General features: G+C 65.8%; 56 protein-coding genes and 1 pseudogene (2 of these 57 only partly in view). 27 read left to right on the top strand and 30 right to left on the bottom strand.

Going from position 1 to position 54353, the window contains the following annotated elements; genetic code table 11:
- The 3 genes from DCG74_RS21530 to DCG74_RS21520 all read right to left on the bottom strand — a co-directional run.
- A protein-coding gene (locus DCG74_RS21530; RefSeq protein WP_172786393.1) for an MFS transporter crosses the window boundary here: on the bottom strand, positions 1-519 show its start. 705 nt of this gene lie to the left of the window's left edge; only the first 519 of its 1224 coding nucleotides appear in the window; its start codon is at positions 517-519; its stop codon lies beyond the left edge, outside the window.
- 279 nt (positions 520-798) lie between these two features.
- The gene (locus tag DCG74_RS21525; protein ID WP_172786392.1) at positions 799-1230 is read right to left on the bottom strand and encodes a PIN domain-containing protein; all 432 of its coding nucleotides are present in this window, start codon (positions 1228-1230) and stop codon (positions 799-801) included.
- A complete protein-coding gene (locus DCG74_RS21520) occupies positions 1227-1514 on the bottom strand; it encodes a hypothetical protein (protein ID WP_172786391.1) in 288 nt (95 codons plus the stop codon). The genes DCG74_RS21525 and DCG74_RS21520 overlap by 4 nt, the downstream gene beginning before the upstream one ends.
- Before the next feature lie 85 nt (positions 1515-1599).
- On the opposite strand from DCG74_RS21520, the gene DCG74_RS21515 reads away from it, so the two are divergent.
- Positions 1600-2055 (top strand): cupin domain-containing protein, encoded by a 456-nt coding sequence (locus DCG74_RS21515; RefSeq protein WP_172786390.1) that lies wholly within the window; start codon positions 1600-1602, stop codon positions 2053-2055.
- 13 nt (positions 2056-2068) lie between these two features.
- Here DCG74_RS21515 and DCG74_RS21510 read toward each other — a convergent pair whose 3' ends face one another.
- Together DCG74_RS21510 and DCG74_RS21505 are read right to left on the bottom strand one after the other, a co-directional pair.
- Positions 2069-2644, bottom strand: a complete 576-nt coding sequence (locus DCG74_RS21510) for a DUF308 domain-containing protein (RefSeq protein WP_172786389.1) — start codon at positions 2642-2644, stop codon at positions 2069-2071.
- Positions 2645-2722: 78 nt separating this feature from the next.
- Positions 2723-3307, bottom strand: coding sequence for a TetR/AcrR family transcriptional regulator (locus DCG74_RS21505; RefSeq protein WP_172786388.1), 585 nt, complete (start codon positions 3305-3307; stop codon positions 2723-2725).
- 79 nt (positions 3308-3386) lie between these two features.
- Between DCG74_RS21505 and DCG74_RS21500 the strand changes: the two genes are divergently transcribed.
- Entirely contained in the window at positions 3387-3887 is a 501-nt protein-coding gene (locus DCG74_RS21500; RefSeq protein ID WP_172786387.1) for a peptide deformylase, read from the top strand.
- Positions 3888-4008: 121 nt separating this feature from the next.
- Here DCG74_RS21500 and DCG74_RS21495 read toward each other — a convergent pair whose 3' ends face one another.
- Together DCG74_RS21495 and DCG74_RS21490 are read right to left on the bottom strand one after the other, a co-directional pair.
- Positions 4009-4371 carry a helix-turn-helix transcriptional regulator gene (locus DCG74_RS21495; protein WP_172786386.1) on the bottom strand — a complete coding sequence of 121 codons (363 nt, stop codon included), beginning with the start codon at positions 4369-4371 and terminating at the stop codon, positions 4009-4011.
- Complete coding sequence (locus tag DCG74_RS21490; protein ID WP_172786385.1) at positions 4371-5033, bottom strand: SRPBCC family protein; 663 nt, start codon at positions 5031-5033, stop codon at positions 4371-4373. The genes DCG74_RS21495 and DCG74_RS21490 overlap by 1 nt, the downstream gene beginning before the upstream one ends.
- A gap of 186 nt (positions 5034-5219) precedes the next feature.
- Between DCG74_RS21490 and DCG74_RS21485 the strand changes: the two genes are divergently transcribed.
- The gene (locus tag DCG74_RS21485) at positions 5220-5570 is read left to right on the top strand and encodes a cupin domain-containing protein (RefSeq protein WP_172786384.1); all 351 of its coding nucleotides are present in this window, start codon (positions 5220-5222) and stop codon (positions 5568-5570) included.
- Positions 5571-5733: 163 nt separating this feature from the next.
- On the opposite strand, the pseudogene DCG74_RS21480 reads toward DCG74_RS21485, so the two are convergent.
- From DCG74_RS21480 to guaA, 4 genes and pseudogenes are all read right to left on the bottom strand, one after another.
- A pseudogene (locus DCG74_RS21480) lies at positions 5734-6051 on the bottom strand (6-aminohexanoate hydrolase); the annotation flags it as partial.
- Between the two features lie 146 nt (positions 6052-6197).
- A complete protein-coding gene (locus DCG74_RS21475) occupies positions 6198-6635 on the bottom strand; it encodes a type II toxin-antitoxin system VapC family toxin (protein ID WP_172786383.1) in 438 nt (145 codons plus the stop codon).
- Positions 6636-6638: 3 nt separating this feature from the next.
- On the bottom strand, positions 6639-6881 hold the full coding sequence (locus DCG74_RS21470; RefSeq protein ID WP_172786382.1) for a type II toxin-antitoxin system Phd/YefM family antitoxin: 243 nt from the start codon (positions 6879-6881) through the stop codon (positions 6639-6641).
- Positions 6882-7186: 305 nt separating this feature from the next.
- Positions 7187-8785, bottom strand: a complete 1599-nt coding sequence (gene guaA, locus DCG74_RS21465) for a glutamine-hydrolyzing GMP synthase (protein WP_172786381.1) — start codon at positions 8783-8785, stop codon at positions 7187-7189.
- Positions 8786-8933: 148 nt separating this feature from the next.
- Between guaA and DCG74_RS21460 the strand changes: the two genes are divergently transcribed.
- The 3 genes from DCG74_RS21460 (at position 8934) to DCG74_RS21450 (ending at position 10356) form a co-directional block, all read left to right on the top strand.
- Positions 8934-9305 (top strand): nuclear transport factor 2 family protein, encoded by a 372-nt coding sequence (locus tag DCG74_RS21460; RefSeq protein ID WP_172786380.1) that lies wholly within the window; start codon positions 8934-8936, stop codon positions 9303-9305.
- 241 nt (positions 9306-9546) lie between these two features.
- Positions 9547-9879, top strand: coding sequence for a DHCW motif cupin fold protein (locus tag DCG74_RS21455; protein ID WP_172786379.1), 333 nt, complete (start codon positions 9547-9549; stop codon positions 9877-9879).
- A gap of 267 nt (positions 9880-10146) precedes the next feature.
- Complete coding sequence (locus tag DCG74_RS21450) at positions 10147-10356, top strand: cold-shock protein (RefSeq protein WP_008141931.1); 210 nt, start codon at positions 10147-10149, stop codon at positions 10354-10356.
- Positions 10357-10565: 209 nt separating this feature from the next.
- On the opposite strand, the gene DCG74_RS21445 is transcribed toward DCG74_RS21450, so the two are convergent.
- Genes DCG74_RS21445 through DCG74_RS21435 form a run of 3 tightly spaced genes read right to left on the bottom strand, consistent with a single transcriptional unit; the run spans position 10566 to position 13040 of the window.
- Entirely contained in the window at positions 10566-11867 is a 1302-nt protein-coding gene (locus DCG74_RS21445) for an RsmB/NOP family class I SAM-dependent RNA methyltransferase (RefSeq protein ID WP_172786378.1), read from the bottom strand.
- A gap of 35 nt (positions 11868-11902) precedes the next feature.
- Positions 11903-12325 (bottom strand): MAPEG family protein, encoded by a 423-nt coding sequence (locus DCG74_RS21440; RefSeq protein WP_172786377.1) that lies wholly within the window; start codon positions 12323-12325, stop codon positions 11903-11905.
- A gap of 49 nt (positions 12326-12374) precedes the next feature.
- Complete coding sequence (locus tag DCG74_RS21435) at positions 12375-13040, bottom strand: NUDIX domain-containing protein (protein ID WP_172786376.1); 666 nt, start codon at positions 13038-13040, stop codon at positions 12375-12377.
- A gap of 130 nt (positions 13041-13170) precedes the next feature.
- Here DCG74_RS21435 and DCG74_RS21430 point away from each other — a divergent pair, with 130 nt between their 5' ends.
- The 11 genes from DCG74_RS21430 (at position 13171) to DCG74_RS21380 (ending at position 22962) form a co-directional block, all read left to right on the top strand.
- The gene (locus tag DCG74_RS21430) at positions 13171-14175 is read left to right on the top strand and encodes a radical SAM protein (RefSeq protein ID WP_172786375.1); all 1005 of its coding nucleotides are present in this window, start codon (positions 13171-13173) and stop codon (positions 14173-14175) included.
- Positions 14176-14331: 156 nt separating this feature from the next.
- Positions 14332-14946 (top strand): acriflavin resistance protein, encoded by a 615-nt coding sequence (locus DCG74_RS21425; protein WP_172786374.1) that lies wholly within the window; start codon positions 14332-14334, stop codon positions 14944-14946.
- Between the two features lie 69 nt (positions 14947-15015).
- Complete coding sequence (locus DCG74_RS21420; RefSeq protein ID WP_172786373.1) at positions 15016-15858, top strand: metallophosphoesterase; 843 nt, start codon at positions 15016-15018, stop codon at positions 15856-15858.
- Between the two features lie 144 nt (positions 15859-16002).
- The gene (locus DCG74_RS21415; RefSeq protein ID WP_172786372.1) at positions 16003-17298 is read left to right on the top strand and encodes an alanine racemase; all 1296 of its coding nucleotides are present in this window, start codon (positions 16003-16005) and stop codon (positions 17296-17298) included.
- Positions 17299-17308: 10 nt separating this feature from the next.
- Positions 17309-17968 carry an amino acid ABC transporter permease gene (locus DCG74_RS21410; protein ID WP_172786371.1) on the top strand — a complete coding sequence of 220 codons (660 nt, stop codon included), beginning with the start codon at positions 17309-17311 and terminating at the stop codon, positions 17966-17968.
- Between the two features lie 11 nt (positions 17969-17979).
- Positions 17980-18630, top strand: a complete 651-nt coding sequence (locus DCG74_RS21405) for an amino acid ABC transporter permease (protein ID WP_172786370.1) — start codon at positions 17980-17982, stop codon at positions 18628-18630.
- Complete coding sequence (locus DCG74_RS21400; RefSeq protein WP_172786369.1) at positions 18617-19345, top strand: amino acid ABC transporter ATP-binding protein; 729 nt, start codon at positions 18617-18619, stop codon at positions 19343-19345. Before DCG74_RS21405 ends, DCG74_RS21400 begins: the two co-directional genes overlap by 14 nt.
- Positions 19346-19371: 26 nt before the next feature.
- Positions 19372-20169 (top strand): transporter substrate-binding domain-containing protein, encoded by a 798-nt coding sequence (locus DCG74_RS21395; protein ID WP_172786368.1) that lies wholly within the window; start codon positions 19372-19374, stop codon positions 20167-20169.
- Positions 20170-20224: 55 nt separating this feature from the next.
- The gene (locus tag DCG74_RS21390; protein ID WP_172786367.1) at positions 20225-20569 is read left to right on the top strand and encodes a RidA family protein; all 345 of its coding nucleotides are present in this window, start codon (positions 20225-20227) and stop codon (positions 20567-20569) included.
- A 61-nt stretch (positions 20570-20630) separates the two neighbouring features.
- A complete protein-coding gene (locus DCG74_RS21385; RefSeq protein ID WP_172786366.1) occupies positions 20631-21659 on the top strand; it encodes a succinylglutamate desuccinylase/aspartoacylase family protein in 1029 nt (342 codons plus the stop codon).
- 238 nt (positions 21660-21897) lie between these two features.
- Entirely contained in the window at positions 21898-22962 is a 1065-nt protein-coding gene (locus DCG74_RS21380) for a LacI family DNA-binding transcriptional regulator (RefSeq protein WP_172786365.1), read from the top strand.
- 10 nt (positions 22963-22972) lie between these two features.
- On the opposite strand, the gene DCG74_RS21375 is transcribed toward DCG74_RS21380, so the two are convergent.
- The 3 genes from DCG74_RS21375 to guaB form a co-directional block, all read right to left on the bottom strand.
- Positions 22973-23266, bottom strand: coding sequence for a hypothetical protein (locus DCG74_RS21375; RefSeq protein ID WP_172786364.1), 294 nt, complete (start codon positions 23264-23266; stop codon positions 22973-22975).
- Positions 23267-23436: 170 nt separating this feature from the next.
- The gene (locus DCG74_RS21370; protein ID WP_172786363.1) at positions 23437-24459 is read right to left on the bottom strand and encodes an NADP-dependent oxidoreductase; all 1023 of its coding nucleotides are present in this window, start codon (positions 24457-24459) and stop codon (positions 23437-23439) included.
- A gap of 300 nt (positions 24460-24759) precedes the next feature.
- Complete coding sequence (gene guaB, locus DCG74_RS21365) at positions 24760-26253, bottom strand: IMP dehydrogenase (RefSeq protein ID WP_172786362.1); 1494 nt, start codon at positions 26251-26253, stop codon at positions 24760-24762.
- 449 nt (positions 26254-26702) lie between these two features.
- Between guaB and DCG74_RS21360 the strand changes: the two genes are divergently transcribed.
- Positions 26703-28193: an MFS transporter gene (locus DCG74_RS21360; RefSeq protein WP_172786361.1), complete on the top strand. Its 1491-nt coding sequence runs from the start codon at positions 26703-26705 to the stop codon at positions 28191-28193.
- Between the two features lie 127 nt (positions 28194-28320).
- Here the strand turns inward: DCG74_RS21360 and DCG74_RS21355 are convergent, their stop codons facing one another.
- Positions 28321-29007: an RlmE family RNA methyltransferase gene (locus tag DCG74_RS21355; protein ID WP_172786360.1), complete on the bottom strand. Its 687-nt coding sequence runs from the start codon at positions 29005-29007 to the stop codon at positions 28321-28323.
- 2 nt (positions 29008-29009) lie between these two features.
- On the bottom strand, positions 29010-30095 hold the full coding sequence (locus DCG74_RS21350) for a Ppx/GppA phosphatase family protein (protein ID WP_172786359.1): 1086 nt from the start codon (positions 30093-30095) through the stop codon (positions 29010-29012).
- Positions 30096-30305: 210 nt separating this feature from the next.
- Here DCG74_RS21350 and DCG74_RS21345 point away from each other — a divergent pair, with 210 nt between their 5' ends.
- Positions 30306-32678, top strand: a complete 2373-nt coding sequence (locus DCG74_RS21345; protein ID WP_172786358.1) for a xanthine dehydrogenase family protein molybdopterin-binding subunit — start codon at positions 30306-30308, stop codon at positions 32676-32678.
- 177 nt (positions 32679-32855) lie between these two features.
- Here the strand turns inward: DCG74_RS21345 and DCG74_RS21340 are convergent, their stop codons facing one another.
- The gene (locus DCG74_RS21340; RefSeq protein ID WP_172786357.1) at positions 32856-33656 is read right to left on the bottom strand and encodes a hypothetical protein; all 801 of its coding nucleotides are present in this window, start codon (positions 33654-33656) and stop codon (positions 32856-32858) included.
- Positions 33657-33762: 106 nt separating this feature from the next.
- Here DCG74_RS21340 and DCG74_RS21335 point away from each other — a divergent pair, with 106 nt between their 5' ends.
- Genes DCG74_RS21335 through DCG74_RS21325 form a run of 3 tightly spaced genes read left to right on the top strand, consistent with a single transcriptional unit; the run spans position 33763 to position 37154 of the window.
- Positions 33763-34254 (top strand): YaiI/YqxD family protein, encoded by a 492-nt coding sequence (locus tag DCG74_RS21335; RefSeq protein WP_172786356.1) that lies wholly within the window; start codon positions 33763-33765, stop codon positions 34252-34254.
- A 2-nt stretch (positions 34255-34256) separates the two neighbouring features.
- Positions 34257-36071 carry an ABC-F family ATP-binding cassette domain-containing protein gene (locus DCG74_RS21330; protein WP_172786355.1) on the top strand — a complete coding sequence of 605 codons (1815 nt, stop codon included), beginning with the start codon at positions 34257-34259 and terminating at the stop codon, positions 36069-36071.
- Positions 36072-36074: 3 nt separating this feature from the next.
- Positions 36075-37154 (top strand): D-TA family PLP-dependent enzyme, encoded by a 1080-nt coding sequence (locus DCG74_RS21325; RefSeq protein ID WP_172786354.1) that lies wholly within the window; start codon positions 36075-36077, stop codon positions 37152-37154.
- A gap of 112 nt (positions 37155-37266) precedes the next feature.
- Here DCG74_RS21325 and DCG74_RS21320 read toward each other — a convergent pair whose 3' ends face one another.
- The 8 genes from DCG74_RS21320 to DCG74_RS21285 form a co-directional block, all read right to left on the bottom strand.
- Positions 37267-38484: a TIGR03862 family flavoprotein gene (locus DCG74_RS21320; RefSeq protein ID WP_172786510.1), complete on the bottom strand. Its 1218-nt coding sequence runs from the start codon at positions 38482-38484 to the stop codon at positions 37267-37269.
- Complete coding sequence (locus tag DCG74_RS21315; protein ID WP_172786353.1) at positions 38481-39398, bottom strand: SDR family NAD(P)-dependent oxidoreductase; 918 nt, start codon at positions 39396-39398, stop codon at positions 38481-38483. Before DCG74_RS21315 ends, DCG74_RS21320 begins: the two co-directional genes overlap by 4 nt.
- A gap of 231 nt (positions 39399-39629) precedes the next feature.
- Positions 39630-40109, bottom strand: a complete 480-nt coding sequence (locus DCG74_RS21310) for a MaoC family dehydratase (RefSeq protein ID WP_172786352.1) — start codon at positions 40107-40109, stop codon at positions 39630-39632.
- Positions 40110-41828, bottom strand: a complete 1719-nt coding sequence (locus DCG74_RS21305) for an AMP-binding protein (RefSeq protein ID WP_172786351.1) — start codon at positions 41826-41828, stop codon at positions 40110-40112.
- On the bottom strand, positions 41828-42718 hold the full coding sequence (gene mmsB, locus DCG74_RS21300; RefSeq protein WP_172786350.1) for a 3-hydroxyisobutyrate dehydrogenase: 891 nt from the start codon (positions 42716-42718) through the stop codon (positions 41828-41830). Before mmsB ends, DCG74_RS21305 begins: the two co-directional genes overlap by 1 nt.
- Positions 42719-42743: 25 nt before the next feature.
- On the bottom strand, positions 42744-43808 hold the full coding sequence (locus DCG74_RS21295; RefSeq protein ID WP_172786349.1) for an enoyl-CoA hydratase/isomerase family protein: 1065 nt from the start codon (positions 43806-43808) through the stop codon (positions 42744-42746).
- Positions 43805-44950: an isobutyryl-CoA dehydrogenase gene (locus tag DCG74_RS21290; RefSeq protein ID WP_172786348.1), complete on the bottom strand. Its 1146-nt coding sequence runs from the start codon at positions 44948-44950 to the stop codon at positions 43805-43807. Before DCG74_RS21290 ends, DCG74_RS21295 begins: the two co-directional genes overlap by 4 nt.
- Before the next feature lie 119 nt (positions 44951-45069).
- Entirely contained in the window at positions 45070-46566 is a 1497-nt protein-coding gene (locus tag DCG74_RS21285) for a CoA-acylating methylmalonate-semialdehyde dehydrogenase (protein WP_172786347.1), read from the bottom strand.
- A gap of 102 nt (positions 46567-46668) precedes the next feature.
- Between DCG74_RS21285 and DCG74_RS21280 the strand changes: the two genes are divergently transcribed.
- Positions 46669-47577 carry a LysR family transcriptional regulator gene (locus DCG74_RS21280; protein ID WP_172786346.1) on the top strand — a complete coding sequence of 303 codons (909 nt, stop codon included), beginning with the start codon at positions 46669-46671 and terminating at the stop codon, positions 47575-47577.
- Positions 47578-47712: 135 nt separating this feature from the next.
- Here the strand turns inward: DCG74_RS21280 and DCG74_RS21275 are convergent, their stop codons facing one another.
- Both DCG74_RS21275 and DCG74_RS21270 read right to left on the bottom strand, forming a co-directional pair.
- A complete protein-coding gene (locus DCG74_RS21275; protein WP_172786345.1) occupies positions 47713-48333 on the bottom strand; it encodes a TetR/AcrR family transcriptional regulator in 621 nt (206 codons plus the stop codon).
- A gap of 64 nt (positions 48334-48397) precedes the next feature.
- Entirely contained in the window at positions 48398-48931 is a 534-nt protein-coding gene (locus tag DCG74_RS21270; RefSeq protein WP_172786344.1) for a PaaI family thioesterase, read from the bottom strand.
- A gap of 154 nt (positions 48932-49085) precedes the next feature.
- On the opposite strand from DCG74_RS21270, the gene DCG74_RS21265 reads away from it, so the two are divergent.
- The 4 genes from DCG74_RS21265 to DCG74_RS21250 all read left to right on the top strand — a co-directional run.
- Entirely contained in the window at positions 49086-49856 is a 771-nt protein-coding gene (locus DCG74_RS21265; RefSeq protein WP_172786343.1) for an enoyl-CoA hydratase, read from the top strand.
- Positions 49857-50118: 262 nt separating this feature from the next.
- Positions 50119-51315 (top strand): acetyl-CoA C-acyltransferase, encoded by a 1197-nt coding sequence (locus DCG74_RS21260; protein ID WP_172786342.1) that lies wholly within the window; start codon positions 50119-50121, stop codon positions 51313-51315.
- Between the two features lie 112 nt (positions 51316-51427).
- Entirely contained in the window at positions 51428-52717 is a 1290-nt protein-coding gene (locus DCG74_RS21255) for an MFS transporter (RefSeq protein WP_172786341.1), read from the top strand.
- 165 nt (positions 52718-52882) lie between these two features.
- Positions 52883-54353 carry the 5' portion of an FAD-binding oxidoreductase gene (locus tag DCG74_RS21250; RefSeq protein ID WP_172786340.1) on the top strand. The gene runs 5 nt beyond the window's last position, so only the first 1471 of its 1476 coding nucleotides appear in the window; the start codon lies at positions 52883-52885; its stop codon lies off the right edge, out of view.

Raw genomic sequence — 54353 nt, 5'->3', positions numbered from 1 at the left:
GACCACGAGCGCAATGATCTGCATCGAGGTGCGCCAGTCGTGGCCGGAGACGAGCCAGGCCGCCAGCGGCGACATCGTCATCGGCGCCATGCCCATGCCGGCCGAGACCAGCGACACCGCGAGGCCGCGATTGGTATCGAACCAGCCGGTGACGGTCGCCATCATCGGCGCGAAGATCGCCGCGCAGGCGGCGCCGACCAACAGGCCGAACACGATCTGGAACACGATCAGAGAGGTGGCGAGGCTCGCCGCGAACAGGCTGAGCGCCAGCACGGTCGATCCGGTCAGCACCACCGGCAGCGGCCCGAACCGGTCCGTCAGCGTGCCCCAGGCCATGCTAGTGAAGGCCATCGCCAGAAAGCCGATCGTCATCGCGCTGGAGATGCCGGTCACCGACCAGCCGGTGTCCTTGGTGATCGGCTGCAGGAACACCGGCAGCGAAAACATGCCGCCGATCGCGACGCAGCCAAGCACGCCGCCGGCGGCGACGATCACCCAGCGATAGTTGGAAGCAGTCATTTCAGTCTCCCGTCAGCTCTGTCTCGCCTGGAAGACGAATGGGAACTGCGCCGGCCGACAGGGCGACGTCGCATTTGCCGCACGCTTTCGTGACCTGCCAACAAAACTCGAAAAACAACCCCATGCACAGTAGCCGGCGCCAGCGGGATCAATGACTTACGAGGACGGCCATTTGCAAGGTCGAGGCGCGGGTTGACCCGTCGGGCAAAACACCGGCATAACGGCATCATCCCCCCATTCGAGAGCATCGCTGGGCCACCATCCTGTGCGGTTCAATGCTCAGATCTCGCCAAGACCACGCACGAGATTGGGCGTCGACCACGTTGCCACGCCGATTCCTGCGAAGTCGCGATCGGTGGTCCAAACATCGCCATCGACGCTCCACGCGAGCGCGAGCACGTGGGCATCGCGCACCGATCCATTGCGGCTCGGCACGGCATCGCGAAGGGTCTCCTCGCACCGGGCGATGATCGGCTCCAGCGACGCAACGGGAACGATCGTCAACAGCTCGGCGAGGTCATCGAGCACATCGAGCAGTTCGGGGCGCTGCATGCCGAGCGCGATGCGCCGGCGTGCCTCCTGGACGACACGGTCCGTGGTCACGAAGACCACCTTCTCCGCGGCGGCCAAAAGCGCCCCGGAACTTCGACCGCGAACAGCGGCGACCAGAATGGCCGCATCGATGACGATCGTTGCCGACGGTGGTCTCACGTCTTCCGCTTGCGCGTCAGGGCCTTCACTGCAGCAATCGACCAATCGACCGGATCGACCTCGCCGAACTCGGCCAATGCGGCATCGTCCGCGGCCGCGTCGCGCCCTTTGGCCAGCCGCTCCGCGCGCGCCAGCACGGCAGCCAAGCGCTCCGGATCGGTCGCCTTGAGCGGGATGAGCAGCCCGACCGTTCGCTCCCCCGATTTCACCGCCGTCGGGCCGGGCAATGCACCAATGGCTTCACCGGAAATCTTCTGTAGATCGCGGATGCTGATATGGGCCATGATGCTGACTTACATACGCCCTTATGTAACACATCGCAAGATGTTCGCGAATGCGCCGACCTCGGTAACCGATTGGAGTCCCCTCATGCCAAAGATCGACGTCGCCAAAGTGCCGGCCCGCAAGGGCTCCGGCTATCCGGCGCCCTTCAGCGCGCCTTGCGCCGAGCGCATTCGCAAGCGGCTCGGCGATGCCGGCGGCCTGTCGGATTTCGGCGTCAATCTGATGCGCCTGCCGCCGGGCGGCTGGTCGAGCCAGCGGCATTGGCATTCGCACGAGGACGAGTTCGTCTACATTCTCGAAGGCGAAGTGACGCTGATCGAGGATGGCGGCGAAACCGTGCTGCGCGCCGGCGATTGCGCCGCCTTCCCCAAGGCCAGCGGCAACGGCCATCACATGATCAACCGCTCGGACGCCACCGCGGTCTACCTCGAGATCGGCTCGCGCTCGCCAGGCGACCTCATCACGTGCTCCGACATCGACATGATGAGCCCGGCATCCGACGGCCGCTTTCTGCACAAGGACGGCACGCCTTATCCGTAAGTGACATCGCGGCTCACAGGGCCGCGCTGCGGCGCCAGGTGCCGACCGTGAGCCAGACCGCCGAGACCAGGAAGTAGATCGCGCCGACCGCGGCATAGCCCGCGACATTCGCAATCGACGGCACCGCGGGCATTGCGGCCTGGTAGATGAAGAAGCCGCCCGCCAGGGCCGACTGGCCGCCGCTGAGCACCATGGCCCATTGCGCGCCGAAACGCTTCCAGCGCCGCAGGGCCGTGCCGAGCTGGAGCAATCCGGACAGGATGGCCCAGGCCCCGAAGATTCCGAGCACCCAGTTCATGCTGACCTGCAAGGCCAGGATGACCGCGATGGTCGTCGCGAGGCTGACCAGCACGTTGAGGCCCTGCGTGCGGTTGCGGTTCAAGCCGCCGCTCCAGAGCGCATCGAGATAATTGGCCGCAGCGTCCCAGGTGGGATAGGCGACGAGCAACGCCGCTGCGATCGCCATCGACGACGGCGCGAGCGCGAAGGCCGCAACAACCCAGGCGGCGGAGCACGCGGCACGCATGAAATAGTACTGCTTCAGCCATTGCGCCTGATCGGCGCCCAAAGCCATCTCGCTGTTTCTCATAGCCTATTCCTTACCTACTAGTTGGTAGTTTTGATGGAAGCGGAAAGGTTCGAACCGCCCTGGCCTGTGCCGATCACGTCACTGCCTGGTGGAAAGCCGCTCCAGCAGCGGCCGGGTGATGGTCGCGAAGATTTTTGGATCGCCATAGGCCCGCGCGGACAGCATCGCGCCGTGAACGGTTGCCATGAATCCCTCCGCCTCGACCCGCGCCGTGCCGGAGAGATGGAGCCGGCTTTGCCGCTTGCCGCGCTCCATCACCGCAGCCAGCCAGGACGAGAGGGAGCGGAAATGCGCGCGGACTTCGAGCGCCACCTCCTCGGGCAGGATCGGAAGCTCGCTGGCAAGGAGCGCGCAGACGCAGAACGGAGCCGTCGCGTCCTTGATGCACGCCTCCCAATAGGCGACGTAGCTTTTGAGCTGCTCGGCGGGGTCGGCGACATTGCGTTCGAGCGCCGACAGTCCCGCCTGGGCCTCCTCGCGATAGCGCGCCACGAGGGTGCGGACCAGGTCGACCTTGCTGGCGAAATGGTGGTGGATGCTCGGCTTGCGGATGCCGACGACATCGGCGATGTCGGCGTAACTGAAGCCGTTGTAGCCGCCGGCGATGATCAGCGAGCGGGCGCAGGCAAGAATGTCGTCGGCAGTCGAGGAAACGGTGCTCATGGCGCTTAGCTACCTTCCAGTAGGTAGACAGTCAAGCGGACATGCTTCAATGATCCGTGAGCGAGTGGTAGGAGCCTGCATGACCATTCGCCCGATCGTGCGCTATCCCGACCGCCGGCTTGCGCTGCCGGCCCGCCCCGTCACTGTGTTCGACGATGCCTTGCGCGAGCTCGCGCAGGATCTGCTCGACACGATGCGCGCCGCGCCCGGCATCGGCATCACTGCGCCGCATATCGGCGTGCCCCTGCGCGTCGTGGTGCTGGAGCTCGACGCGAAGGACGGCCCGCAGACCTACGTCAATCCGGAGATCACATGGACCTCGCCGGAGATGATCATGCATCGCGAAGGCAGCGTCTCGATGCCCGGGGTCAACGACGAGGTGCAGCGCCATGCGCGGGTCCGGATCAGCTATTCTGATCTCGACGGCAACATGCACACCGAGGAATCGGATGGCTTGCGCGCCGTGTGCCACCAGCACGAGATCGACCAGCTCGACGGCCTATTCTGGATCCAGCGATTGTCGCGGCTGAAGCGGGAGCGGCTGGTGAAAAAGTACGAGAAGATGGCTCGGAATTCGTAGGGTGGATTAGCGAAGCGTAATCCACCAATCTGAACATGACGAAACGAGGGAGATGGTGGATTACGCCGCCCGCCGCGCTCTGCGCAGCGGTCTGCTAATCCACCCTACGCGTTCTCTCTCCTCACGCCCGCTTCCCGCCGCGCTTGGTGATCGGCGCGTTGCGGCGTTCGCGTTTGCCGCGCGCGATCTCGGTTGCCAGCGCGTCCAGCTTCGGCTCCCAGAAATTCCTGAACTGGCCGACCCAGGCATCGACCGCTTGCAGCCCGGCCGCGTCGACCGAATAGAGCCGCCTTTGCGCCTCGGCCCGGACGCTCGCAAAGCCGCTCTCGCGCAGCACCTTGAGGTGCTGCGAGACCGCCGCCTGGGTGATGCCGAACTCGGCCCCGATGATTTCGACGACCTCGCCGGATGCCAACTCACCGGGCGCCAGTAGCTCGAGGATGCGGCGGCGCACGGGATCGGCGAGGACTTCGAAGGCGTGCATCAGCTTCCGGTGCCGGGATGAACGATGTCGGGCGGCATCTCGCCGCGATAGAACGCGATGGTTCGGTCCGAGCGCTCCTTCGCCGTGGCTGGATCGACCCCGCTTGCGACATGCGCCGCACGCCAATGCTCGCCGCTCATCGTCATGAAGTCCTTGCCCTCGGGCGAGACCATCCAGGCCTCCGCCGTCTCATGGTCGACCGATGCCCCGGTCGCAAGATAACGCTCCAGTCCCGCAAGCGCGAGGTCCCAACCGATACCGACCGCCCCCGGGCCGAACTGATTCCAATGATCCTCGATGATCGCTGTGTGCTCAAGCGTCAGGCGCGCCTGGCTTCGCTCGGCTGTCAGGCTGACGTCGATCCAGCTCGTGGCGCCGCCGAATTCCCACGTCGCGGCGAAATGGGTCGGCGGCGTACAGGCCGTGATGGTGCCGCCCGCATTGCCCTTGACCTGGTAGCGTCCCCCGAGCCGGAGGTCGCCCTCGACCGGCGCAAACCAGCGCGGGATCCGCTCCCTGCTGGTCACGGCGTCCCAGAGATCGTCGACGCCGGTGTCGTAGAGCCGCGTGAGGGTCACGATGCTCGCCGGTTTCCCATCCTTGGCGAAATTCCTCACCGAACGTGTGACGAGCCCGAGGACCCTGGCGACGTCGAATTCCATTGGCGCCTCTCCCTGTCGCTTTCGTGTGAGGCAATGAATATCGAACACCACTAATATAAGTCAATCCTTATATTCAGTGACGCTACTGCGTCAAACCGCCTCGCGCGCCGACGCGAACCAAACACCTGTCCAGGCGTCTATCGGTGCCCTGTTCCCACCAAGCCCCGCCTAGAACGGAAGGAATTCATGAAAGTTCGCAAATTCGCCATCGCCGATGCTTCGCTCGAACGCTCGCCGGGACAGGACGGCGATATCTTCGCCGGCAATGTGATCGACCAGCGTCACGGCGGACCGATCACCATCGGCTTCGGCCGCTACGCGCCGAACCAGAGCCTGAACGAGACGCTTGCAGTCGACGACGTCATGCTCGTCCTGGAAGGAAAGCTCTCGGTCACCAGCGCCGGCAGCACCGTCACCGCCGGTCCCGGCGAGATCGTCTACATGCCGAAGGGCGAGACGGTCACGATCCGCTCGCACGAGCAAGGCGCCCTCACCGCCTATGTCACCTATCCGCATTGGCAGGAGGCGCGCGAGTGAGGCGCGAGCCTCGCGATGCACTACCCGCCCGCCATCAGCGCCTTCGCCAGCTCGTAGGGCGGATTAGCCGAAAGCGTAATCCGCCATCTGGCAACACGGCGCGGCGAGAGATGGTGGATTACGCCGGCGGACTGCGCTTCGCGCAGCCGCAGGCTAATCCACCCTACCCGCCCGCCATCAACGCCTTCGCCAGCGCCCTGTAGGCCGGCAGCGTCACGGGGTCGTTGGCGGCGTTGCCCGCCATCGGATGCGAGGCGTAGCGGGCGATCACCATCTCGGCCTTGGGATCGATGTAGATGCCCTGGCCGTGGACGCCGCGCGCCATGTAGGCGCCGTGGTCGTTGTGCGTGACCCACCATTGATTGCGATAGGACGCACCCGGCAGCGTGGTGTAGCCGGCCGGCTTGAACTTTTCGGGATCGCCGCCGCGCGCGATGTCCTCGACCACCTGCGATGGCACGATCTGGCGGCCGTTGAGCCGAGGGGCTCGGGGTCGGTGGTGGTGGCAGGCTGAGTGGCGGCGGGCGCAATCGACATCAAGCTTGGCTCCGGAAAGGTGATGCAGATGTCGTATCATGGACCACCACAGCGCACACCCGACGCAAGCGCGCATCACCTGCGCAACAATCAGGAGAGCGGCAATTTAGTGAAGGGGTCGAGTACGGGCACGCCGAGTGGCTCGAAATGCCTGACGTTGCGGGACAGGATCATCAGCGCGTGCTGGCGCGCCGTCGCAGCAATGATGATGTCCGCAAATCCAGGCGCATGCCCTAGCCCGCGAGCCCGATCCGACAGCTGCCCCGCGAGCCGCGCGGTCGGCATGTCGAACGGCAGGATACGATCGCCGTAGAGGTGCAGCACGGCGTCAAGCCATTGCGCCAAGTCCTTACTCTTGCGTGTAGCCTTTTCGCGCCGCAGCTTTGCTATTCCATCCTCGACTTCTGCAATCGTCACCACCGACAAATAGAGGATGCCGGATTGCGCATCCATCCATTCGACCAGCGCCGCAGGTACTGGCCGGTTCGGCGACACCGCAGATATAATGTTTGTGTCAACGAGGTACACGTCTCAAAAATCGGTCTTGCGCAGCTTAGATCGATTCCGGGCCGGCAAATCGCCCGCACTCGTGGGGGCCGCCATCAGGAGCCGCCCGAAGCTTGGGACCTTCGACAGCCGTTGCCACTCCTCGTAGCCCAAGACCACTGCCTGCTTCTTGCCGTGACGCGTGATCACCGCAGGCTTGCCGTCGACCGCCTCATCGACGACTGCGGACAGGTTGGCCTTCGCATCACGAAGCTGAATTTCGCGCATGGGACACCTATATGACTACAGTAGTCATATAGGTAAACTGCCCGATTTTCAAGACGGCTTGGCCGTACCCGCCTCAGAGTGCTTTCCAGCCCGGCGCCCGCTTCGTTGCCTCAGTGAACGATCCCTGACGAAGCGAAGATATTAAACAAGTAGATCGTAGGAGGGGTGGAGCGAAGCGATACCCATCAAGTTCGTTTTGCAAACGCGATGGGTTTCGCTGCGCTCTACCCATCCTACCAACTGCGCTTTAATAGAGGTCGCCCTCGACGCGCAACGCTAGTCAATGTCTCAGATAAGCGACATCCTCACTCCCACTCAATCGTCCCAGGCGGCTTGCTGGTCACGTCGTACACCACCCGGTTCACGCCCTTCACCTCGTTGATGATGCGCGTGGCGGTCTCGCCCAAGAACTTCATGTCGAATTGGTAGAAGTCCGCGGTCATGCCGTCGGTGGAGGTGACGGCGCGCAGGCCAACCACATAGTCATACGTGCGGCCGTCGCCCATGACGCCGACGGTCTTGACCGGGAGCAGCACGGCAAAAGCCTGCCAGATCTCGTCGTAGAGGCCGTGCTTGCGGATCTGGTCGATGTAGACGGCGTCGGCCTTGCGCAGGATGTCGAGCTTGTCCCTGGTGATCTCGCCGGGGCAGCGGATAGCGAGGCCGGGGCCCGGGAACGGGTGGCGGCCGACGAAGATTTCGGGAAGGCCGAGCTCGCGCCCTAACTTGCGCACCTCGTCCTTGAACAGCTCGCGCAGGGGCTCGACGAGCTTCATGTTCATGCGCTCGGGCAGGCCGCCGACATTGTGGTGCGATTTGATCGTCACCGAGGGGCCGCCGGTGAAGGAGACGCTCTCGATCACATCGGGGTAGAGCGTGCCTTGCGCCAGGAAGTCGGCGCCGCCGATCTTCTTGGCCTCTTGCTCGAACACCTCGATGAAGAGGCGGCCGATGGTCTTGCGCTTGGTTTCGGGGTCGGTGACGCCCTCTAACTCGCCGAGGAATTGCTTGGAGGCATCCACGTGCACGAGCGGGATGTTGTAGTGGTGGCGGAACAGGTCGACGACCTGCTCGGCCTCGTTGAGGCGCATCAATCCGTGATCGACGAAGACGCAGGTGAGCTGGTCGCCGATGGCTTCGTGGATCAGGACGGCCGCCACGGCCGAATCGACGCCGCCGGAAAGGCCGCAGATCACCCTGCCCTTGCCGACCTGCGCGCGGATCTTTGCGATCTCCTCCTCGCGGAAGGCGCGCATGGTCCAGTCGCCGGTGAGGCCGGCGATCTTGCGCACGAAGTTGCGGATGAGCTTTGCGCCGTCGGGCGTGTGCACCACTTCTGGGTGGAACATCAGGCCGTAATATTTGCGCTTCTCGTCCTGGATGATCGCGAACGGCGCGTTCGGCGAGGTGCCGGCGACGGAGAAGCCCGGCGGCATCTTGGTGATACGATCGCCATGGCTCATCCAGACCTGGTTCTTGGTCCCTTCCGACCAGACGTCCGCGAACAGCTGGCTGTCGGCCTTGACCTCGACATCGGCGCGGCCGAACTCGCGGTGATGGCCGCCCTCGACCTCACCGCCGAGTTGGGCCGCCATGGTCATCTGGCCGTAGCAGATGCCCATCACCGGCACGCCGGAGGCGAAGATCAGTTGGGGGGCGCGGGGCGAGCCGGCCTCATGCACCGACTCCGGCCCGCCGGAGAGGATCACCGCCTTCGGCTTCATCTCCTTGAAGGCTTCTTCGGCCTTGTTGAACGGGACGATCTCGCAATAGACGCCGTCCTCGCGCACGCGACGCGCGATCAGCTGCGTCACCTGGCTGCCGAAGTCGACGATGAGAATCTTGTCGTGCGCCGAGGCCACCGAGGGCGTCGACGCGGAGCGGTCGTTCTGTGCTGCTGTCATGGCCAGCCAATACGCTGGCCGCGCGCGGCCCGCAACCGCGGCAGCAGTGCGCCCACATGCTTCTTTGGCATGGACAAATGAATATAGGTAAGTAATATTGACCTATTATGCTCCGTCTTCAGAAAAGGGGCCGATCAGGGAGAATGCCATGTCACAGCACCATCAGCCGTCAACACTTGCCGCGCTCGGCCGGACCTGGGTCGAGGCCTGGAACGCGCGCGATCTCGAGCGCGTGCTCACGCTCTACGACGAGGCGGCGGTGATGACCTCGGACCGCATTCCCATGCTGGGGTTCGACCCCAGCGGCACCGTGCGCGGCAAGGATGCCCTTCGCGCCTATTGGGGCAAGGCGCTTCCCCTGGTGCCCAACCTGCATTTCTCGCTGATCGATCTGTTCGTCAGCCCGGACAGCCTCGTGGTGTTCTACGAGAACGAGCGGGGCAAGAAGATCTGCGAATATCTGCGGGTGAATGAGGCGGGGCTGATCGTGCAGGGCTCGGCGAACCATTTGGCGCATTGAGGCTCGCTGCGTTGGACGGTGCAGGCCACCCACCGCTGTCATTCCCCGCGAAAGCGGGGAATCCAGTACGCCGCGACTTCTCGATCGACCACGGACGTCTCGGAATACGGGATCGCCCGGTCAAGCCGGGCGATGACACCGAGCGGGAGGCGCGAGCGTGCCACCAGCGTCATTGCGACGGAGACTGCGGCACGCCTGTGCGCTAACACTGCGCCCGCCGGCTCCAAGACAGGAATCCCCGATGAAACTTCCCACCTCCCCCTTCACCGTCACCGACTGGAGCAAGGTCGAGCCGACCACGCATCCCGGCGAACGCGGAGAGGCCAAGTGGCGCACGCTCAACATCGGCGAGCTCCGGGTGCGGATGGTGGAGTACTCGCCGGGCTATCTGGCCGATCATTGGTGCGATCGCGGCCACGTGCTGTACGTGCTGCAGGGCGAGCTCGATAGCGAGCTGCGCGACGGGCGCAAATTCAAGCTCACCGCGGGGATGAGCTACCAGGTGTCGGATTTCGGCGACGCCGCGCACCGGTCCTCGACGGCCACGGGGGCGACGCTTTTCATTGTCGACTAACACGCGAGGGCGCGGTTAATTTGCACCGCAAAATAGCAAAGTCGCGTGAGGTGCCGAGCCGCGGGTGGTGCCTTGAAGTGGCCCCAAATTCTCGCTATATTGTGATCATCGATACTTGGCCGAACGACTGGGCCGCTTCGCTTCGTTGCTGACGGGCGCGCACGCTTCAGATGAATTCTCCAAACATCGACTCATCAGGGACTATGGGCGCAACGCTGCGTACCGGTCTGCGTGCGTACTCAACCTAACTAACTAAAGGAAATTCCCATGGCTATGGGCACCGTGAAGTGGTTCAACACCCAAAAGGGTTATGGTTTCATCCAGCCGGATGACGGCCAGAAGGACGTGTTCGTTCACATCAGCGCCGTCGAGCGCGCTGGCCTCTCTTCCCTCAACGAGGGTCAGAAGGTCTCGTTCGACATCGTCGCCGACCGCCGCAGCGGCAAGTCGTCGGCTGACAATCTCCGCGTCGGCTAACGCTGGCGCAGCGTTCTGACCACGGACGTACCGGCAGAACGTTAGAACGCGAAAGCCCCGCGACCGGGATCGGTCTGCGGGGCTTTTGTTTGCCCCGGTCATTCCGGGGCTCGCGAAGCGAGAGCCCGGAATCCATTGAGCCGCAGACCCTGCCGCCCGATGGATTCCGGGCTCGCCCTGCGGGCGCCCCGGAATGACGGGGAGAGAAATCAGCCCGATTTCTTCAGCACCGAAACGAAAAACCCATCCGTCCCGGTGCGCCGCGGCGTCATCAGCCAGCCCTCGGCGGACTGCAGCGCGGCCTCGCCAAAAGCGTCCGCCTGGTTCCAGAGCACGCTCGCGGTCTGCTCGGGCGGGACGACCGTGAACTCGGAATGGCGGCCGACGAAAGCCCTCACCTGATCGCCGTTCTCGTCCGCCAGCACCGAGCAGGTGATGTAGGCGATGCGGCCGCCCGGCTTGACCAGCGGAACCGCACGCTCCAGCACCTCGGCCTGGTCGCGCAGGCGGATCTCGAGCGCGCCGGGGCGCATCCGCCATTTGGCATCGGGGTTGCGGCGCCAAGTGCCAGTTCCCGTGCAGGGCGCGTCGATCACGACGAGGTCGGCGGAGCCGCGGATGTCGGCAAGCGGATCGGCCTCGCCCTTGGGCGTGCGGACATCGGCATTGTGGACGCCGGCGCGCGACAGCCGCTCATGGATCGGGGCGAGCTGGCGCTTGTCGCGGTCGGTCGCGATCAGCCGGCCCTTGCCCTGCATCAGGGCGGCGAGCGCCAGCGTCTTGCCGCCGGCGCCGGCGCAGAGATCGATCACCTGCTCGCCGGGTTTTGCCGCGGTGAGCTGGGCGGCAAGCTGCGATCCCTCATCCTGCACTTCAATGGCGCCCTTGATGAAATCCTCTTCCGCCTGGATGCCGGGGTTGCGCGCATCGGCGGAAAGCTCGATGCGCAGGCCGGTTGCGGACCAGGGCGTCGGTTTTGCATGAAGATGAGAAAGCGCCTTCAGCACCTTGTCGCGATTGGATTTTAGCGTGTTGACGCGCAAGTCCAGCGGCGCCCGGCTCGCCATCGCCGCGGCTTCCGCCGGGCGGGTCTCCCCGAACACCTTGGCAAGGTACGGGTCGAGCCATTCCGGGTAGTCGCCGGCGATCGCGGCCGGCGCGCCTTCGAGCGACCGCGAGGCGAGTGCAGCCTGCTCGGCCTCGGTCAACGGCGCCGGCGCAAAGCGGCTGCCGTCGAACAAGGCGCCCATGGTTGCCATGTCCATGTTGCGCTCGAGGCGGAGCATGCCGATCAGCCGGGCCCGCGCGGTATCGGAATCCATCAGCCAGGCGCTCGAGGCGTAGCGCCGCAGCACGTCCCAGACGAGGCCGGCGATGGCGGCGCGGTCGCCCGAGCCGGCGAAGCGGTGCGCGGTGCCCCACTCCTTCAGCGCCTTCGCCGCGGGCACGCGGTCCCTCTCGATGGTGTCGATCACTTCGATGGCTGCGGACAGCCGGGCAGCGGGGGTCATTTCAAATCTTTCAGATGGGATCCGGCGCGTCAGGCTCAGATCAGCAACAAGAGCTTCAGCGCGAAGTAGATCCACATCGCGAGCAACACCAGCACGCCGGCGAGCCAGACCGTGGAGCGGCGGCCGAGATCGTTGGAGGAGACGAACACGCCGGCATGGGCAAAGCGCGTCACCACGAACACCCAGGACATCAGCACGATGAAGAGGTCGGCCCGGCGCAAGGGCAATGCCAGCGCGATCAAGACGTAGAACAGCACCGGCAGCTCGAACTGGTTGCGGTAGCAATTGGCGATTTGTGTGGCGCCCTTCGGCCAGTTCGGCTCGCCCAGGGCAATGTCGCGGATCTTGGTCTCGCCGGCGACAAGGGCCTTGCGGCGCGCCAGGACCATGCCGATCAGTAGCGCGAAGGTGAGAGCGATCTGCACGAAGACCGGCAGCAAGACCATTTGAACGGACATCGGAACTTTCCCGAACTGAGGCGCGAACGGCGGCTCGCGCAAACAACCGCTACACGGTGCGGTCGAATTCGACAACGTTCGCTTTCGTCAGGCGGAACAATTGCGCTGGTCGCGCCGTCGCCTTGCTGAGGGACCCCGTGACCGGCTCGATCATCCTGAGCTCGTCGATTTTGCGGCGAAAGGCGCTGTCGTTGAGGGAGCGGCCGAGCGCGGCCTCATAAGCGCGCCGCAGCGCCGGCAGCGTGAATTCCGGCGGCAACAGGAAGGCCGGCAGTGACGAATAGGCCGCGCGGCGCCGGCACCGCTGCATCGCGCCGGCCACGATCGCATCGTGGTCGAACGGCAGCCCCTTCGCTTCGGCAACCGGCAGCATCCTCAGCGAGGCATCGCCCCGCGCGGCGAAATCCTGGTGCGGCAACAGCGCATAATAGGCGACCGACGCCGACCAGCCGCGCGGATCGCGGCTTCCGCCGGAAAACGTCTTCAACTGCTCGAGCACACGGATCGAAAGGCCGGCCTTGCCCCGCAGCACGCGCGCCGCAGCGGCCTGCGTGGACGGATCTTCCTCGGGGTGAACATAGCCGCCGATCAGCGCGAGCTGCCCGGCATGCGGCGCCTTTTCGCGCGCCTGGAGCACGACGTGGATGCGGTCGTCATGCAGGGTGAGAAGCACGACGTCGACAGTAAGGATCGGACGGATCAGCTCGGCGGCCATAAGCCCATGCTATCTCATACAAATAGCAAATTGCAAATAACAAGTTGCAAATAGAACCGCGGGGAGCTCAAGCTTGAACGAGGCGATGGCAATCATCGTCTGAGACAGTGAGGCAAAGAGAGAGGCCAACATGATCGTCGTCTGGCGTGTCGTGAACCGTTGCAACCTCGCCTGCGGGTTCTGCGCGTATGACAAGCGGCTCGGCTTTCCGCGCAGCCAGGCTGCGCCGGCGGACGTCCTCCGCTTCGCCGCGGTGCTGGCCGAGCATCAGGCGCAGACCGGCGACCGTGTGCTCCTGAGCTGGCTCGGCGGCGAGCCGCCGCGCTGGCAGCCGTTGCAGGCGCTGACCCACGCCGTACGCGGGCTCGGCCTCGAGGTGAGTGCGACCACCAACGGCACTACCCTCGGCAGCCCGGCCCTGCGCCAGCATCTGTGCGAGACCTACAAGGAGTTGACCATCAGCGTCGACGGCTTTGCCGCCTTCCATGATCCCTCGCGCGGCTGGGCCGGCGGCTTCGAGAAGCTGCGCCGCTGGGTCCCTCGGCTCAACACCGAGGCACGCGTACGCGGCTCGAAGCTGACGCTGCGCGCCAATGTCGTGCTGATGCACCAGAACGTCGGTCGCTTCGCCGCCCTGTGCGAAGAGCTCGCCGGTTGGGGCATCGTCGAGATCACCTACAACCAGCTCGGCGGCCGCGACCGCCCGGAATTCTACCCGCAGCACCGCCTCACCCGCGCCGACGTCGACGCGCTGGAGCAGGCGCTGCCGGCGATCCGCAAAAGCCTCGCAGCACGCGGCGTCGTGCTGGTCGGCGGGGAGCAATATCTGGCGCGGATCCGGGCGAGCACGCTGGGCGAGCGGATGCCGGTGGCCGATTGCGACCCCGGCGAGAGCTTCCTCTTCATCGACGAGAAGGGCCGGGTCTCGCCCTGCAGCTTCACGACGGAAGACTACGGCATCGATATCGGCAGCCTGCGCAACGCCGCCGATCTCGCCGCCCTGCCCGGCCGATTCCGCCTGTTGCAACAGGCCGCGCGTTCGCGGCAATGCGACGACTGCCTCAGCACGCAGGTGTGCGGCAAGTTCAACGCCGCGAGCCGCCGCCCGACCCCAGTGTTGGCTGCCGCGGAATAGCGTTTCAGATACCGCCGGCACGCAGCGGCGCCGGAATCTCGCGGGATTGCTGCCGTCGCCAGCGAGCGACTTGAACCGGCGTTCCCGCTCTTGCGACCAACCACAGATTGTTAAAGCGATTTCGGCCCCATTTCGGGCCCGAGGCGAGATACCGCCATGACGACCTTGTCCGGCCTCTTCACCGAATCCGCCGATGGCCAGCTCGGCATCCTGATGTCGGCCCTATCAGGGATCGCGGCAGCCCTAGCGGTCGCACTGGCCATGACGGTCTACTTCCGCCTGAGTTATCGGACCTGGCGCGACGTCGCCCGGCATGGGCTGGCTGCCTTGGCCGCGGTCGCCCTGTTCGCCTTCGCCGCCTACGACATGCGCCACGCTGCGCTTGCCTATCTCGGCCTCAATCCCTCCAAGCCTGCCGTCGAGTTCGAGATCCGCATGCCCCGGGAGATGCTGACGGCGGTGAGCGACAGCCAGATCGAGCTGCACACCGATCGCAATCAGACGCTGGCGCTGGTCGACGGCGTGCGCGATCTCGCGGACGGCCGGGCGGTGCTGCGCGGCGCAGTGGTGCTCAACCACCGCACGGCCGATCGCGTTCTGGTCGTGAACTTGTCCGGCAAGGGCATCTTCGAGTTCCGCCTCCGCCTGCCGGCCGAGCCGCATCGTTCCGTCGAGTTCGGCCCCTGGCACCTCGCCGACCGCATCGCCGCCCCGCTCGCCGGCGCGGTCGCCCCGCAGGACGGCTACACCATCCGCTACCGCGTGCTTTAAACTTTGTTCGGTGCGATCCATGCCCGGCCCGTCATCGTTCCGACGCGCGGCGACCGGTAGGATGATCGCATGTCCGAATTTCGTCTCACGCAGATTTCCGACACTCATCTCGGCCGGCGTTTCCCCGGCCTGATCGCCAACTTCCATCGCATCAGCGAGCACATCGACGCCGGCAGGCCGGATCTCGTCGTCAACACCGGCGACGTCTCGTTCGACGGGCCGACCAGCCGCGACGACGTCGAATTCGCCAAAGGCCTGCACGACGCGCTGCCCGTCACCTGCCGCTATCTCCCCGGCAATCACGACATCGGCGACAATCCGACCGCGATCGGGCCGGCGCCGAAGCCGCCGGTCAGCGAGACGCAGCGCCGGCAGTTCTGCGACATCATCGGCGAAGACCATTGGTCGTTCGAAGCCGCGGGCTGGCGCTTCATCGGCCTCAATTCGCTGGTGATGAATTCGGGCCTCGCCTTCGAGGCCGAGCAGTTCGACTGGCTGTCTCAGGAAATCTCGCGCACGAACGGCAGGCCGGTCGCGCTGTTCCTGCACAAGCCGCTGTTTCTCAACCTGCCCGACGATGCCGAGACGCCGGAGACGTCGATCCGCTACGTGCCGCAGCCAGCGCGGGCGCGGCTGATCGAGTTGTTCGGCAATGTCGACCTGCGTCTTGTCGCCAGCGGCCACGTGCACCAGCGCCGCGACTTCACCTTTCGCCATACACGCCACGTCTGGGCGCCTTCAGCGGGTTTCGTCATCAACGATCAGCGCCAGGACCGGATCGCGATCAAGGAAGTCGGCCTCGTCGAATACCGCTTCCAGCCCGACAGTCTGGAGGTCCGTCACGTCAGGGCCGCCGGCCAGGTCGATGTCGACATCGAGGAGCTGCTCATCCAGATGGGCGGCGAGCATTAGCCTACTCCAGGGGCAAGCGCACCTTACCTTGATACCTCATTGCATCGAATTTGGCCTCAGATTGGCTAAAATCCGCTAATGACAACGTTGTCATATGGCCGTATCGTTTCCTGGCAGCGGTCGAGGGCCGCTGAGGGAGCGATGATGCAGTTCTTGTCCCGGTGGGAGAACCAACGCCTTTCGGCGACCGTGCGGGGCATTCCCATGGTCGATGGCGTTGCCACTGCGGACATCGGCAACCAGCGCTGGTCGCCTGCACACGGCGATCTCGCCCTGCCCGTCCTCACCCTGGATGAAGCCGCCTTCGCGGCCAACCGCGATCTCTTCCTAAAATGGTGCGCGAGTTCAGGCGTTGCCGTCGCGCCCCACGCCAAGACGCCGATGTCGCCGGAGCTCGCCCGCTCGCTGCGCGCCGCCGGCGCCTGGGGCACGACGGTTGCCAACGTCCAGCAGGCCGCCGTGCTGCTCGCGAGCGGCGAGCGACGCCTGCTGCTGGCCAACGAGATCGGCGGGCTCGCCGCCGGTCGGCGGCTCGGCGCGCTGCTCGGCGCCTATCCCGACGTCGAATTTCACGCCTTCGCGGATTCACCGGCTGCGGTGGCAGCTCTCGCCGAGGCCGCGCGGATCGCGGGACGCAGTGAATTATCGGTGCTGGTCGAACTCGGCGCCGACCGCACCGGCGCGCGCGACCGCGCCGCGGTCGAGGCAACGATCGCAGCCGTGCTCGCCGCCGACCGGCTCGTGCTCGGCGGCGTCGCCACTTACGAAGGCGCCGCTGCAACGTCCGATACCGACGAGACGATGCGCGCCATCGCGGTGCTGCTGGAGCGCACCATCGAGACATTTGCGTTGGTGCGCGCGGCCGCCCCGAAGCGGCCGTTGATCCTGAGTGCCGGCGGCTCGGCCTATTTCGATATCGTCGCGCGAGCACTTGCGCCCGCGGCTCAGGCCGACGGCAACGCCAGTGTGATCCTGCGCTCGGGCGCACTGTGCTTCGCCGATCACGGCATCTATGCGCGCGCCTTCGCGGAAGTCGACCGGCGCGGCGGCCTCCTCATCGAAGGCCTGCACCACTCGGCCGTGGAGAGCTTTCGGCCCACGCTGACGCTCTGGGCCGAGGTGCTGTCGCGGCCCGAAGACGGACTTGCGATCGCCGGCTTCGGCATGCGCGATGCCTCCTTCGACCAGGGACTGCCCGTGCCGTTGCGCGTGTTCCGGGACGGAGTCGAGCAGCAAGGCCTTGCCGCGGCGCTCGCGGTGACCCGCCTCAACGACCAGCACGCGTTCCTCTCGGTCGCATCCGAAGCTGCGCTTGCGGTCGGCGACATCATCGCCTTCGGCATCTCGCATCCCTGCACCTGCCTCGACCGCTGGCGCGTGATCTTCGGCCTCGATGCCGACGGCGTCGTGGCGCGCGCCCTCCCCACCCAGTTCGGCTGAGAGCGGCGCGATGAACTTCCTGCCGCTCTGGCGCTATCAGAACCAGCTCATCGACGGCGCCATCGTCACGCTGGAGCTGACGGTGATCTCGGCGTTCGCCGGGCTCGTGATCGGCATCGCCGGCGCGGTCGCGCTGAAGGGTCGGATCACGTCGCTGCGCTGGCTGGTGCGCGGTTACATCGAGCTGTTCCGCAACACGCCCTCGCTGATCCAGATCTTCATCGTCTTCTTCGTGCTGCCGAACTTCGGCCTGAAGCTGCCCGCCTTCGAGGCCGCGGCCGTCGCGCTGTCACTCTATTTCGGCGCTTATTCCGTCGAGATCATCCGCGCCGGTCTCGATTCCATTCCGCGCAGCCAGGTCGAGGCCGGCCAGTGCTTGGGGTTGTCGGGCTGGCAGGTGTTTCGCCACATCATCCTGCCGCCGGCGCTGCGCAATGCTTATCCCGCCGTGACCAGCCAGTTCGTGCTTTTGCTGCTCGGCACCTCGCTCGCTTCGCAGGTCGCCACGGATGAGCTGTTCCACGTCGCCGGCTTCATCGAGAGCCGTACCTATCGCAGCTTCGAGGTCTATGCCGTGATCTGCACGGTCTATTTCGCGATGGCGATGTCGTTCAAGGCGCTGTTCACCGTGATCGGTCTGGCGGCCTTCCGCTGGCCGCGGCGGCGCTGAGGGACGACGCGATGCGATCCTTCTCCCTCATCGACTTCGTTTCGCTGTTCGCGGCGCTGCGCTGGACCGTCGCCCTCGTCGTGCTCGCGCTTGCCTTCGGTGCGCCACTGGCGCTCGGGCTTGCGCTCGGCCGCATCAGCCGGTTCGCGAGCCTGCGCTGGGCGATGGCGGCGTGCATCCAGGTGATCCAGAGCGTGCCGCTGCTCGGCCTGTTGTTCTTCTTCTATTTCGGCATGCCGGTTTTCCTCGGCATCCAGGTGCCGGCGCTGATCGCCGTGACGGTCGCCTACACGCTCTACACCGCCGCCTTCCTCGGCGAGATCTGGCGCGGTGGCCTGGAGGCCGTGAAGCAGGCGCAATGGGAGGCCGGCGCCTGTCTCGGCCTCTCCGCCTGGCAGCAATTCCGCCACATCATCGCGCCGCAGGCGCTGCGGCTATCGCTGCCGCCGACCGTCGGCTTCCTGGTGCAGCTGATCAAGGGCACTTCGCTCGCCTCGATTCTCGGCTTCGTCGAGCTCGCCCGCGCCGGTCAGGTGGTGAGCGCGGCGACGTTCCAGCCGCTGCTCACCTACGCCCTGGTCGCCGCGATCTATTTCGCGCTGTGCCTGCCGCTCACGCTCTGGTCCCGCTCCCTGGAGGCCCGCCTCGATGGCTCTCGTTGAAATCCGCGACGTGCGCAAGACATTCGGCAAGGTCGAGGTGCTCAAGGGCGTCTCGCTCGAGGTCGAAGAAGGCGAGATCGTCACCATCATCGGCCGCTCCGGCTCGGGCAAGTCGACGCTGCTCCGCTGCATCAACGCGCTGGAGAGCGTCGATTCCGGCGAGATCCGGGTCGAGGGCCAGAAGGTCCACGCCAAAATGCCTGAGCTAAAGAAATTCCGTCAGCGCGTCGGCATCGTGTTCCAGGCCTTCAATTTGTTTCCGCATCTGAAGGTCGAGCGCAACATCACGCTCGCTCCGCTGCTCACCGGCCGCATCGAGAAGACGAAAGCGCGGGCCTTGGCCGAGGACGTGCTGACCCGCGTCGGGCTCGCCGACAAGATCGACGCCTGGCCCGAGCAGCTCTCCGGCGGCCAGCAGCAGCGCGTCGCGATCGCCCGCTGTCTCGCCATGGTGCCTCATCTCATGCTGTTCGACGAAGTGACCTCGGCGCTCGACCCCGAGCTCGTCGGCGAAGTCCTGAAAGTGATTGAAGCGATGGCGGAACAGGGCATGACCATGATCCTGGTCACCCACGAGATGGGCTTTGCCCGCAACGTCGCCGACCGCATCGTCTTCATGCATCAGGGCCGCGTCTGGGAACAGGGCCCACCGGCAAAACTGTTCGTCAGTCCTGAGACACCCGAGCTCGCAAGCTTCATCGCATCTGCCAAGTGAAAACCGTCCCCTTCAAGGAGAGAGCCATGAGAAAATTGAAGTCCCTCTTCACCATCGCAGCCGCGGCGCTTGCCGTTCTCGCCGCGCCGAACGTCGCCAACGCCGACAAGCTCCAGGACGTGCTCGGCGCCGGCAAGATTCGCGTCGGCATTCTCACTGATGCCGCGCCGTGGGGCTTCAAGGACGACAAGGGCGAGATTGCCGGCCTCGATGCCGATCTTGCAAAACTGATCGCCGCCGACATGGGCGTGAAGCTCGAACTGGTGCCGGTGACGGGTGCCGCGCGCATCCCGAGCCTGCTCTCGGACAAGCTCGACATTTTGATCGCCGGTCTCGGCGCCACGCCCGAGCGCGCCCAGCAGGTGATGTTCTCGCAGCCCTATGCGGTAGTGAATCTCGGCGTTTATGGCGCCAAGTCGCTCCCCTCCGCCACCGGCAAGAAGCCCGACAATCTGGAGGGCCGCACGGTAGCCGTCGCCAAAGGTACGACGCTCGACGTCTGGCTCACCGACAACGCGCCGAAGGTGAAGCTGGTGCGCTTCGAGGACACTCCGGCTGCGATTGCGGCCTATCTCGCCGGACAGGCCGACACGTTCGCGGAGAACAGCGCCATTGCGCTGAAGGTGCAGGACCAGAACCCGACCAAGGAGGTCGAGCTGAAATTCCTGATCCGCCAGTCGCCGGCCCATGTCGGCGTCCGCCAGGGCGAGCAGAACCTGCTCAACTGGATCAACACCGACATCTTCTTCAACAAGCTCAACGGCAAGCTCGGCGCACTTCAGCTGAAATGGTTCAAGGAAGAGCAGTCGTTGCCGACGCTGTGAATTTTGGACGGGCTCTCGCATCATGTGAGAGCCCACCTTTACGAGGAGAATTGAGATGATCAAACGTTACGTCGTGGGATCGCGCATGAGCCAGGCCGTCGCCGCCGGCGGCATGGTGCACATCGCAGGCCAGGTCGCCGATGACCGCAAGGCCGGCATCGTGTCGCAGACGGAGCAGGTGCTCGGCAAGATCGACGCGCTGCTCAAGGAGGCCGGCTCCGACCGCTCCAAGCTGATCGCGGTCAACGTCTTCCTGCCGCATATCACCGACTTCGACACCATGAACTCGGTCTATGACGCCTGGATCGATCCGGCCAATCCGCCGGCGCGCGCCTGCGTCGAAGCCCGCCTCGCCGATCCCGATTTGCGCGTCGAGATGACCGCGGTCGCCTTGCTCTAAGCCGCCGCCTTTCTTTCAACCTTCGGCCGGCGCCGGCGACGGCGCGGCCACGAGGCCTCCCATGCATACCGGACTGTTTCACGAGATCGATTTCGAGAAGGACCAGAAATGGTCCGGCCATCTCGGCATTCCCTTCTCGATCGATCGCTCCCCCTACTATCAGCTCAAGATCCCGATCTTCCGGATCAAGAACGGCGCCGGACCGAAGCTGCTCCTGATGGCCGGCAATCACGGCGACGAATATGAGGGCGAGATCACGCTGACGCGGCTGTATCGCCGGCTCGATGCGAGCGCCATCAAGGGCGAGATCACCATCCTGCCCTTCGCCAATTGGCCCGCCGTGATGGCGGCACGGCGCCGCTCGCCGCTCGATGAAGGCAATCTCAACCGCGCCTTCCCGGGCGATGCCGCGGGCACGCCGACCTTCCGCCTGGCGCATTTCCTCGAGCACGAGCTGTTTCCGCGCCACGACGTCGTCTTCGACATCCACTCCGGCGGCACGTCGATGGCGCACGTGCCCTGCGCGTTGATCGAGCGGCAGGGACCGCCAGAAATGTTCGGCCACGCGCTGCGCCTGATGGAAGGGCTCGGGATGCCCTTCGCCTTCGTCGCCGAGAACGGCGCCACGGCGCCGACCTCGATGGCGGCGGCCGCGCGCGCCGGCGCGATCGGGCTCTCCGGTGAATTCGGCGGCGGCGGCACTGTCACGCCGCAGACCATGGCGTTCACCGCGCGCGCGGTCGATCGGCTGCTGCTCGCGCTCGGCCTCGTCCAGGCGCCCGTGCTCGGGCCGCATGCGCCGGTCGAGCGCGCGACCGAACTGCTGGCCCTGCAGAACCATGCCCAGGCCGTGTTCGCGACGCGCCGTGGCTGGTTCGAGCCCGCTGTCACCGTCGGTGCGCGCGTGAAGGCGGGCGACATCGCCGGCTGGTATCACGACTTCGAGCGCCCCGAGCTTGCCGAAGAGGTGCTGCGCTTCCCCGCCGACGGCATCGTGATCTCGCAGCGCCTGCACACCGACAGCCAGAGCGGCGACTGCCTGGTGCAGGTCGGCCGCGCCTTGAAGCGTGAGGAAGTTTTGGGACGGTGAGCTTCGGCCGCATGCTCATTGCACCTCTCCCGCTTGCGGGAGAGGTCGGATCGCGAAAGCGATCCGGGTGAGGGCTTTCTCCTCTTGGGGATTTCGTCCGTAACCTTGGACGATCCCGACGTGGAGACACCCTCTCCCCAACCCTCCCCCGCAAGCGGGGGAGGGAGCGCAGTGCCAATGCGGTTGCAGTACGATCTGATCTCATGATGCTCTAACCTGACGTCTCTTCAGGAATTCGATGACCGATCCGGCCAAGCCGAGCTATGACGACGTCGTGCGCATTCCGGCGCCGCCCGGCCGCAGCAATGCGACCGGACGGCCGCCGCGCATCGAGGAAGTCGCAGAACGCGCCGGCGTCGCGCCGATCACGGTGTCGCGGGTGCTGCGCCACCCCGAGAAGGTCAATCGCAAGACCCGCGAGCGAATCCTCGAGGTGATCGAGGCGACCGGCTATGCCTCCAACCCGCATGCCCGCGCGCTCCGCTCGGGCCGGTCCAACGTGGTCGTCGCCTTCGTCTCCAACATCCTCAGCCAGCAGTTTGGCCTTGCGGTGCGCAGCTTTGCCGCGACGCTCGAGCCGGAGGGTTTTGAGGTGCTGGTCGGCCAGACCTCCTACTCCTATGCCAAGGAGGTCGCGATGATCCAGTCGCTGCGCGGCATCCGCCCCGCGGCGGTGATGTTCACCGGCGTCATCGAGCTCGAGGAGAACCGCACGGCGCTGGCCGAGCTCGGCATTCCCGTGATCGAGACCTGGGCGTTCCCGCGCGATCCCATCGACATGCTGGTCGGCCTGCCCAATGCGGATGCCGGCGCGATGGCGGCGCGCCGGCTGGCGCAGGCGGGACATCGCCGCATCGCCTTCATCGGCCGCAGCAGCGGCCGCGGCGCACTCCGCCGCGACGGCTTTCGCGCCGCCGCCGCACAGCTCGGCCTCACGATCGTTCACGAAATCCTCGTTGGAGAGGTGACGGGGCTGGTCGACGGCCGTGCCGCCTTCACCGCCCTGCTCGAGCGCAGCGGCGACGTCGACGCCGTGTTCTGCGCCAACGACCTGCTCGCGACCGGTGCGCTGATCGAGGCTCGCGCCCGCGGCCTGTCGGTGCCGCGCGATCTGGCCGTCCTCGGCTTCGGTGACAACGACGTCGCCGATCAAATCATGCCCGGCCTTACGACCATCTCATTCGACGCGGCGGCCGTGGGACGTCTCGCGGGCGAACTGCTTTTGGCGCGGCTCTCAGGCACGCCGCGCGCCGAGCAGCGGCTCGCGGTCGATCTGTTCCTGGTCGAGCGCGGCAGCGTCTGAGCGTTGCGGCTTACGCGACGCTCTTGAGATCCTGCTGGATGGCAGCGAGCAGCGATTGCAGCGCGGCGCTGTTCACCGGCTTGGCCGCGGTGCCGACCGGCTGAACAGAGGCGGGCTGCGCAGCTTTCACCGGGCGCTTCGGGAATGGCGGTGGAGCAGGCCTTGCGGCCGGCGTGAATTCGCCCTCGTCCTCGGCGTGAACGAACTTGCCATGGATGACGTCGTCGCGACGGCCCATGATGAACATGGTCGCCCAATAGCTGGCGGCCAGGAGGATTACGCAGAAAATACCAATCTCTAACATCGCAGCACCTAAAATATGCGCGATGATTCAATGCCTTCCTCCGGCCGTCAATGAACAGGCGGTCACACCTGCGGCTTTTGCGGGCAGGTGTGACCATTTGGTGACTCTTTCTTAACTATCCCCACCCGGCGTGTGGCCGCGGGGCCACGTGAGTCCCATTCCCTGTCGCGCTAGGCCTTGTCCGGCCCGACCCGGACCAGCTGCTTGCCGAAATTGGCCCCCTTCAGCAGGCCCATGAAGGCGCCGGGCGCACTCTCCAGGCCCTCGGTGACGAACTCCTTGTACTTGACCTTGCCCTCGCGAACCCAGGCCGACATGTCGCGCAGGAAGTCGCCATGGCGGGCGGCAAAGTCCGACACGATGAAGCCGCGGAAGGTCAGCCGCTTGGTCAGCGTCGCGAACATCAGGCGGGCGGCCCATTTCGGCGGCTTGGCCTCGGTGTCGTTGTAGTGCGCGATCAGGCCGCAAACGGGCACGCGCGCAAACGGGTTGAGCAGCGGGAACACCGCCTCGAACACGGCACCGCCGACATTCTCGAAATAGACGTCGATACCCCCAGGGCAGGCGTCCTTCAACTTGGCGGCGAGATCGGGATCGCGGTGATCGATGCAGGCATCGAAGCCGAGCTCCTTCACCACGTAGTCGCACTTGTCCTTGCCGCCGGCGATGCCGACCGCGCGTGCGCCCTTGATCTTGGCGATCTGCCCCACCGCCGAGCCGACCGCGCCGGACGCACCGGCGACGACGACGGTCTCGCCCGGCTGCGGCTTGCCGATATCGAGCAGGCCCGTATAGGCGGTCATGCCGGGCATGCCGAGCACCCCGATCGACGTCGAGATCGGACCGAGCTTGGGATCCACCTTGATCAGGCCCTTGCCGTTCGAGATCGCGTGCGACTGCCAGCCGGTGCGCGCGCGGACGATGTCGCCGACCGCGAAATCGGAATTGTTGGAGGCCACGACCTCGCTGACCGCCTCGCCTTCCATCACGCCGCCGACCGGCACCGGCGCGGCATAAGACGGAGCATCGTTCATACGCCCGCGCATATAGGGATCGAGCGAAAGCCAGATCGTGCGCAGCAGGACTTCGCCCTGCCCTGGCGTCGGCACGGCGAATTCCTCCAGGCGAAAATCAGACGGCTTGGGTTCGCCGACGGGACGCGCGGCGAGAACGATGCGTTTGGCTTGGGCCATTGGCTTCCTCCACTTTTCTGTCCTTGCGAGCGAAGCGAAGCAATCCAGCCGCGTCAATACAAAAGGACTGGATTGCTTCGCGGAGCCTGTCATCGGGCCGCGCTTCGCGCGGACCCGTTGGCTCGCAATGACGAGCTTTTGGCACGCGCACGCCACACAGGCGCTGTCATGCCCCGCGAAGGCGGGGCACCCAGTACTCCGAGACAATCGTTGTTGGACCGAGAAGCCGCGGCGTACTGGATCGCCCGCCCCTGTGCGCAAGTGCGCACTAGGCGGGCGATGACGCCGAGAATGGAACGACTAACCCCCGCCCGGATAATTCGGGCTCTCGCGCGTGATCGTGACGTCGTGGACGTGGCTTTCGCGCAGGCCGGCGCCGGTAATGCGGACGAACTGGGCCTTGTCGTGCAGCTCCTTCATGTCGCGCGCGCCGACATAGCCCATCGCGGCGCGCAGGCCGCCGGCGAGCTGGTGCATGACATTGCCGACCGGGCCCTTGTAGGGCACCTGGCCCTCGATGCCTTCAGGCACGAGCTTGAGCGTATCCTTGATGTCCTGCTGGAAGTAGCGGTCGGCCGATCCCCGCGCCATCGCGCCGACCGAGCCCATGCCGCGATAGGCCTTGTAGGAGCGGCCCTGCCACAGGAACACTTCGCCGGGCGTCTCATCGGTGCCGGCCAGCAGCGAGCCGACCATGGCGATGTCGGCGCCGGCCGCGAGCGCTTTCGCAAGGTCGCCGGAATATTTGATGCCGCCGTCGGCGATGACGGGGACATCGGCCTTCTTCGCCGCGTCGACCGCATCCATGATTGCGGTGAGCTGGGGAACGCCGACGCCGGCGACGATGCGGGTGGTGCAGATCGAGCCCGGGCCGATGCCGACCTTGATGCAATCCGCGCCCGCGTCGATCAGCGCCTGCGCGCCTTCCGTGGTGGCGACGTTGCCGGCGACGACCTGCACCGAATTGGACAGGCGCTTGATGCGGTTCACCGCCTGCAGCACGTGACGGGAATGACCGTGCGCAGTGTCGACGACGACGAGGTCGACGCCGGCATCGATCAGCCGCTCGGTGCGCTCGAAGCCGGTGTCGCCGACCGTGGTGGCGGCAGCGACGCGAAGGCGGCCCTGCCCATCCTTGCAGGCGAGCGGATGGGCGACCGCCTTCTCCATGTCCTTCACCGTGATGAGACCGACGCAGCGATATTGATCGTCGACCACCAGCAGCTTCTCGATGCGGTGCTGGTGCAGCATCCGCCGCGCCTCGTCCTGGCTGACATTCTCACGGACCGTGACGAGCCCTTCATGCGTCATCAGCTCGGAGACTTTTTGCCGGCGGTCGGTGGCAAAGCGCACGTCGCGGTTGGTGAGGATACCGACCAGCTTGCCGGGCGTGTTCTTGCCGGCGCCGGTGACGACGGGAATGCCGGAGATGCCGTGATCGCTCATCAGCTTGAGCGCATCGTCGAGCGTGGCGTCGGGGCTGATGGTGAGCGGGTTCACCACCATGCCGGACTCGTAGCGCTTGACCTGCCGCACCTGGGCGGCCTGCCCTTCGGGATCGAAATTGCGGTGGATGACGCCGAGGCCGCCGGCCTGCGCCATGGCGATCGCCATGCGGGCCTCGGTGACGGTGTCCATGGCCGAGGCCATGATCGGGATGTTGAGCGGGATGGCGCGGGTGACGCGGGAGCGGATGTCGACCTCGCCCGGCATGACGTCCGACAGGCCCGGCTTCAACAGCACGTCGTCGAACGTAAAGGCTTCGCGGATGCCCTGAAGTTGCACCGTGGCCATCTGCCAACTCCTTCCTGCGGCCTTGCCGCAAATGCTAATGGATGAGCGCCGCCCTCGGCGTCCCTTGCGGCAACGCCTTGAGAATCGGAGCCCATCGGTGGGGTTGACGCGGGTCGATAGCACGGCCGCGTGACGAATCAAAGCAATTCGGGCCGCTGGCCAGCCATGCACAGGCTTTTTTGGGCCGATTCAGCGGGGTCGGCTCCGTCCGCCGTCCCCTCCGGCGTCATTCCGGGGCGCGACGAAGTCGCGAACCCGGAATCCATCGCGCAGCAACGCTGTGGCCCAATAGATTCCGGGCTCGCGCCAAGGGGCGCGCCCCGGAATGACAGAGAGGGTCACACCGTTGTTACGCGGGACTTAGGTGCTATGCGCCGATCCGCAATGGTCGGCGGCGGACGGCGGTGATAAGCCGCAACTCCGCCCCTCCTTCAGCTTTCTTTAATTTCATGGTCGACAAGCAACGCGTCATTCCGCTGATCGTGGCCACGGCTCTGTTCATGGAGAACATGGATTCGACCGTGATCGCCACCTCGCTGCCGGCGATCGCGGCCGACATCGGCACCAGCCCGCTGACGCTGAAGCTCGCGATCACATCTTACCTGCTGTCGCTCGCGGTGTTCATCCCGGCGAGCGGCTGGACCGCCGACCGGTTCGGCGCGCGGATGGTATTCGCGATCGCGGTCGGCGTGTTCATGGTCGGCTCGGTCGGCTGCGCGCTCTCGACCTCGGTCACCGATTTCGTGTTCGCGCGCATTCTGCAAGGCATGGGCGGGGCGATGATGACGCCGGTCGGACGCCTCGTGCTGCTGCGCTCGGTCGACAAGAGCGCGCTGGTCAACGCCATGGCCTGGGTGACGGTCCCTGCCCTGATCGGCCCCGTGATCGGCCCGCCGCTCGGCGGCTTCATCACCACCTATGCGTCCTGGCACTGGATCTTCCTGATCAACATCCCGATCGGCCTGCTCGGCATCTTCATGGCGCTGCGCTTCATCGATCCCATCAAGAGCGAGGCGCAGGAGCCGTTCGATCTCTACGGCATGGTGCTCGCCGGCATCGGCCTTGCCGGGATCGCCTTTGGCCTTTCAGTCGCCGGGCTCAACCTGCTGCCCTGGAGCACGGTGGCCGCGCTGATCGTGGGCGGTGCGATCTCGATGACGCTCTACGTCATCCACGCGCGGCGGACCGGATCGCCGGTGCTGGACTTCTCGCTCCTGAGGCTGCCGACGCTGCGCGCAGCCGTGTTCGGCGGCTTCCTGTTCCGGCTCGGCATCGGCGCGCTGCCGTTCCTGCTGCCGCTCCTGATGCAGATCGGCTTCGGCCTGTCGCCGTTCCATTCCGGCCTCGTCACCTTTGCTTCCTCGCTCGGGGCCATGGGCATGAAGACGCTGGCGGCGCGGATCATCCGCACCTTCGGCTTCCGCAACCTCATGACGGTGAACGCGATCGTCAGCGCGTTCTTCCTCGCCGTCTGCGCGCTGTTCACGGTGACGACGCCGCTGCTCATCATCATGGTCATCCTGGTGGTCGGCGGCTTCTTCCGCTCGCTGGAGTTCACCGCGATCAACACGGTCGCCTATGCCGACGTCGAAACCGCGCAGATGAGCCGGGCCACCACGCTCGTCAGCGTCAACCAGCAGCTCGCGGTCTCCGCCGGCGTCGCCGTCGGCGCGGCCTGCGTGGAAACGACGATGTGGTTCCACCATATCAGCGAGATCGACGCCACCGTGTTCGCGCCCGCCTTCGTCGTGGTGGCGCTGACCTCGGCGGCCTCGAGCTGGTTCTTCTGGCAGATGCCCGCGGATGCCGGCCACGAGATCTCCGGTCGCAAGGCCGTGGAGATCGCCAGCCGCAAGGGCGCGGGCAAGGGTGCGGAGAAGGCGGCGGTCAAGGCAGCGTCCGAGGATACGCAGGACGTAAGGGATCAGCGGCTTGGGTGAATATCTCCTCGGTCATTCCGGGGCGATGCGCAGCATCGAACCCGGAATCCATCGCACCGCGGAACGTGTTGAGAAATGGATTCCGGGCTCGCCTTTTCGAGGCGCCCCGGAATGACGGGGTGCGAGGCTACGCCGTTCCCCCGCCCCGAAATCCCGTCGCCAGCACGTAGCGCTCCGAGGAATCCTGCCGGCTCGCCGCGGGCTTCACATGACGCACCGTCGCGAAATCGCGCTTGAGCTGGGCGAGCAGATCGGCATCGGCGCCGCTCTGGAACGTCTTGGCCAGAAACGCGCCGCCGGGTTTGAGCACGTCGCAGGCAAACGCCGCGGCGGTCTCAACCAGGCCGACGATGCGCAGCTGGTCGGTCTTGCGGTGGCCGGTGGTGTTGGCGGCCATGTCGGACATCACAACGTCGGCCTTGCCGCCGAGCATCGCGGTGAGCTTCTCGGGCGCGTCGTTGTCCATGAAGTCGAGCTGCGCGAAATCGACGCCGGGAATCTCCGGCATCTCCAACAGATCGATGGCGACGACCTTGCCCTTGCCTTCCGTCGAGCCGACGCGCTTGGCCGCGATCTGGCTCCAGCCACCGGGTGCCGCGCCGAGATCGACCACGGCCATGCCCGGCTTCAAGAGCCGGAACTTGTCGTCCATCTCCAAGAGCTTGAACGCGGCACGCGAGCGATAGCCCGCAGCCTTGGCTTTCGCGACATAGGGATCGTTGAGCTGCCGCTCCAGCCACAGCTTCGACGACAATTTGCGCTTGCCGCCGGTCTTGACCTGGACGTGCAAGCGGCCGGTCGTGTCCTTGGCCATACTCACCAGCTCCTGAGCGCGCCGTCCTCGCGCATCATCTCGACCAGCATGCCTTCGCGTAAGCCCCGGTCGGCGACGCGCAGGCGCGGCAGCGGAAAGGCGCGGCGGATAGCATCGAGAATGGCGCAGCCGGCGAGCACGAGATCGGCACGCTCGACGCTGATGCAGCTGTTGTTCGCGCGCTCCTCGTAGCTCATGCCGAGCAGCTTGTTGATGGTCGCGGTGATGTCGGCATCGTTCATCCAGATGCTGTCGATGCGGCGTCGGTCATAGCGCGCCAGATTGAGATGGATCCCGGCCAGCGTCGTCACCGTGCCCGACGTGCCGAGCAGATGCATGTCGGCGAGATCGCGGCCGTGCTCTTCCGCAAACGGCGCGACGTGGCTTGCGACCTCCTGCTCCATCGCGGCGTAGATCTCCGGCGTGACGTCGCGTCCGCCGAACTGCTCGGCGAGCGTGACCACGCCATAGGGGATCGACATCCAGGCTTTTATGCGCGGCTCCGGGTTTTCCGGGTCGCGCTCGATCCGCACCAGCTCGGTCGAGCCGCCGCCGATGTCGAACAGGATCGCGCCGCGCCCCCTCGGGTCGACCAGCGGCGAGCAGCCGAGCACGGCGAGCGTGGCCTCGGTCTCGCGGTCGATCACCTCGAGCTCGATGCCCGTCTCGGCCGCAACGCGGCTGCGAAAACCTTCCGCGTTCGAAGCCGCGCGGCAGGCTTCGGTCGCGATCAGCCGCAGCCGCCGCGCCTTCCGTAAGTTGATCTTGTCCCGGCAGATGCTGAGCGCGGCGATGGCACGCTCGATCGCGGCGTCGCTGATGCAACCTGTCGCCGAGACGCCCTCCCCGAGCCGGATGATGCGCGAGAAGGAATCGACCACGCGAAAGCCGTCCTGGGTCGGACAGGCGATCAGCAGCCTGCAATTGTTGGTGCCGAGGTCCAGCGCCGCATAGACGCCGGTTCCCGGCGCTTGCGCGCCGACGGCCGGATCGGTGGCCAACGCCACCGCCGCCATCGACCCATTCAGCTCACCGTGCGGCCCATGTTGGCTAACATGGCCGTCGCGGAGCCGCGTGTGGTCATTCATACAAAGTGTCTTTCCGCGGCCGGTCGGGCCGGTCTGGAATTGATTATTCGCCTGAAACATTAGCAGCGCGGCAGGCCTGCGCAACAACGCATCACATGGGACCATGCCCAATCGTGCGTTGTCGTGAACGGGGGTGGTGGGTTATCTCAAGGGAGTCCGGTGCTCCGCTGCCGCGAAAATGCGCAAATGCCGGCTTTTCAGGTCAATTCCATGCAAGAACACACCAAATCGTCCACGCTCGAGAACGCTATTGCACTGCAAAAATATGGTGTCGGGCAACCGGTCCGCCGCAAGGAGGACGACACCCTGGTGCGCGGCAAGGGCCGCTACACCGACGATTTCAACCTGCCCGGCCAGGCCTATGCCGTGGTCGTCCGCTCGACCCATGCCCATGGCATCATCCGCGGCATTGGCCTCGATGCCGCCAAGGCGATGCCGGGCGTGCTCGGGGTGTGGACCGGGAAAGATCTCGATGCCGCCGGTTACGGCCCCTTCACCTGCGGCCTGCCGCTGAAGAGCCGTGACGGCTCGCCCCTGCTCCAGACCAACCGCCAGCCGCTGGCGACCGACAAGGTCCGCTTCGTCGGCGATCCCGTCGCCTTCGTGGTGGCGGAGACGCTGGCGCAGGCGCGCGACGCGGCCGAAGCGGTCGAGCTCGACATCGAGCCGCTGCCGGCGGTGACCGATCCCGAAGAAGCCGCCAAGCCCGGCGCGCCGCAGCTCTATGACCACATCCCGAACAACGTCGCGCTCGACTACCACTATGGCGACATGGACAAGGTCAACGCGGCCTTCGCCAGCGCCGCTCATGTGACCAGGCTCGACATCGAGAACACCCGCGTCGCCGTGGTCTCGATGGAGCCGCGCGTGGGGCTTGCCTCCTACGACAAGAAGACCGAGCGTTACACGCTTCAGGTGCCGACCCAGGGCGTTGCCGGCAACCGCGCCAACCTCGCCAAGAACCTGAAGGTGCCGAACGAGAAGGTGCGCATTCTCACCGCCAATGTCGGCGGCTCCTTCGGCATGAAGAACATCAACTATCCCGAATATATGTGCATCCTGTATGCGGCGAAGGCGCTGGAACGGCCGGTGAAGTGGCTGGACGAGCGCTCCACCAGCTTCCTCTCCGACAGCCATGGCCGCGCGCAGAAGATCCATGCCGAGCTCGCGCTCGATGCAGAGGGCCACTTCCTCGCGGCAAAGCTGTCCGGCTACGGCAATCTCGGCGCCTACATCACCGGCGTCGCGCCGGGCCCGCTTTCGCTCAACACCGGCAAGAACTTCTCCAGCGTCTATCGCACGCCGCTGATGGCGGTCGACATCAAGACGGTGCTCACCAACACCACGCTGATGGGCGCCTATCGCGGTGCCGGCCGGCCCGAGGCGAACTATTACATGGAGCGCCTGATCGACCGCGCCGCCGACGAGATGGGCATCAACCGGCTGACCTTGCGCAAGCGCAACTTCATCAAGCCGAACCAGATCCCGTTCGCGGCCTCCTCCGGCGTCACCTATGACAGCGGCGACTTCCAGGCCGTTTTCAACAAGGCGCTCGAAATCTCGGACCACGAGAACTTCGCCAAGCGCAAGAAGGAGAGCAAGAAGGCCGGCAAGCTCCGCGGCATCGCGGTCGGCTCCTATCTCGAGGTCACGGCGCCGCCGAGCCCCGAGCTCGGCAAGATCGTGTTCGATGCTGACGGCACCGTGCAGCTCATCACCGGCACGCTCGATTACGGCCAGGGCCATGCCACGCCGTTCGCGCAGGTGCTGTCCGAGCAGCTCGGCGTCCCCTTCGAGAGCGTGAAGCTCGTGCAGGGCGACAGCGATATCGTCCACACCGGCAACGGCACCGGCGGCTCGCGCTCGATCACTGCGACCGGCCAAGCCATCGTGGGGGCCGCAAAGCTCGTCATCGAGAAGGGCAAGCGCGCCGCCGCGCATATGCTGGAAGCGTCCGAGGCCGATATCGAGTTTGCTGACGGCAGCTTTACGATCGCCGGCACCGATCGCAGCATCGACATCATGGAGCTCGCGAAGAAGCTGCATGACGGCAAGGTGCCGGAGGGCGTGCCTGATACGCTCGACGTCGATCACACCAGCGAACCGGTCGCCTCGGCGTTCCCGAACGGCTGCCACGTCGCCGAGGTCGAGATCGACCCGGACACCGGCGTGGTGCAGATCGTGCGCTACAGCGCGGTCAACGATTTCGGCACGGTGATCAACCCGATGCTGGTCGCGGGCCAGCTCCATGGCGGCGTGGTCCAGGGCATCGGCCAGGCGCTGATGGAGCACATCCGCTACGACGAGAGCGGCCAGCCGATCACGGGCTCGCTGATGGACTACGCCCTGCCGCGTGCCGAGGACGTCCCCAACATGACGGTCGGCGATCATCCGGTGCCCGCCACCACCAATCCGCTCGGCAGCAAGGGCTGCGGCGAAGCAGGCTGCGCCGGCAGTCTCTCGACGGTGGTGAACGCGGTGCTCGATGCGCTGTCGGATTACGGCATCAAGCACATCGACATGCCGCTGACCCCGGAGCGGGTGTGGCGCGCGATCCAGGAGGCGAAGGCCAAGGCGGCGTAAGGGGCTCTATCGCAGAAGGTCATTCGCCGCGTCCACACGCACAGCTGTCATCGCCCGACTTGATCGGGCGATCCAGTACTCCGAGGCAATCGTGATTCACGGATGGGCCGCGGCGTACTGGATGCCCCGGTCAAGCCGGGGCATGACACCGCGTTTGTGGTGACAGGCTTGCCTCCGCTACGCCGCCGCCTGCTCGCGCGGCTGGTAGATTGCGGTGTGCAGGCAGTGGGCGAGCGGCATCGTGCCGTTGGCGACGACGAGCGCGTCGAGCTCGACGAAGCGGTGGCCCTTCTTCTCGTAGTTCGCGGTGACCTTGCCCCGCGCCGTGATCTCGTCACCGGCGCGCGCGGCGGACAGCAGCTGCATGCGGCTGCCGACGTGGATCCAGGGGCCCAGAATGGTGTTGTCGACGAGGACGCGGTTCATGACCCGCTGGATCAGGCCGGGATGGCCGAGGCTCTCGCGCGCGAAGATCGGATCCTTCTCCCTGACATCCGTGAGATAGTCGGCCGCGTCCTGCCCGGCCCAGCGGCGCGGCGTCGTGCCCAGCCACTTGCCCAGCTCGAACGTCGCAGGACTGACCGGCTTGCGCTCGGCGACAGCGGGGACTTCGACATAGTCGCTCAATGCTACCACTGGCGCCTCCGCCGGCAGCGACGCCGTTCCGGTCGCGCAGAGCTCGGTGCGGCTGAACACCTCGATGGTCAGCAGGCCGTTGTGCTCGGTCGCGTCGACGTCGGCAGTCTTGCCGTCATAGACCGGCTTGATGAAGCGCGCCTCGACCAGCCCACGGGAAAGGAAATCGCGGCCCCAGCGCGCGATCGGCACGTGCATCATGTAAGCGAAGACGTCGACGCCCGGGACCAGCCCGCCTTCAAAGCCGAAGCGGCGCGCGACATTGTCGTCGTGCATCTTGTTTTCGGATTGCTTGGCGGTGTTGTAGGCCTCGACGCGGTAGGTTTCGAGCCGGTTCGGCATGGCTTGGCTTTCCCATATTCTTATTGTTTCAGGAGCGATGGTAGGGCCTGAGGAACCAGGGTCAATCCCCTCGCCTTTGCGGCCCGAATGGGGTACCACGCGCGGAATGACCGACACCCCCACCCGCATCTATGTCGACGCCGACGCCTGCCCTGTGAAGGACGAGATCTACCGCGTTGCGATCCGGCACGGCGTGCCCGTCAGCGTGGTCGCGGGCAATTTCATCCGCGTGCCGCAGGATCCCCTGATCGAGCGCATTGCCGCAGGTAGCGGCATGGATGCGGCCGACGACTGGATCGCCGAGCGCGCCAGGCCTGGCGATGTGGTCGTGACCTCGGACATCCCGCTGGCGAGCCGCTGTGTGAAGGCGGGCGCCGACGTAATCGCACCGAACGGAAAGCCGTTCACCGAAGAGTCGATCGGGATGACGCTGGCGGTGCGCAATCTGATGACGGATCTGCGCTCGGCCGGCGAAGTCACCGGCGGCCCGCGCTCGTTCGCGCCGCGCGACCGCTCGGCCTTCCTGTCCGCGCTCGACCAGACGCTGCGGCGGATCGCGCGGCGTCGCACTGATGCGGCCGCAACGAGTCAGGGCTGACGATGGCGCCGCCGCTGATCCAACTCAGAGACATCCGGCTGACCTTCGGCGGCACGCCGCTGCTGTCAGGGGTCGAGCTCAATGTCGCGCCATCCGAACGGGTCTGCCTGATCGGCCGCAACGGCTCCGGCAAGTCGACGCTGCTGAAGATCGCGGCCGGCCTGGTCGAGCCCGACGCCGGCACGCGCTTCGTGCAGCCGGGCGCAACGGTGCGCTACCTGCCGCAGGAGCCTGACTTCGGCGCGCACAAGACCACGCTCGCCTATGTCGAATCCGGGCTCGCGCCCGGCGACGACCAGCACCAGGCGCGTTATCTCCTGGAGCAGCTCGGCCTCACCGGCGAGGAGAACCCGCACAATCTCTCGGGCGGCGAGGCGCGCCGCGCGGCATTGGCCTTTGTGCTGGCGCCCTCGCCCGACATTCTGCTGCTGGACGAGCCGACCAACCATCTCGATCTCGCCACCATCGAATGGCTGGAACAGGAGCTCGACAACCGCCGCAGTGCGCTCGTCATCATCAGCCATGACCGCCGCTTCCTCACCAATCTGTCGCGCTCCACCGCCTGGCTCGACCGCGGCAGGATCAAGCAGATCGACCGCGGCTTTGCCTCGTTCGAGAGCTGGCGCGACGAGGTGCTTGCCGAGGAAGAGCGCGATCAGCACAAGCTCGATCGCAAGATCGTCGACGAGGAGCACTGGCTGCGCCACGGTGTCTCCGGCCGCCGCAAGCGCAACGTCAAGCGGCTCGCCAATCTGCACGCCCTGCGCGACCAGCGCCGCAATTATCGCGGCACGGCCGGCACCGCCAGTCTCGCCGCGGCCGAGGCCGAGCAGTCCGGCAAGCTGGTGATCGAGGCGAAGGGCATCACCAAAGCCTATGGCGAGCGCAAGATCGTCGAGAATTTTTCCACGCGCATCCAGCGGGGCGACCGGCTCGGCATCATCGGCCCGAACGGCGCCGGCAAGACCACCCTGGTCAATCTGCTCACCGGCGGCGGGCAACCCGATTCCGGCATCGTACGGCTGGGTGCCAATCTGGAGACGGCCACGCTCGATCAGCACCGCGAAAGCCTCGATCCCAAATCGACGCTGGCAGAAGCCCTCACCGGCGGCCGCGGCGATCAGATCATGGTCGGCGGCAAGCCGAAGCACGTCGTCGGCTACATGAAAGACTTCCTGTTCGCCCAGGAGCAGCGGGGCACTCCGGTGGAGGTACTCTCCGGCGGCGAGCGCGGCCGCCTGATGCTGGCGCGGGCGCTCGCAAAACCGTCGAACCTGCTGGTGCTGGACGAGCCGACCAACGATCTCGATCTCGAAACGCTCGATGTGCTCGAGGAGATGCTCGGCGACTACGAGGGCACGGTGATCCTGATCAGCCACGACCGCGATTTCCTCGACCGCGTCGTCACGTCCGTGATCGCGCCCGAGGGCAACGGCAAATGGATCGAATATGCCGGCGGCTACAGCGACATGCTGGCGCAGCGCGGCGCAGACCTCAAGCGCGAGACGGCGAAGGCGCAAGCGCCAGTGGAGAAGAAAGAGGAGCGCGCCGCTGCTCCGGCCGCGTCGGCGCCCAAGCGGAAGCTGAGCTTCAACGAGAAGCACGCGCTGGAAACGCTGCCGAAGAAGATGGAAACGTTGCACGCCGATATTGCAAAATTGCAGCGCGTGCTGGACGATCCTAATCTCTATGCGAAGGATCGCAAAAAATTCGACGACACCTCGGCCGCCATCGCCAAGGCCCATGAAGAACTGTCCGCCGCCGAAGAGCGCTGGCTCGAACTCGAAATGCTCCGTGAAGAGATTGAACAGGCATAACTTATGACAACAACTCTCGCCGCAAAAATCGCCCGCGAATATGGCACGCCCTGCGCCGTCATCGACATGGACAGGGTCGAGCGCAACATCACGCGGATCCAGAAGGCCTGCGACGATGCCGGCATCGCCAATCGTCCGCACATCAAGACGCACAAGAACCCGACGATTGCCAAAATGCAGGTCGCCGCCGGCGCCAAGGGCATTACCTGCCAGAAGCTGGGCGAAGCCGAGATCATGGCCAATGCCGGCATTGACGACATCCTGATCAGCTACAATCTGCTGGGCGAGGAGAAGATGGCGCGGCTCGGCGCGCTGCAGGCGAAGGCGAACATGACGGTCGCCGCCGACAACTCGACCGTCGTCGCGGGCCTGCCCAAGGCCGCCGCGGTGTCCGGCCGTCCGCTCTCGGTCGTGGTCGAGTGCGACACGGGCCGCAAGCGTGCGGGTGTCGAGACGCCAGCTGAAGCGATCGCCCTGGCACGAGAGATCGCGGACTCCAAGGGCCTCGAGTTCGCCGGCTTCATGCTGTACCCGACCGAGACCGGCTGGGCTGAGGCGCAGAAATTCTACGACGAGGCGCTGGCCGGCGTGCGCGCGCACGGGCTGGACGCCAAGATCGTCTCGACCGGCGGCACCCCGAACCTCGTCAACATCGGCAAGCTCAAGGGCGGCACCGAGCACCGCTTCGGCACCTACATCTACAACGATCGCATGCAGGTCGCCGCGGGTTCGGCGACCTGGGACGATTGCGCGCTGCACATCTATTCGACAGTGGTGAGCCGCGCCGCGCCCGAGCGCGGTATTTTGGACGCCGGCTCGAAGACGCTGACCACGGATACCGGCGGGCTCGACGGTCACGGCCTGATCCTGGAGCATCCCGAGGCGAAGATCGCCAAGTTCGCCGAGGAGCACGGCTTCCTCGATCTCTCCCGCAGCAACACAAGGCCGAATGTCGGCGACGTCGTCCGCATCGTGCCGAACCACGTCTGCGTCGTCGTCAACATGATGGACGAGGTCGTAATGGTCCGCGGCGAGGAGATCATCGGCACGCTGCCGGTCGCGGCGCGGGGGAAGCTGCGGTAGGGTTCGCGCCGTTCCCACGGCCGTCATTGCGAGGAGCTCTTGCGACGAAGCAATCCAGACTACGTCCGAGGAGGGATTCTGGATTGCTTCCCTGCGCTCGCAATGACGGTGGTTAGCGACTGAGCCACTCCAGCACACCCCTGCCCGCCGCGGCCCCCGTCGCAAACGAAGCCTGCAGCAGATACCCGCCGGTCGGTGCTTCCCAATCGAGCATCTCGCCGGCGGCGAACACTCCGGGCAGCTTACGCAGCATGAAGTGTGCGTCGAGCTCGTCGAGGGTGATCCCGCCCGCCGTCGAGATCGCCCGATCGATCGGAGCCACGCCGGTGAGCTGAAGCGCAATGGCGTTGACCAGCTGCGCCAGCTCGGCCGGCGAGAACGCGGCCAGCGGCCGGCCAGAGGCGATGGCCGCTTCCTGCATCAGGCCGATGCCGGCCGGCGACAATTGCGCGGCCTTGCGCAGGAAGTTCGCCAGCGATTGCTTGCCGCGCACGCCCGACAGCCGCGTGGTCAGCGCCGCGGCGTCGAGGTCGGGCCGCAACGCGATCATCAGCGTCGCCTGCCCGAGACTCAGCACCGCCTCGCGCAGCTCTGACGAGAGCGCATAGATCGCGCCGCCTTCGATTCCGCTGCGGGTGATCATGGCTTCTCCGCGCACCGTGTGTGCGCCGATCGTCAGCGCCACGCCCTTGAGCGGCTGGCCCTCGAAACGGTCGCGGAACACTTTGGACCAGGCGACCGTGAAGCCGGAATTGGCGGGCCGCAGCTTCGAGACGGCAACGCCTCTTGCGGTGAGGATCTCGACCCAGCTTCCATCCGATCCGAGCCGCGGCCAGCTTGCGCCGCCAAGGGCGAGCAGCGTGGCGTTCGCTTCGATGGCGGAGATACCTTTCGGCGTCTGAAAGATCAGCCGTCCCTCGCCGTCCCAGCCGATCCAGCGATGGCGAAAAGCAAAGCCGACACCGCCGGCATCGAGCCGCCGCAGCCAGGCGCGCAGCAAGGGCGAAGCCTTGAAGGCCTTTGGAAACACGCGTCCGCTACTGCCGACGAAGGTCGGCTCGCCCAGCGCTTCGCACCAGGCCCGGAGCGCATCGGGTGAAAACGCGTCGATCGCCGCTTGCAGCTTCGGTGCGGCCTCGCGGTAGCGCGCCGTGAACTGCGGCAGCGGTTCGCTGTGGGTGAGATTGAGCCCACCGCGGCCCGCCATCAGGAACTTGCGCCCCGCAGACGGCATCGCGTCGTAGATCGTGACGCGCGCGCCGGCCAACGCCAGCACTTCCGCCGCCATCAGCCCGGCGGGACCGGCCCCGATGACGGCGACGGCTCTCAGAGCTTGATCCCCGCCCGCGCCGTGGCCTGCGCGACGTATTTCTGCGTCTGCTCGAACGCGCCCTGCAGGGCCCTGGCCTTCGACATGTCGCTGATCTCGGCGAAATGCGCGGCGATCGCATCCGGCGTCCACTCGCTCTCCGGCAGGTTGATGCCTTCGCTCTCCAAAATCTTGATCACCGCAAACGAGCCGGCACCGGCGCCCATGATGGTGCGGGTCGGGGCGTCCTCGCTCAGCATGTACTCGACCGCGGGCGTGATCGCGTTCGGCTTCATCAGCTGCAACGCCTGCGGCGGCAGCAGCTCTTCGGTCATGCGCGTCGCCGCCGTCGGCGAGATGATGTTGACGCGGATGTCGTTCTTGCGGCCTTCCTCGGCCAGCACGTTCATCAGGCCGACCATGCCCGATTTCGCCGCGCCGTAATTGGCCTGGCCGAAATTGCCGTAGAGGCCGGAGGACGACGTCGTCAGCACGATGCGGCCGTAATTGCGGTCGCGCATGCCGGCCCAGGCCGCCTTGCAGCAATAGAAGGTGCCGACGAGATGCACGTCGAGTACCTTCTGGAAATCGGCGGCTTCCATCTTGCCGAACGACTTGTCGCGCAGGATGCCGGCATTGGCACACATCAGATCGACGCTGCCCCACTCCTTTGTGGCGCGCTCGACCATGGCGGTGACCTGCTCGAAGTTCGAGACATCAGCGCCGTCGGCCATCGCGGTGCCGCCCGCTTTGCGGATCTCCTCGACCACGGCTTCGGCCGGCGACAGCGAGCCGCCGGTGCCGTCGCGCGCGCCGCCGAAATCGTTGACCACGACCTTGGCGCCGCGGCTCGCCAGCCCCAGCGCATGCGCGCGTCCGAGACCATTGCCCGCGCCGGTGACGATGGCGACGCGTCCGTCGAACCTGATTGCCATGAGTGCGTTTCCTTTCTTCCTTCTCCCCTTGCGGGAGAAGGTGGCGCGCAACGCGCGCCGGATGAGGGGTATCTCTCGGCAGCCGAGTTCGTGGAGAGATACCCCTCACCCGGCTTCGCGTTCCGCGAAGCCACCCTCTCCCGCAGGGGGAGAGGGTGCACCGAGCGTGAATTATGCAGCTTTTGAGCAGCGATGGGTTGCCGGGTCAAGGCCGGCAACGGCGGCACGGGCCTATTCGAAATAGATCAGGCCGAGCCACTCGGCGACCAGTGCCGGCTTGTCCTCGCCCTCGATCTCCACCGTGACGTTGGTGCGGGACTGCAATTCGTTCGGCTTGCGGAGCTTGGCTTCCGCCAGCACGAAGCGGCCGCGCACGCGCTTGCCTGACCGCACCGGCGAGATGAAGCGCAGCTTGTCGAAGCCGTAATTCACGCCCATCGTGGTGCCGGCGATGACAGGCATCACCTCGTATGACATGATCGACAGCAGCGACATCGTGAGAAAGCCGTGCGCGATGGTGGTGCCGAAGGCGGTCTCCTTCTTCGCGCGTTCCGGATCGACGTGGATGAACTGGCGATCCTCGATCACGTCGGCATAGGTGTCGATGCGGGGCTGATCGATCAGATGCCATGACGACACGCCGATCTCCTTGCCGACCATGGCCTGATAGGCTTCGAGCGTTACAGGCGGCTTCTTCCAGACTTCGTTCACTTAGGTCTCACTCCGTGTCTTCGCCAGCTCCGGAAAATCCTCCTCACGGAATTCCCGGCCGCGCAAGGGATCGCTCCGATCATCGTCGCGTTCGAGCCGTCGTAGCTGGACGCGGCGGATCTTTCCAGAGATCGTCTTCGGGAGTTCGGTGACGATTTCGAGGCGGCGGATGCGCTTGAACGGCGCCAGACGCGCGTGCAGGTGCTTGAAGATGGAGAGCGCGGTTTCCGGCGTCCGCTCCGCGCCCGCGGTCAGCAGCACGAAGGCCTTGGGGATCGCAAGCCGGATCGGGTCCGGGCTCGGCACCACCGCAGCTTCCGCGACGAGTTCGTGCTCGAGCAGGACGCTCTCGAGCTCGAACGGGCTGATGCGGTAGTCCGAGGATTTGAACACGTCGTCGGAGCGCCCGACGAAGGTGAGATAGCCGTCCTCATCCGCAAACACGACGTCGCCGCTGCGATAGAGCGCGCCTTCGGCGCCGGACAATCTGCCGTCGTCGCCCTGATAGCCCTGCATCAGGCCCGCGGGGCGGTCGGCGTCCAGCACCAACGTCACCTCGCCCTCCTTTGCGGGATTGCCGTCGGCATCGCTGATCTGCACGCGATAGCCCGGCAGCGGACGGCCCATCGAGCCGATCTTGATGGGCTGCCCCGGCGAGTTGCCGGCGAGCGCGGTGGTCTCGGTCTGGCCGTAGCCGTCGCGGATGGTGAGGCCCCAGGCGGCCTGCACCTGGTCGATCACTTCAGGGTTGAGCGGCTCGCCGGCGCCGCAGACCTCGCGAAGCGCCACCCTGAACGAGGCCAGGTTCTCCTGGATGAACAGCCGCCACACCGTCGGCGGCGCGCACAGCGTGGTGACGCCGCAGCGGCCGATGGTGGCGAGCAGCGCTTTGGCGTCGAAGCGCGGCTGGTTGACCACGAACACGGTCGCACCGGCATTCCACGGCGCGAAGAAGCAGCTCCAGGCATGCTTGGCCCAGCCGGGCGAAGAGATGTTGAGATGGACGTCGCCGGGCTTCAGCCCGATCCAGTACATCGTCGAGAGATGGCCGACGGGATAGCTGCGCTGGCTGTGCCGGACGAGCTTTGGTTTTGCTGTCGTACCCGAGGTGAAATAGAGCAGCATCGGGTCGTCGGCATGGGTCGGACCATCAGGCGCAAAACTTTCGGAAGCCTTGGCCGCCTCGTCAAATGCAAGCCAACCGTCGGAGTCCGCGCCGACGACGATGCGGACGACATTCTCCGCGCCCAAGCTCGCGAACTTTGCGACCTGGTCCTGCGCCGCGATCACCGCCCTCGCCTTGCCGCGATCGAGCCGGTCGCGCATCTCGTCGGCGGTCAGCAGCGTCGTGGCGGGAATGACGACCACGCCGAGCTTCATCGCGGCGAGCATCGTCTCCCACAGCGGTACCACATTGCCGAGCAGCAGCAGGAGATGATCGCCGCGCTTCAAACCCTGCGCGCGAAGGAAGTTCGCGACCTGGTTGGAGCGACGCGACAGCGCCGCGAAAGACAGCTTTGTCTGCTTGTCCTGCGCGGCGTCGACGATCCAGAGCGCCGGCCGATCCTTGGATTCCGCCTTTGCCGCCAGCTCAGCGTCGAACCAGTCGAGCGCCCAGTTGAAAGGGACCGGATCGGGCCAGCGGAAACCCTTGACCGCCGCCTCGTAATCCGTGCGGTGTTGCAGAAGGAACGCGCGTGCTTCCTGGAATGTGGTCATCAAGCTTTCCCGGCCAAACTCCTAACGTGCTTGATAATTCCGGAAAAATCCACCCCGCCCTGGCCGGCTGCGTCGAAAGACTGATAGATCTCCTGCGCATGCTTGCCGAGCGGCGTCGCCGCGCCCGCAGCTTTCGCCGCATCCTGCGCCAGGGTGAGGTCCTTCACCATCAGCGCCGAGGCAAAGCCCGGCTTGTAATCGTTGTTGGCCGGCGAGGTCGGCACCGGGCCGGGCACCGGGCAATAGGTCGTCAGCGACCAGCACTGGCCGGACGAGGTCGAGGCGACGTCGAACAGCGCCTGATGCGAGAGCCCGAGCTTCTCACCGAGCGCAAGGGCTTCGCTCACCGCGATCATGGAAATGCCGAGGATCATGTTGTTGCAGATTTTCGCGGCCTGGCCCGCACCGGCCCCGCCGCAATGCACGATCTTCTTGCCCATGTTCTCGAGCACGGGCTTTGCCGCGGCAAATGCCTTCTCCTCGCCGCCGCACATGAAGGTGAGCGTTGCGCCCTTGGCGCCGCCGGTGCCGCCGGAGACCGGCGCATCGACCGAGAGCACGCCGTGCTTGGCGGCGAGCGCATGCGCGGCCCGCGCGCTTTCGACGTCGATGGTGGAGCTGTCGATGATCAGCGTCCCCTTGGTCATGACAGGCACGACCTCGTTCCAGACGACGAGCACGTGCTTGCCCGCGGGAAGCATGGTGACCACGACATCGGCGCCCTTCACCGCAGCGGGCGCGCTGTCGGCAATGCTGGCGCCATCGGCCTTGGCCTGATTGCGCGAGGCTTCGACGAGATCGAACGCCACCACCTTGTGGCCGGCCTTGACGAGGTTGGCCGCCATCGGGCCGCCCATGTTGCCGAGACCGATGAATGCGATCGTGGCCATTGTCGTTTCCTCCGCTGTCGCGTTGTTAATTGAACTTCAATTCGTCCGCGCCGATCTCGGCGAGATAGGGCGCCAGCATCTCCGGCGTCACATCCTCGATTGCTGGCGGCGACCAGGTCGGGTTGCGGTCCTTGTCGATCACGGCGGCGCGCACGCCTTCGCGAAAATCATCGCTCCGAAACACTTCCAGTGCGGCGCGGTATTCGCGCACCAGGCACTCTTCCAGGCTCGATCCGCGCGCAAGCCGCAGCAGTTTGAGCGTCACCACCATGCCACGCGGTGATTTTTCGTTCAGCATCTTCAGCGTGGCCAGCGCGAACTCGGAACCATCGCGCTTCAGCGCAGCGAAAATGTCCTCCATGCGGTCGAAGCCGAACAACGCATCGATGATCGGCTCCCTGGCGGCGACCGGCCCCGCAGTCTCGCCCGTCGCAAAGCCGCTGATGAGCTTGCCGACATCGTCAGCGGTCGCACCAAGGCGCAGCTTGGTCAGCGCCTCGCGCAGCTCCGGCAATCTCGCCACCGGCACGACCCAATCGGCAAACTTCGCATGGATCGCGTCAGGCCCGTTCATGGTCTGGCCGGTCAGCCCGAAATAGGTGCCGATCTCGCCCGGCGCATGCGACAGCAGATAGGTGCCGCCGACATCGGGGAAGAAGCCGAGGCCGACTTCGGGCATCGCGAGCTTGGTGCGATCGGTGACGACGCGGTGGCTGGCATGCGCGGAAAGCCCGACGCCGCCGCCCATGACAATGCCGTCCATGAAGGCGACATAGGGTTTTGGAAACTTCTTGATTCGGGCATTGAGGATATACTCCTCCCGCCACAGGATCTTGCCGAGATCGCCACCAGCCTTCGAGCTTTCCCAGAGCGTGCGGATGTCGCCGCCGGCGCAGAGGCCGCGCTCGCCGGCGCCTTCAAGCAGGATCACGGCAACGGCAGGATCAGCCTCGAAGCGGTCGAGCGCCTTGTCGATGTCGCGAAACATCTCCAGCGTGACGGCGTTGATCGCCTTGGGGCGGTTGAGCCTGATGATGCCGGCGGCGCCCTCGACGCGGGCGACGAGATCGCCCTCTTCTGCTGCCGTCATCGCGCGCCCTCGATCAATTTGCGCGCCACGATGAGCCGCATGATTTCATTGGTGCCTTCGAGGATCTGGTGCACACGTAAGTCGCGCACGATCTTCTCGATGCCGTACTCGCTGAGGTAACCGTAGCCGCCGTGAAGCTGCAGCGCATGGTTGGCGACCTCAAAGCCGACATCGGTGCCGAAGCGTTTCGCCATGGCGCATAGCATGGTGGCGTCAGCGTCCTTGCGGTCGAGCGCCGCCGCAGCACGCCACAGGAAGGTGCGCGCGGCCTCGAGCTCGATCGCCATGTCGGCAAGACGGAATTGCAGCGCCTGGAATTCGTCCAGCCGCTTTCCGAACGCCTTGCGATCCTTCATGTAGGCGCGTGCCTTATCGAGCGCGGCCTGCGCGCCGCCGAGCGAGCACGCCGTAATGTTGAGACGGCCGCCGTCGAGGCCGGCCATCGCGATCTTGAACCCTGTGCCCTCCTCGCTCAGGCGGTTGGAAACCGGCACGCGGGCGTTCTCGAATATCACCGCCCTAGTCGGCTGCGCGTTCCAGCCCATCTTGCGCTCATTGGCGCCGAAGGAGACGCCGGGTGTCTTGCCGTCGATGACGAGGGTCGAGATGCCGCCCGGTCCGTCGCCGCCGGTACGCACCATCGCGACCAGAACGTCGGTGCCGCCGGCGCCGGAGATGAACTGCTTCTGGCCGTTGAGGACGTAATGATCGCCGTCGCGTACCGCGCGGGTGCGCAGCGCTGCCGCGTCCGAGCCGGCGCCCGGCTCGGTCAGGCAGTAGCTCGCGATCAGCTCCATGGTGCAGAGCTTTGGCAGCCATTGATGGCGCTGGGTGTCGCTGCCGAAGGCATCGATCATCCAGCTCGCCATGTTGTGGATGGAGATGAAGGCCGAGGTGGTCGGGCAGCCCGTCGCCAGCGCCTCGAAGATCAGCGCCGCGTCGAACCGCGTCATGGCGGAGCCGCCGACATCCTCGCGGATGTAGATGCCGCCCATGCCGAGCGTAGCCGCCTCGCGCATCACGTCGACGGGGAAATGCTTTTCCTCGTCCCAGCGTAGCGCATGCGGCGCGATCTTCTCCGCCGCAAACGCCAGCGCCATGTCGCGAAGGACGATCTGATCCTCGTTCAGAGCGAATTGCATGCAGGCTGCTCACTGTTTCTCGTCATTGCGAGGAGCGAAGCGACGAAGCAATCCAGTGTGTCCAAGGAGAAAGTCTGGATTGCTTCGCTGCGCTCGCAATGACGGGCTGGGCTACAGCCTTACTTCATCAGCGGGATCGAGAACTCCGCACCCTCCTTGACGCCGGACGGCCAGCGCGAGGTCACCGTCTTGGTCTTGGTGTAGAAGCGGACCGAATCCGGACCGTGCTGGTTGAGATCGCCGAAGCCCGACTTCTTCCAGCCGCCGAAGGTGTAATAGGCGATCGGCACCGGGATCGGCACGTTGATGCCGACCATGCCGACATTGACCTTGGCCGCGAAGTCGCGCGCGGCATCGCCGTCGCGGGTGAAGATGGCAACGCCGTTGCCGTAGTCGTGGTCGGACGGCAGCGCCAGCGCTTCCTTGTAGTCATGCGCGCGCACTACCGAGAGCACCGGGCCGAAGATCTCTTCCTTGTAGATCCGCATGTCCTTGGTGACGTTGTCGAACAGCGAACCGCCGAGATAGAAACCCTTCTCGTAGCCCTGCATCTTGAAGCCGCGGCCGTCGACGGCGAGGGTCGCACCTTCCTTGAGGCCGATGTCGATGTAGCCCTTGACCTTCTCGACCGCCTCGCGCGTGACGAGTGGGCCGTAATCGGCCGACGGATCGATCGAGGTGCCGATCTTCAAGGACTCGACGCGCGGGATCAGCTTTTCCATCAGGCGGTCGGCGGTGGATTTGCCGACGGGCACCGCGACGGAGACGGCCATGCAGCGCTCGCCGGCCGAGCCGTAGCCCGCGCCGATCAGCGCGTCGACGGCCTGGTCCATGTCGGCGTCGGGCATGATGATGGCGTGGTTCTTGGCGCCGCCGAAGCACTGGCAGCGCTTGCCGGTCTGGGCCGCGCGCTCATAGATGTATTGCGCGATCGGCGTGGAGCCGACGAAGCCGACGGCCTTGATATCGGGATCGTCGAGGATGGCGTCGACCGCTTCCTTGTCACCATTGACGACATTGAGGATGCCGGCCGGCAGGCCCGCCTCGATCATCAGCTCGGCGAGCAGCATCGGCACGCCGGGATCGCGCTCCGACGGCTTCAGGATGAAGGCGTTGCCGCAGGCGATCGCGGGGGCGAACTTCCACATCGGGATCATCGCCGGGAAGTTGAACGGCGTGATGCCGGCAACGACGCCGAGCGGCTGGCGCATCGAATAGATGTCGATGCCGGGACCGGCGCCTTCGGTGTATTCGCCCTTCATCAGATGCGGAATGCCGCAGGCGAATTCCGCGACTTCGAGGCCGCGCTGAATGTCGCCCTTGGCGTCCGGCACGGTCTTGCCATGCTCACGCGCCAGCAGCTCGGCGAGCTTGTCGTAGTCGCGCTGCACCAGCTCGACGAACTTCGACATGACGCGGGCGCGGCGCTGCGGGTTGGTCGCGGCCCATTCCGGCTGCGCGGCGCGCGCGTTCTCGACGGCGGCGCGAACCTCGGCCTTGGACGCCAGCGCGACCTTGGCCTGTACGTCGCCGGTCATCGGCTCGAAGACGTCGGCAGTGCGACCCGAGGTGCCCTTAACTTCCTTGCCACCGATGAAATGTCCGACTGAACGCATGGAATGATCTCCTTGAGGTCGAGCTTGAACGCTTTGACAAATCCTATCGACCTGCATTTATTGGGATTCAAGTCTGAGATAATGCACCATAGATGTGCGAAAATGCTGGATCAAGGTACCATCGACTGGGACGACTTTCGCTTCGTGCTGGCCATCGTGCGGGGCGGCTCGGTGTCGGCTGCGGCAAAACAGCTGGGGGTCGACCATGCCACGGTGATCCGCCGCGTCGACCGGCTGGAGAAGCACCTCTCGGCCAAGCTGTTTGACCGGCGCAAGACCGGCTACCTTCTCACCGAGGCCGGCCAACGCGTCGCCGACAGCGCCGAAGCCATGGAATCCACCATCGTCGCCAACCAGGAGCAGGTCGGTGGCTCGGTCGCGCGGCTGACCGGAACGGTGCGGATCGGCGCACCCGACGGGTTCGGCACTGCCTTCCTGGCGCCGCGGCTGGCGCCGTTCGCGGACCGCTATCCCGATCTGGATCTGCAACTTGTGGCAACCGCGCGGCTGTTCAGCCTCTCCAAGCGCGAGGCCGATATCGCCATCAGCCTGACCATGCCGAAGGAAGGTCGCATCGTCGGGCGCAAGCTGCTCGACTACCGCCTTGGACTCTATGCGGCCCCCGCCTATCTCGACCGCTTCCCAAAAATCGCCTCGCGGCAGGACCTGACGCAGCACCGCTTCGTCGGCTATATCGAGGAACTCTTGTTCACGCCGGAGCTCGATTATCTGCCGCAGGTGTCGCCGCGGATCTCGGCGCGCTTTCGCAGCGCCAATCTGATCGCGCAGCTCAACGCCACGCTCTCAGGCTTCGGCATCGCCGTCCTGCCCCACTTCATGGCGAGCGATTATCCGCAGCTGGTGGCCGTGCTGCCGGAGGAGATTTCGATCACGCGCACATTCTGGATGCTGATGCACGCCGACAGCAAGGACCTGGCGCGGATCAGGGCCGTGGCGGATTACATTTCGGAGATTGTCGAGCGCGAGCGGGCGTTGTTTGCAGGGCGGTAGCACCGCTGCCGTAGGGTGGGTTAGCCGAAGGCGTAACCCACCTCTTCTGTCTCCGCGGACAGACACAGTGGTGGGTTACGCCAGGCGAATGCGCTTCGCGCAATCGCATGGCTAACCCACCCTACGGCACCTCGCCTAGTTCTGCTTCGCCTTCTTCGCCGCCGCCCCCTTCGGCTCACGCTTCGCTCCCTCGAGCGCGTGGTCCCGACCCGCCTTCAGCACCTCGTCGGACAATTCGCTCGAGCCGGCAATGCGCGCCAGCAGCATGGTACCGGCCATCGTCGCCAGCGTCGCGATCGCCTGCTTGCGGGCTGCCTTGCGCGGCGCGTTCGGAATGTAGTCGGTCATCAGCTCGATCATCTCGTCGAGCTTGCCGGCGAAGGCCTTTCTGGTCTTCGGGCTCTCACGAGCGATCTCGGCGCCGAGCGAAGGGATCGAACAGCCGTGGCCGGGATTGTCGCGGTGCAGCGCCGAGAGATAGGCCTCGGCGATCAGCGCCAGCCGCTTCTCCGGCGAGGCCTCGCCGGTGAGCTTGCGCCAGTGTTCCATCGAACGGTCCATGGCGTAGGCAAAGGCTTCGATCACCAGCGCCTCACGGGAGTCGAAATGCGCGTAAAAGCCGCCGTGGGTCAGGCCCGCCTCCTTCATGAGGTCGGCGACGCCGATGCCATGGGCACCCTTCTCCCGCAGCCGCACCGAGGCCTTCTTCACGATGCGGTCGTGGGTTTCCTGCTTGTGTTCCCGGGAATAGCGCATGCGGAGCTCATTGGATGTCGGAGATCATCTCATAACACGCAAATGACGAAATGGGTGCATTAATTCATGTTAAGTTGCGTCCGATCATGGAGAACGTTGCAGTTGCGTGCACCGCGAGGGCCCCCTTGCCGTCCCGGACGAAGCCTTCGGTATAGCTGGTCTGGCGCCCGAGCTTGATGATCTTGCCCTCGGCCGAGATCAGCCCCGAGCGAACCGATAGCGGGCGCAGATAGGTCAGCTTCAGATCGAGGGTCACCGAGCTTTGTCCGGCCTCGAGTCGGGTCGAGATGGCACATCCCATGGCCGTATCGAGCAGCGCCGCGGCGGTCGCACCATGCAGAAGACCGATGGTGTTTTCGAGATCCTGGCGCGGCTCCAGTTCCATGACGATCCGGCCCGGCTCGACCACGGCCATGATGAACCCGATCAGCTTTGCGAAGGGCGGCGGCGGCAGCCGGCCGTCACGGATGCCCAGCATGGCCTCCATGCCCGACAGACCCATGGCCACCTTGGCGACCGGCGCAGGCACCTGCCAGTCCACCACGCGTTCGCGCCGCTGCGTGGGCGAAAACAGGTCGAGTCGATCATTACCGGTCATGGCAGCCTCTTTAGATGATCTGCATCATACTATGCCACGGACTTCACGCTGGCAACTCCGCTGCCCTGCCCGCTTGACAAGCCGGGGGTTTCGGCCCGGAAGTGATCCCGACCGGCGCACCTTGCGCATGTCCACGAAACCTCGAGACTCCACGATGGAAATGCTCAACAACCACTGCGGCGTGACGCGCGATGCGCGCGGCGTCGTTCACGTCGCCATCTGCAACGCCGGCCCGCTCAACATTCTCGGCTCGCCGGTGACCGACGCCGTGCGCGAAGGCCTGCAGCAGCTAAGCTCCGACCGCAGCATCCGCGTCGTGGTGCTGCGCGGCCAGAGCGAGAAGAGCCTGATCGGCGGGGCCGACATCAAGGAGATGGCCGGGCTCGACCAGAGATCCGCGGAAGCCTTCATCAGCCGCCTGCGCGATCTCTGCGAGGCGGTGCGCCAGTTCCCGGCTCCGGTCATCGCACGCATGCCGGGGTGGTGCCTCGGCGGCGGGCTCGAAGTGGCAGCGGCCTGCGACTTCCGCATCGCCGCGCACGACGCCCATTTCGGCATGCCCGAGGTGCGCGTCGGCATCCCCTCGGTGATTCACGCCGCGCTGTTGCCGCGCCTGATCGGCTGGGCCCGCGCGCGCTGGCTGGTGATGACGGCGGAGAACATAGATGCAGCCACTGCGCTCGCCTGGGGGCTGATCGACAAGGTCGCGCCGGAGGGCGGGCTGGATGCGGAGATCGAGCACCTGGTGAAGGCCTTGCTCGAATGCGGCGCCGAGGCGCTGCGGTCGCAGAAGGCGCTGCTGCGGCAGTGGGAAGAGCTGCCTCTGACCGAGTCGGTGAATTTGAGCGTGAAAGTGTTCGGCGAGTCGTTCCTGACGGATGAGCCAACGCGGTTGATGGGCGCGTTTGTGAACCGGAAGCGGTAAACGCTTCGATACCGGTGTCATGCCCCGCGAAGGCGGGGCATCCAGTACGCCGCGCCTTCTCGGTTCTAACCGCGTCGTCTGTGGAATACTGGATCACCCGCCTTCGCGGGTGATGACAGTGTACGGTCGATTGACACCTTCCCGATCGAACGACCAAATCTCATCCGGCCCACGACATTTTCTCATCCCTGCCGCGGTTGCATTTTTTGCGCCGCATCATATGATGATCGTCATCTTACCTATCATCGCCAGGGAGCCCATCATGGCCGAAGCCGCCGATCCCGTCGTCATCGTCTCCGCCGCACGTACCCCGCTCGGCCGCTTCATGGGCGAATTGTCGCCGCTCCCCGCGCACCAGCTCGGCTCACACGTGATCGGTGCGGCGCTGGAGCGCGCCAAGCTTGCGCCCGAGAAGGTCGACGAGGTCTTCATGGGCTGCGTGCTGCCGGCCGGTCAGGGCCAGGCGCCGGCGCGGCAGGCGGCGCGCAGCGCGGGTCTGCCTGACGCGACCGGTGCCACCACCGTCAACAAGGTCTGCGGCTCCGGCATGAAAGCGACCATGCTGGCGCACGACATCATCCGCGCCGGCTCGGCCGACATCGTCGTCTCCGGCGGCATGGAGAGCATGAGCAACGCGCCCTACCTGCTGGCCAAGGCGCGCGGCGGCTATCGCGTCGGCCATGACCGCATCATCGACCACATGATGATGGACGGCCTGGAGGACGCCTACGAGACCGGCCGGTCCATGGGCGATTTCGGCGAGGCCACGGCGGAGGCTTACCAGTTCACTCGCAAGGACCAGGACGCCTATGCGATCGAGACGCTGAGCCGCGCCCGCAAGGCCGTCGAGGGCGGCGCATTCAAGGCTGAGATCGCGCCGATCACGCTGACCGAAAAGGCCGGACCGCGCGTGATCGCCAACGACGAGCATCCGCTGAAGGTCGACCCCGCCAAGATCCCCGGATTGAAACCGGCATTCCGCGCCAACGGCACGATCACGCCGGCCGCCTCCTCCGCCAATGCCGACGGCGCCGCCGCGCTGGTTCTGACCAAGCGCTCGCTTGCAGATCGGGGCGGCCTGCCCGTTCTCGCCGAGATCAAGGGCCACGCCACCCACAGCCAGGAGCCGCAATGGTTCACCACGGCGCCGATCCCGGCGATCCGCAAGCTCCTGGACAAGGTCGGCTGGGCTGCCTCCGACGTCGACCTGTTCGAGATCAACGAGGCCTTCGCCGTGGTGGCGATGGCGGCGCAGCGCGATCTCGGCATTCCCCGCGAGAAGCTCAACATCAACGGCGGCGCCTGCGCTCTGGGCCACCCGATCGGCGCCACCGGGGCGCGGCTGATCGTGACGCTGCTGCATGCGCTGGAGGCCAACAACCTCAAGCGCGGTATCGCGGCGCTGTGCATTGGCGGCGGCGAAGCCACCGCAATCGCAGTCGAACGGTCAGCTCGCTGACCGCCAATGTCCGAAATTGAGGGAAGTCTGGCATTTTAGACTTTCCTTGTCTGTGCCAGATTGCAACGATGATGCGGGTCTCTCTGGGGCCCGCCAACCAAATTGAGGCCCGATGATCTCGAACTGGCTCGCGGCAGCACTGTCCCGCCGCAACATCCATTACGGCTGGGTGATGGTCGGCGTGACATTTCTCGCCGCGCTGATCAGCGCCGGCACGGTGGGCGCGCCCGGCGTGTTCATCGTGCCCCTGCAGAAGGAGTTCGGCTGGAGCACGGCGGAGATTTCCTCCGCGTTGTCGATCCGCTTCATCCTGTTCGGGCTGATGGCGCCGTTCGCGGCCGCCCTGCTCAACCGCTATGGCCTGCGCAACGTCACGCTGGCCGCTCAGCTGATCGTGGTCTCGGCGCTCGTGCTCTCGCTCGGCATGACCGAGGTCTGGCAGCTCATTGCTCTCTGGGGCGTGGTGATCGGGATCGGCACCGGCATGACGGCCTTGGTGCTCGGCGCGACCATCGCCACGCGCTGGTTCGCGGCAAGGCGCGGCCTCGTCGTCGGCATTGTGACCGCGAGCGTCGCCACCGGCCAGCTCGTGTTCCTGCCGCTGCTCGCAAGCCTCACCGAACGTTTCGGCTGGCGGCTCGCGCTCGGCTTCGTCTGTATCATGCTCGGCGTTTCCGCCCTGGCCGTGCTGCTCGCGATGCGCGACCGCCCCAGCGACGTCGGGCTGCGGCCGTTCGGCGACGAAGGCACCGAGCCGCTGCCCGCGCCGCCGCTCAGCCACGGCTCGATCACGGGCGTTGCGCTCGGCACGTTGCGCGACGCCTCGACATCGATGGCGTTCTGGATCCTGTTCGCGACCTTCTTCGTCTGCGGCGCCTCCACCAACGGCCTCGTGCAGGTGCACCTGATCCCGATGTGCCTCGATTTCGGCATCCCGCAGGTGCAGGCGGCGAGCCTGCTCGCCGCGATGGGCATCTTCGATTTCTTCGGCACGATCATGTCGGGCTGGCTGTCGGACCGCTACGACAACCGCTGGCTCCTGTTCTGGTACTACGGCCTGCGCGGGCTCTCGCTGATCTTCCTGCCGTTCAGCGATTTCTCGTTCTACGGCCTCTCGGTCTTCGCGATGTTCTATGGTCTCGACTGGATCGCAACGGTGCCGCCGACGGTGCGGCTCACTGCGCAAAAGTTCGGGCCCGAGCGCGCCAATCTGGTGTTCGGCTGGATCTTCGCCGGCCATCAGCTCGGCGCCGGCACCGCGGCGTTCGGCGCAGGCTTCTCGCGCACGGTCTACCAGAGCTACCTGCCCGCCTTCTTCATCGCCGGTGCGCTCTGCGTGTTCGCGGCCTTGATCGTGCTGGCGCTGTCGCGGCAGCCGAAACTGCAGCCGGCGACGGCCTGAAGCCGGCTGACGACCCGATCGTGATGGTGACGCCGGACCCGGCGGCGTCACCATCCGCAAGACGCGCTCGGCCACATTCCCGTTAGACTCCTCGCGCCAAACGTGGACAATGCCCTCTGCACGTCACCGTGCGCAGTGCACACCAAGATGCGCCAGAGGAAACAAATGCCGGCTGCCTTCCCGTCGTCCCCACCCGCCATCCCAACCGCCCCCTTGACCGCCGAGATGCGCGATGCGTTGCGCGCGATCGTCGGCGAGAAGGGCCTGATCGAGGACGAGCACGGCAAGCACCCGTTCGTGACGGATTGGCGGGGATTGCTGGTCGGCAGCGCCGGCGCCGTCGTTCGTCCTGGGAGCACCGAGGAGGTCTCGAAAGTGGTCCGGCTCTGCCATGAGCACGGCGTCGCGATCGTGCCGCAGGGCGGCAACACCGGCCTGATGGGCGGGGCGACGCCCTGGCCTGCGCACACCGGCATCGTGCTGTCGCTCGGCCGCATGAACCGCGTGCTGGAGGTCGATCCCGTCGGCTATTCGATGACGGTCGAGGCCGGCTGCGTGTTGCAGACGCTTCAGGAGACCGCAAGCCAGCACGACCGCTTCCTGCCGCTCAGCCTCGGTGCTCAGGGCTCCTGCATGATCGGCGGCAATCTCTCCACCAACGCCGGCGGCGTGCAGGTGCTGCGCTACGGCAATGCCCGCAACCTCGTGCTGGGGCTCGAGGTCGTGCTGCCGAGCGGCGAGGTCTGGGACGGATTGCGCGCGCTCAAGAAGGACAACACCGGTTACGACCTCAAGCACCTGTTCATGGGCGCCGAGGGGACGCTGGGCATCATCACCAAGGCCGTGCTCAAGCTGTGGCCGGCGCCAAAGGACGTCTGCACGGCGTGGCTGGCGGTGCGCGATCCCCGCGCGGCGCTGGAGATCCTGTCCGAGGCGCACGCGGCATCCGAGGACAATGTCGGCTCCTGCGAGCTGCTCAGCCGGGCCGCCATTGACCTTTCCCTGCGCCACATTCCCGGCACGCAGGATCCGCTGAAGGCGGACACGCCCTGGTATCTGCTGCTGGAATGGTCGTCGGCGCGCCCGCGCCAGGACGGAACCGAGGGCATGTCCGGCAAGATGGAGCAGTTTCTCGCCGATCAACTCGAAGCCTGCCGCGTGCTGGATGCGACGATCGCGCACACATTCGCTCAATCGCGCAACATGTGGCGCATCCGAGAAGCCATGGCGGAGGCCTCCCGCGCCGAAGGACCGGGGATCAGTTTCGACGTGTCGGTTGCGATCTCCAGGATTCCGGAGTTCATCGACAAGGGCCTCAGGGCCGTGCTCGACATTCTCCCGACCATCCGGCCCTATCCGCTCGGGCACATCGGCGACGGCAATCTGCACTTTTCGTTCATGGGGCCGAAGGGCATGGACCAGCAGACGCTGAACCAATACACGGCCGCCATCACGCGGGCCGTGAACGATCTCGTCACCTCCATGGGCGGCTCGATCTCGGCGGAGCACGGCATCGGGATCGACAAGCTCGACGAGCTCAGCCACTACCGCTCCAAGACCGAGCTCGACATCATGCGCAGCATCAAACGCGCGCTCGATCCTGAGAACATCATGAATCCCGGCAAGGTGCTCCGGC

The sequence above is a fragment of the Bradyrhizobium sp. WBAH42 genome, from assembly GCF_024585265.1.
GTDB lineage: Bacteria > Pseudomonadota > Alphaproteobacteria > Rhizobiales > Xanthobacteraceae > Bradyrhizobium.
Note: the sequence above shows the minus strand (reverse complement) of the source record. Positions and strands in the feature narration are given on the sequence as shown.

What these genes read in the sequence shown, in the direction of transcription:
- DCG74_RS21520 (WP_172786391.1), bottom strand. Translation starts at nt 1,514, where the DNA reads ATGGCCCATATCAGCATCCGCGATCTACAGAAGATTTCCGGTGAAGCC.
- DCG74_RS21515 (WP_172786390.1), top strand. Translation starts at nt 1,600, where the DNA reads ATGCCAAAGATCGACGTCGCCAAAGTGCCGGCCCGCAAGGGCTCCGGC.
- DCG74_RS21510 (WP_172786389.1), bottom strand. Translation starts at nt 2,644, where the DNA reads ATGAGAAACAGCGAGATGGCTTTGGGCGCCGATCAGGCGCAATGGCTG.
- DCG74_RS21505 (WP_172786388.1), bottom strand. Translation starts at nt 3,307, where the DNA reads ATGAGCACCGTTTCCTCGACTGCCGACGACATTCTTGCCTGCGCCCGC.
- DCG74_RS21500 (WP_172786387.1), top strand. Translation starts at nt 3,387, where the DNA reads ATGACCATTCGCCCGATCGTGCGCTATCCCGACCGCCGGCTTGCGCTG.
- DCG74_RS21495 (WP_172786386.1), bottom strand. Translation starts at nt 4,371, where the DNA reads ATGCACGCCTTCGAAGTCCTCGCCGATCCCGTGCGCCGCCGCATCCTC.
- DCG74_RS21490 (WP_172786385.1), bottom strand. Translation starts at nt 5,033, where the DNA reads ATGGAATTCGACGTCGCCAGGGTCCTCGGGCTCGTCACACGTTCGGTG.
- DCG74_RS21485 (WP_172786384.1), top strand. Translation starts at nt 5,220, where the DNA reads ATGAAAGTTCGCAAATTCGCCATCGCCGATGCTTCGCTCGAACGCTCG.
- DCG74_RS21470 (WP_172786382.1), bottom strand. Translation starts at nt 6,881, where the DNA reads ATGCGCGAAATTCAGCTTCGTGATGCGAAGGCCAACCTGTCCGCAGTC.
- guaA (WP_172786381.1), bottom strand. Translation starts at nt 8,785, where the DNA reads ATGACAGCAGCACAGAACGACCGCTCCGCGTCGACGCCCTCGGTGGCC.
- DCG74_RS21460 (WP_172786380.1), top strand. Translation starts at nt 8,934, where the DNA reads ATGTCACAGCACCATCAGCCGTCAACACTTGCCGCGCTCGGCCGGACC.
- DCG74_RS21455 (WP_172786379.1), top strand. Translation starts at nt 9,547, where the DNA reads ATGAAACTTCCCACCTCCCCCTTCACCGTCACCGACTGGAGCAAGGTC.
- DCG74_RS21450 (WP_008141931.1), top strand. Translation starts at nt 10,147, where the DNA reads ATGGCTATGGGCACCGTGAAGTGGTTCAACACCCAAAAGGGTTATGGT.
- DCG74_RS21445 (WP_172786378.1), bottom strand. Translation starts at nt 11,867, where the DNA reads ATGACCCCCGCTGCCCGGCTGTCCGCAGCCATCGAAGTGATCGACACC.
- DCG74_RS21440 (WP_172786377.1), bottom strand. Translation starts at nt 12,325, where the DNA reads ATGTCCGTTCAAATGGTCTTGCTGCCGGTCTTCGTGCAGATCGCTCTC.
- DCG74_RS21435 (WP_172786376.1), bottom strand. Translation starts at nt 13,040, where the DNA reads ATGGCCGCCGAGCTGATCCGTCCGATCCTTACTGTCGACGTCGTGCTT.
- DCG74_RS21430 (WP_172786375.1), top strand. Translation starts at nt 13,171, where the DNA reads ATGATCGTCGTCTGGCGTGTCGTGAACCGTTGCAACCTCGCCTGCGGG.
- DCG74_RS21425 (WP_172786374.1), top strand. Translation starts at nt 14,332, where the DNA reads ATGACGACCTTGTCCGGCCTCTTCACCGAATCCGCCGATGGCCAGCTC.
- DCG74_RS21420 (WP_172786373.1), top strand. Translation starts at nt 15,016, where the DNA reads ATGTCCGAATTTCGTCTCACGCAGATTTCCGACACTCATCTCGGCCGG.
- DCG74_RS21415 (WP_172786372.1), top strand. Translation starts at nt 16,003, where the DNA reads ATGCAGTTCTTGTCCCGGTGGGAGAACCAACGCCTTTCGGCGACCGTG.
- DCG74_RS21410 (WP_172786371.1), top strand. Translation starts at nt 17,309, where the DNA reads ATGAACTTCCTGCCGCTCTGGCGCTATCAGAACCAGCTCATCGACGGC.
- DCG74_RS21405 (WP_172786370.1), top strand. Translation starts at nt 17,980, where the DNA reads ATGCGATCCTTCTCCCTCATCGACTTCGTTTCGCTGTTCGCGGCGCTG.
- DCG74_RS21400 (WP_172786369.1), top strand. Translation starts at nt 18,617, where the DNA reads ATGGCTCTCGTTGAAATCCGCGACGTGCGCAAGACATTCGGCAAGGTC.
- DCG74_RS21395 (WP_172786368.1), top strand. Translation starts at nt 19,372, where the DNA reads ATGAGAAAATTGAAGTCCCTCTTCACCATCGCAGCCGCGGCGCTTGCC.
- DCG74_RS21390 (WP_172786367.1), top strand. Translation starts at nt 20,225, where the DNA reads ATGATCAAACGTTACGTCGTGGGATCGCGCATGAGCCAGGCCGTCGCC.
- DCG74_RS21385 (WP_172786366.1), top strand. Translation starts at nt 20,631, where the DNA reads ATGCATACCGGACTGTTTCACGAGATCGATTTCGAGAAGGACCAGAAA.
- DCG74_RS21380 (WP_172786365.1), top strand. Translation starts at nt 21,898, where the DNA reads ATGACCGATCCGGCCAAGCCGAGCTATGACGACGTCGTGCGCATTCCG.
- DCG74_RS21375 (WP_172786364.1), bottom strand. Translation starts at nt 23,266, where the DNA reads ATGTTAGAGATTGGTATTTTCTGCGTAATCCTCCTGGCCGCCAGCTAT.
- DCG74_RS21370 (WP_172786363.1), bottom strand. Translation starts at nt 24,459, where the DNA reads ATGGCCCAAGCCAAACGCATCGTTCTCGCCGCGCGTCCCGTCGGCGAA.
- guaB (WP_172786362.1), bottom strand. Translation starts at nt 26,253, where the DNA reads ATGGCCACGGTGCAACTTCAGGGCATCCGCGAAGCCTTTACGTTCGAC.
- DCG74_RS21360 (WP_172786361.1), top strand. Translation starts at nt 26,703, where the DNA reads ATGGTCGACAAGCAACGCGTCATTCCGCTGATCGTGGCCACGGCTCTG.
- DCG74_RS21355 (WP_172786360.1), bottom strand. Translation starts at nt 29,007, where the DNA reads ATGGCCAAGGACACGACCGGCCGCTTGCACGTCCAGGTCAAGACCGGC.
- DCG74_RS21350 (WP_172786359.1), bottom strand. Translation starts at nt 30,095, where the DNA reads ATGAATGACCACACGCGGCTCCGCGACGGCCATGTTAGCCAACATGGG.
- DCG74_RS21345 (WP_172786358.1), top strand. Translation starts at nt 30,306, where the DNA reads ATGCAAGAACACACCAAATCGTCCACGCTCGAGAACGCTATTGCACTG.
- DCG74_RS21340 (WP_172786357.1), bottom strand. Translation starts at nt 33,656, where the DNA reads ATGCCGAACCGGCTCGAAACCTACCGCGTCGAGGCCTACAACACCGCC.
- DCG74_RS21335 (WP_172786356.1), top strand. Translation starts at nt 33,763, where the DNA reads ATGACCGACACCCCCACCCGCATCTATGTCGACGCCGACGCCTGCCCT.
- DCG74_RS21330 (WP_172786355.1), top strand. Translation starts at nt 34,257, where the DNA reads ATGGCGCCGCCGCTGATCCAACTCAGAGACATCCGGCTGACCTTCGGC.
- DCG74_RS21325 (WP_172786354.1), top strand. Translation starts at nt 36,075, where the DNA reads ATGACAACAACTCTCGCCGCAAAAATCGCCCGCGAATATGGCACGCCC.
- DCG74_RS21315 (WP_172786353.1), bottom strand. Translation starts at nt 39,398, where the DNA reads ATGGCAATCAGGTTCGACGGACGCGTCGCCATCGTCACCGGCGCGGGC.
- DCG74_RS21305 (WP_172786351.1), bottom strand. Translation starts at nt 41,828, where the DNA reads ATGACCACATTCCAGGAAGCACGCGCGTTCCTTCTGCAACACCGCACG.
- mmsB (WP_172786350.1), bottom strand. Translation starts at nt 42,718, where the DNA reads ATGGCCACGATCGCATTCATCGGTCTCGGCAACATGGGCGGCCCGATG.
- DCG74_RS21295 (WP_172786349.1), bottom strand. Translation starts at nt 43,808, where the DNA reads ATGACGGCAGCAGAAGAGGGCGATCTCGTCGCCCGCGTCGAGGGCGCC.
- DCG74_RS21290 (WP_172786348.1), bottom strand. Translation starts at nt 44,950, where the DNA reads ATGCAATTCGCTCTGAACGAGGATCAGATCGTCCTTCGCGACATGGCG.
- DCG74_RS21285 (WP_172786347.1), bottom strand. Translation starts at nt 46,566, where the DNA reads ATGCGTTCAGTCGGACATTTCATCGGTGGCAAGGAAGTTAAGGGCACC.
- DCG74_RS21280 (WP_172786346.1), top strand. Translation starts at nt 46,669, where the DNA reads ATGCTGGATCAAGGTACCATCGACTGGGACGACTTTCGCTTCGTGCTG.
- DCG74_RS21275 (WP_172786345.1), bottom strand. Translation starts at nt 48,333, where the DNA reads ATGCGCTATTCCCGGGAACACAAGCAGGAAACCCACGACCGCATCGTG.
- DCG74_RS21270 (WP_172786344.1), bottom strand. Translation starts at nt 48,931, where the DNA reads ATGACCGGTAATGATCGACTCGACCTGTTTTCGCCCACGCAGCGGCGC.
- DCG74_RS21265 (WP_172786343.1), top strand. Translation starts at nt 49,086, where the DNA reads ATGGAAATGCTCAACAACCACTGCGGCGTGACGCGCGATGCGCGCGGC.
- DCG74_RS21260 (WP_172786342.1), top strand. Translation starts at nt 50,119, where the DNA reads ATGGCCGAAGCCGCCGATCCCGTCGTCATCGTCTCCGCCGCACGTACC.
- DCG74_RS21255 (WP_172786341.1), top strand. Translation starts at nt 51,428, where the DNA reads ATGATCTCGAACTGGCTCGCGGCAGCACTGTCCCGCCGCAACATCCAT.